The 56,904-nt window shown below is 57.9% G+C and carries 53 protein-coding genes and 2 tRNA genes (2 of these 55 cut by a window edge); 16 read left to right on the plus strand and 39 right to left on the minus strand.

Annotated features, from left to right (window positions below; genetic code table 11):
* From A462_RS04205 to leuC, 12 genes are all read right to left on the minus strand, one after another.
* Positions 1-61, minus strand: the beginning of a protein-coding gene (locus A462_RS04205; protein ID WP_008438744.1) for an SPOR domain-containing protein. 620 nt of this gene lie to the left of the window's left edge; 61 of the gene's 681 nt are visible here — the first part of the coding sequence; its start codon is at positions 59-61; the stop codon falls past the left edge of the window.
* Positions 45-1,352, minus strand: a complete 1,308-nt coding sequence (folC, locus tag A462_RS04200) for a bifunctional tetrahydrofolate synthase/dihydrofolate synthase (protein WP_008438745.1) — start codon at positions 1,350-1,352, stop codon at positions 45-47. Before folC ends, A462_RS04205 begins: the two co-directional genes overlap by 17 nt.
* Positions 1,349-2,269 carry an acetyl-CoA carboxylase, carboxyltransferase subunit beta gene (gene accD, locus A462_RS04195; protein ID WP_003212675.1) on the minus strand — a complete coding sequence of 307 codons (921 nt, stop codon included), beginning with the start codon at positions 2,267-2,269 and terminating at the stop codon, positions 1,349-1,351. The genes folC and accD overlap by 4 nt, the downstream gene beginning before the upstream one ends.
* Positions 2,270-2,512: 243 nt before the next feature.
* On the minus strand, positions 2,513-3,145 hold the full coding sequence (locus A462_RS04190) for a phosphoribosylanthranilate isomerase (protein ID WP_003212673.1): 633 nt from the start codon (positions 3,143-3,145) through the stop codon (positions 2,513-2,515).
* Positions 3,146-3,208: 63 nt separating this feature from the next.
* Positions 3,209-4,033: a tRNA pseudouridine(38-40) synthase TruA gene (gene truA / locus A462_RS04185; RefSeq protein ID WP_003212671.1), complete on the minus strand. Its 825-nt coding sequence runs from the start codon at positions 4,031-4,033 to the stop codon at positions 3,209-3,211.
* Positions 4,034-4,189: 156 nt separating this feature from the next.
* Complete coding sequence (locus A462_RS04180) at positions 4,190-6,760, minus strand: FimV/HubP family polar landmark protein (protein WP_008438746.1); 2,571 nt, start codon at positions 6,758-6,760, stop codon at positions 4,190-4,192.
* A 160-nt stretch (positions 6,761-6,920) separates the two neighbouring features.
* On the minus strand, positions 6,921-7,931 hold the full coding sequence (locus A462_RS04175; protein WP_008438747.1) for an aspartate-semialdehyde dehydrogenase: 1,011 nt from the start codon (positions 7,929-7,931) through the stop codon (positions 6,921-6,923).
* Positions 7,932-8,179: 248 nt separating this feature from the next.
* Positions 8,180-9,292: an aspartate-semialdehyde dehydrogenase gene (gene asd / locus A462_RS04170; protein ID WP_008438748.1), complete on the minus strand. Its 1,113-nt coding sequence runs from the start codon at positions 9,290-9,292 to the stop codon at positions 8,180-8,182.
* A gap of 64 nt (positions 9,293-9,356) precedes the next feature.
* On the minus strand, positions 9,357-10,439 hold the full coding sequence (gene leuB, locus A462_RS04165) for a 3-isopropylmalate dehydrogenase (RefSeq protein ID WP_003212664.1): 1,083 nt from the start codon (positions 10,437-10,439) through the stop codon (positions 9,357-9,359).
* A gap of 53 nt (positions 10,440-10,492) precedes the next feature.
* On the minus strand, positions 10,493-11,257 hold the full coding sequence (locus A462_RS04160) for a class I SAM-dependent methyltransferase (RefSeq protein ID WP_008438756.1): 765 nt from the start codon (positions 11,255-11,257) through the stop codon (positions 10,493-10,495).
* A gap of 145 nt (positions 11,258-11,402) precedes the next feature.
* Complete coding sequence (gene leuD / locus A462_RS04155; RefSeq protein WP_003212660.1) at positions 11,403-12,047, minus strand: 3-isopropylmalate dehydratase small subunit; 645 nt, start codon at positions 12,045-12,047, stop codon at positions 11,403-11,405.
* Between the two features lie 10 nt (positions 12,048-12,057).
* Positions 12,058-13,476, minus strand: a complete 1,419-nt coding sequence (gene leuC, locus A462_RS04150) for a 3-isopropylmalate dehydratase large subunit (protein WP_008438759.1) — start codon at positions 13,474-13,476, stop codon at positions 12,058-12,060.
* A 145-nt stretch (positions 13,477-13,621) separates the two neighbouring features.
* On the opposite strand from leuC, the gene A462_RS04145 reads away from it, so the two are divergent.
* Positions 13,622-14,512 (plus strand): LysR family transcriptional regulator, encoded by an 891-nt coding sequence (locus A462_RS04145; protein WP_003212656.1) that lies wholly within the window; start codon positions 13,622-13,624, stop codon positions 14,510-14,512.
* Positions 14,513-14,576: 64 nt separating this feature from the next.
* A complete protein-coding gene (locus A462_RS04140; protein ID WP_008438761.1) occupies positions 14,577-17,882 on the plus strand; it encodes a bifunctional diguanylate cyclase/phosphodiesterase in 3,306 nt (1,101 codons plus the stop codon).
* A 110-nt stretch (positions 17,883-17,992) separates the two neighbouring features.
* On the opposite strand, the gene A462_RS34110 is transcribed toward A462_RS04140, so the two are convergent.
* The 4 genes from A462_RS34110 to A462_RS32950 all read right to left on the minus strand — a co-directional run bounded on the left by A462_RS34110 (position 17,993) and on the right by A462_RS32950 (position 22,777).
* Complete coding sequence (locus A462_RS34110) at positions 17,993-18,286, minus strand: hypothetical protein (protein WP_008438763.1); 294 nt, start codon at positions 18,284-18,286, stop codon at positions 17,993-17,995.
* A gap of 168 nt (positions 18,287-18,454) precedes the next feature.
* Positions 18,455-20,419 (minus strand): hypothetical protein, encoded by a 1,965-nt coding sequence (locus tag A462_RS04135; RefSeq protein ID WP_008438764.1) that lies wholly within the window; start codon positions 20,417-20,419, stop codon positions 18,455-18,457.
* A 221-nt stretch (positions 20,420-20,640) separates the two neighbouring features.
* The gene (locus tag A462_RS04130; RefSeq protein ID WP_238544271.1) at positions 20,641-21,609 is read right to left on the minus strand and encodes a hypothetical protein; all 969 of its coding nucleotides are present in this window, start codon (positions 21,607-21,609) and stop codon (positions 20,641-20,643) included.
* A 64-nt stretch (positions 21,610-21,673) separates the two neighbouring features.
* Positions 21,674-22,777, minus strand: a complete 1,104-nt coding sequence (locus tag A462_RS32950; RefSeq protein WP_008438766.1) for a hypothetical protein — start codon at positions 22,775-22,777, stop codon at positions 21,674-21,676.
* 162 nt (positions 22,778-22,939) lie between these two features.
* Here A462_RS32950 and A462_RS04125 point away from each other — a divergent pair, with 162 nt between their 5' ends.
* Entirely contained in the window at positions 22,940-23,212 is a 273-nt protein-coding gene (locus A462_RS04125; RefSeq protein WP_008438767.1) for a hypothetical protein, read from the plus strand.
* A gap of 111 nt (positions 23,213-23,323) precedes the next feature.
* On the opposite strand, the gene A462_RS04120 is transcribed toward A462_RS04125, so the two are convergent.
* From A462_RS04120 to gltX, 7 genes are all read right to left on the minus strand, one after another.
* Positions 23,324-24,289 (minus strand): tRNA dihydrouridine synthase, encoded by a 966-nt coding sequence (locus tag A462_RS04120; RefSeq protein WP_003214454.1) that lies wholly within the window; start codon positions 24,287-24,289, stop codon positions 23,324-23,326.
* A 40-nt stretch (positions 24,290-24,329) separates the two neighbouring features.
* The gene (locus tag A462_RS04115; RefSeq protein ID WP_003214456.1) at positions 24,330-24,779 is read right to left on the minus strand and encodes an acyl-CoA thioesterase; all 450 of its coding nucleotides are present in this window, start codon (positions 24,777-24,779) and stop codon (positions 24,330-24,332) included.
* A 50-nt stretch (positions 24,780-24,829) separates the two neighbouring features.
* On the minus strand, positions 24,830-25,663 hold the full coding sequence (locus A462_RS04110) for an alpha/beta hydrolase (RefSeq protein WP_008438768.1): 834 nt from the start codon (positions 25,661-25,663) through the stop codon (positions 24,830-24,832).
* Between the two features lie 28 nt (positions 25,664-25,691).
* Complete coding sequence (locus tag A462_RS04105) at positions 25,692-26,231, minus strand: TetR/AcrR family transcriptional regulator (RefSeq protein WP_008438769.1); 540 nt, start codon at positions 26,229-26,231, stop codon at positions 25,692-25,694.
* A 184-nt stretch (positions 26,232-26,415) separates the two neighbouring features.
* Positions 26,416-26,491: transfer RNA gene (locus A462_RS04100), tRNA-Glu, on the minus strand.
* A 79-nt stretch (positions 26,492-26,570) separates the two neighbouring features.
* A tRNA-Ala gene (locus A462_RS04095) sits at positions 26,571-26,646 on the minus strand.
* Between the two features lie 147 nt (positions 26,647-26,793).
* Positions 26,794-28,275 (minus strand): glutamate--tRNA ligase, encoded by a 1,482-nt coding sequence (gene gltX, locus A462_RS04090; RefSeq protein WP_003214464.1) that lies wholly within the window; start codon positions 28,273-28,275, stop codon positions 26,794-26,796.
* 196 nt (positions 28,276-28,471) lie between these two features.
* Between gltX and A462_RS04085 the strand changes: the two genes are divergently transcribed.
* Together A462_RS04085 and A462_RS04080 are read left to right on the plus strand one after the other, a co-directional pair.
* A complete protein-coding gene (locus A462_RS04085; RefSeq protein WP_008438770.1) occupies positions 28,472-29,518 on the plus strand; it encodes an HlyD family secretion protein in 1,047 nt (348 codons plus the stop codon).
* Complete coding sequence (locus A462_RS04080; RefSeq protein ID WP_008438772.1) at positions 29,508-31,058, plus strand: MDR family MFS transporter; 1,551 nt, start codon at positions 29,508-29,510, stop codon at positions 31,056-31,058. The genes A462_RS04085 and A462_RS04080 overlap by 11 nt, the downstream gene beginning before the upstream one ends.
* A 238-nt stretch (positions 31,059-31,296) precedes the next feature.
* On the opposite strand, the gene uvrB is transcribed toward A462_RS04080, so the two are convergent.
* A complete protein-coding gene (gene uvrB / locus A462_RS04075; RefSeq protein ID WP_008438773.1) occupies positions 31,297-33,312 on the minus strand; it encodes an excinuclease ABC subunit UvrB in 2,016 nt (671 codons plus the stop codon).
* A 343-nt stretch (positions 33,313-33,655) separates the two neighbouring features.
* Here uvrB and A462_RS04070 point away from each other — a divergent pair, with 343 nt between their 5' ends.
* Entirely contained in the window at positions 33,656-34,852 is a 1,197-nt protein-coding gene (locus tag A462_RS04070) for an amino acid aminotransferase (protein ID WP_008438775.1), read from the plus strand.
* 310 nt (positions 34,853-35,162) lie between these two features.
* Positions 35,163-35,372 carry a hypothetical protein gene (locus tag A462_RS04065; protein ID WP_008438778.1) on the plus strand — a complete coding sequence of 70 codons (210 nt, stop codon included), beginning with the start codon at positions 35,163-35,165 and terminating at the stop codon, positions 35,370-35,372.
* 326 nt (positions 35,373-35,698) lie between these two features.
* Here A462_RS04065 and ptrR read toward each other — a convergent pair whose 3' ends face one another.
* The gene (gene ptrR, locus A462_RS04060; RefSeq protein ID WP_003214475.1) at positions 35,699-36,574 is read right to left on the minus strand and encodes a putrescine utilization regulator PtrR; all 876 of its coding nucleotides are present in this window, start codon (positions 36,572-36,574) and stop codon (positions 35,699-35,701) included.
* A 104-nt stretch (positions 36,575-36,678) separates the two neighbouring features.
* Between ptrR and A462_RS04055 the strand changes: the two genes are divergently transcribed.
* The gene (locus A462_RS04055) at positions 36,679-38,070 is read left to right on the plus strand and encodes an aldehyde dehydrogenase family protein (protein WP_008438790.1); all 1,392 of its coding nucleotides are present in this window, start codon (positions 36,679-36,681) and stop codon (positions 38,068-38,070) included.
* Positions 38,071-38,104: 34 nt separating this feature from the next.
* Here the strand turns inward: A462_RS04055 and A462_RS04050 are convergent, their stop codons facing one another.
* On the minus strand, positions 38,105-38,743 hold the full coding sequence (locus A462_RS04050; RefSeq protein ID WP_008438791.1) for a TetR family transcriptional regulator: 639 nt from the start codon (positions 38,741-38,743) through the stop codon (positions 38,105-38,107).
* A gap of 129 nt (positions 38,744-38,872) precedes the next feature.
* On the opposite strand from A462_RS04050, the gene A462_RS04045 reads away from it, so the two are divergent.
* Genes A462_RS04045 through A462_RS04035 form a run of 3 tightly spaced genes read left to right on the plus strand, consistent with a single transcriptional unit; the run spans position 38,873 to position 41,991 of the window.
* On the plus strand, positions 38,873-39,529 hold the full coding sequence (locus A462_RS04045; protein ID WP_008438792.1) for an O-methyltransferase: 657 nt from the start codon (positions 38,873-38,875) through the stop codon (positions 39,527-39,529).
* Positions 39,530-39,551: 22 nt separating this feature from the next.
* Complete coding sequence (locus A462_RS04040) at positions 39,552-40,757, plus strand: arabinose transporter (protein ID WP_008438793.1); 1,206 nt, start codon at positions 39,552-39,554, stop codon at positions 40,755-40,757.
* Between the two features lie 22 nt (positions 40,758-40,779).
* A complete protein-coding gene (locus tag A462_RS04035) occupies positions 40,780-41,991 on the plus strand; it encodes a YeeE/YedE family protein (RefSeq protein ID WP_008438794.1) in 1,212 nt (403 codons plus the stop codon).
* Between the two features lie 115 nt (positions 41,992-42,106).
* Here A462_RS04035 and A462_RS04030 read toward each other — a convergent pair whose 3' ends face one another.
* The 5 genes from A462_RS04030 to A462_RS04010 all read right to left on the minus strand — a co-directional run bounded on the left by A462_RS04030 (position 42,107) and on the right by A462_RS04010 (position 45,176).
* Positions 42,107-42,490 (minus strand): c-type cytochrome, encoded by a 384-nt coding sequence (locus A462_RS04030; RefSeq protein WP_008438795.1) that lies wholly within the window; start codon positions 42,488-42,490, stop codon positions 42,107-42,109.
* Between the two features lie 33 nt (positions 42,491-42,523).
* Complete coding sequence (locus tag A462_RS04025; protein WP_050550331.1) at positions 42,524-43,423, minus strand: alpha/beta hydrolase; 900 nt, start codon at positions 43,421-43,423, stop codon at positions 42,524-42,526.
* A gap of 147 nt (positions 43,424-43,570) precedes the next feature.
* Positions 43,571-44,011, minus strand: coding sequence for a tryptophan-rich sensory protein TspO (gene tspO / locus A462_RS04020; RefSeq protein WP_008438802.1), 441 nt, complete (start codon positions 44,009-44,011; stop codon positions 43,571-43,573).
* A 124-nt stretch (positions 44,012-44,135) separates the two neighbouring features.
* On the minus strand, positions 44,136-44,528 hold the full coding sequence (locus tag A462_RS04015) for a hypothetical protein (RefSeq protein ID WP_008438809.1): 393 nt from the start codon (positions 44,526-44,528) through the stop codon (positions 44,136-44,138).
* A gap of 48 nt (positions 44,529-44,576) precedes the next feature.
* A complete protein-coding gene (locus tag A462_RS04010) occupies positions 44,577-45,176 on the minus strand; it encodes a hypothetical protein (protein WP_008438818.1) in 600 nt (199 codons plus the stop codon).
* 114 nt (positions 45,177-45,290) lie between these two features.
* Between A462_RS04010 and A462_RS35095 the strand changes: the two genes are divergently transcribed.
* The 4 genes from A462_RS35095 (at position 45,291) to A462_RS34495 (ending at position 46,997) form a co-directional block, all read left to right on the plus strand.
* Entirely contained in the window at positions 45,291-45,419 is a 129-nt protein-coding gene (locus A462_RS35095) for a hypothetical protein (protein ID WP_256346977.1), read from the plus strand.
* 324 nt (positions 45,420-45,743) lie between these two features.
* Positions 45,744-46,070: a DUF6124 family protein gene (locus tag A462_RS04005; protein ID WP_008438824.1), complete on the plus strand. Its 327-nt coding sequence runs from the start codon at positions 45,744-45,746 to the stop codon at positions 46,068-46,070.
* Positions 46,071-46,241: 171 nt separating this feature from the next.
* Positions 46,242-46,478: a hypothetical protein gene (locus tag A462_RS35000; RefSeq protein ID WP_083853257.1), complete on the plus strand. Its 237-nt coding sequence runs from the start codon at positions 46,242-46,244 to the stop codon at positions 46,476-46,478.
* A gap of 81 nt (positions 46,479-46,559) precedes the next feature.
* Positions 46,560-46,997 carry a hypothetical protein gene (locus A462_RS34495; protein ID WP_157222886.1) on the plus strand — a complete coding sequence of 146 codons (438 nt, stop codon included), beginning with the start codon at positions 46,560-46,562 and terminating at the stop codon, positions 46,995-46,997.
* A gap of 364 nt (positions 46,998-47,361) precedes the next feature.
* On the opposite strand, the gene A462_RS04000 is transcribed toward A462_RS34495, so the two are convergent.
* The 8 genes from A462_RS04000 to A462_RS03985 form a co-directional block, all read right to left on the minus strand.
* On the minus strand, positions 47,362-47,595 hold the full coding sequence (locus A462_RS04000) for a hypothetical protein (RefSeq protein ID WP_008438825.1): 234 nt from the start codon (positions 47,593-47,595) through the stop codon (positions 47,362-47,364).
* Positions 47,596-48,064: 469 nt separating this feature from the next.
* Positions 48,065-48,688, minus strand: coding sequence for a nucleotidyltransferase domain-containing protein (locus A462_RS03995; RefSeq protein ID WP_008438826.1), 624 nt, complete (start codon positions 48,686-48,688; stop codon positions 48,065-48,067).
* A 211-nt stretch (positions 48,689-48,899) separates the two neighbouring features.
* Positions 48,900-51,668: an insulinase family protein gene (locus A462_RS33900; protein ID WP_008438827.1), complete on the minus strand. Its 2,769-nt coding sequence runs from the start codon at positions 51,666-51,668 to the stop codon at positions 48,900-48,902.
* Between the two features lie 75 nt (positions 51,669-51,743).
* Positions 51,744-52,703, minus strand: a complete 960-nt coding sequence (locus tag A462_RS33905) for a Fic family protein (protein WP_157222887.1) — start codon at positions 52,701-52,703, stop codon at positions 51,744-51,746.
* A gap of 82 nt (positions 52,704-52,785) precedes the next feature.
* The gene (locus A462_RS34500) at positions 52,786-52,956 is read right to left on the minus strand and encodes a hypothetical protein (RefSeq protein ID WP_157222888.1); all 171 of its coding nucleotides are present in this window, start codon (positions 52,954-52,956) and stop codon (positions 52,786-52,788) included.
* 133 nt (positions 52,957-53,089) lie between these two features.
* Complete coding sequence (locus tag A462_RS33910) at positions 53,090-53,677, minus strand: ATP-binding cassette domain-containing protein (protein ID WP_083853260.1); 588 nt, start codon at positions 53,675-53,677, stop codon at positions 53,090-53,092.
* Between the two features lie 3 nt (positions 53,678-53,680).
* Positions 53,681-55,141, minus strand: coding sequence for a cysteine peptidase family C39 domain-containing protein (locus A462_RS33915; RefSeq protein WP_083853261.1), 1,461 nt, complete (start codon positions 55,139-55,141; stop codon positions 53,681-53,683).
* Positions 55,131-56,411: an HlyD family efflux transporter periplasmic adaptor subunit gene (locus A462_RS03985; RefSeq protein WP_083853262.1), complete on the minus strand. Its 1,281-nt coding sequence runs from the start codon at positions 56,409-56,411 to the stop codon at positions 55,131-55,133. The genes A462_RS33915 and A462_RS03985 overlap by 11 nt, the downstream gene beginning before the upstream one ends.
* A 328-nt stretch (positions 56,412-56,739) precedes the next feature.
* Between A462_RS03985 and A462_RS34505 the strand changes: the two genes are divergently transcribed.
* Positions 56,740-56,904, plus strand: the 5' portion of a protein-coding gene (locus tag A462_RS34505) for a hypothetical protein (RefSeq protein WP_157222889.1). The gene runs 183 nt beyond the window's last position; 165 of the gene's 348 nt are visible here — the first part of the coding sequence; it begins with the start codon at positions 56,740-56,742; the stop codon falls past the right edge of the window.

The raw sequence follows: 56,904 nt of genomic DNA on the forward strand, positions 1-56,904 counted from the left end.
ACGCCACCAGGACCAGGGCTCCAACCATTCGCTGCTTGTATGCGCTATCCAGTAATGCCATGTGCAGCTTCCTCCGTGGAGCGCCGGGCCAACCATTCGAGCGCCTCGGCAACACAATAAAATGATCCGAACAACAGAATCTCATCCTCAGGCGTCGCAACCGCGCACTGGGCTTCCAGGGCGGCTGTCACGCTTGCATGGGACGTCACGGACGCGCCAAGGTTCTGCAAGGCAACCTGCAACTCGATGGCAGGACGACTGCGGGACGTATCCAGCGGTGCAACCGCCCAGGCCTGGACGTCACCCAGCAAGGGTGCAACCACGCCGTCCAGGTCCTTGTCGGACAACAACCCGAACACCGCGAGGCGGCGACCGGCGGGCGGCGTGCGTGCCAGGCGCCTGGCCAGGTATTCAGCGGCGTGAGGGTTATGCCCCACGTCCAGCAGCAGGTTCAGGCGCTTGCCCTCCCAGTCGAACGTGCGCCGGTCAAGGCGCCCCACCACGCGAGTAGCCTGCAACGTAGCGGCAATCTGCTCGGCATGCCAGGGCAAATCCAGCAACAGGTAGGCTTGCAGCGCGAGCGCGGCGTTTTCCATCGGCAGGTTCAGCAGTGGCAAGTCGCGCAACTCGACGGTTTGACCGCGCGCGTCAAGCCCGCGCCATTGCCAGAATTGGTCGCCAATCTCGAGATTGAAATCACGCCCGCGCAGGAAGAACGGGCAATCCAGCTCGCGCACCTTGTCCAGCAAGGTATGCGGCGGGTCCAGGTCGCCGCACAGTGCAGGCTTGCCCTGGCGGAAGATCCCGGCTTTTTCATAGGCCACGGACTCACGGGTGTTACCCAGGTAGTCCGCATGGTCGACACCAATACTGGTAATCAGCGCCAGGTCGGCATCCACCACGTTGACCGTGTCCAGACGCCCACCCAGACCGACTTCCAGCACCACCACATCCAGCTGCGCACGCTCGAACAGCCAGAACGCCGCCAGGGTGCCCATCTCGAAATAGGTCAGGGAAATCTCGCCACGCCCGGCATCAAGTGCGGCGAAGGCTTCGCAGAGTTGCTCGTCAGTGGCTTCGACGCCATTGAGCTGCACCCGCTCGTTGTAGCGCAGCAGGTGCGGCGAGTTGTACACGCCGACCTTCAGGCCCTGGGCTTGCAGCAAGGCCGCGACAAAGGCGCAGGTAGAGCCCTTGCCGTTGGTGCCGGTCACCGTGATCACACGCGGCGCCGGCCGGCCCAACCCGAGGCGGGCCGCTACCTGTTGCGAGCGCTCCAGGCCCATGTCGATGGCTGACGGATGCAACTGCTCAAGGTAGGCGAGCCATTCGCCCAGGGTACGTTGGGTCATATGTTTGCAGGCACCGGTGGCACGACAATCGGCTCGATTTTAGGCGCGACGTACACAGGTGTCGGCAGGCCCATCATTTGCGCCAGCAGGCTACCCAGGCGCGGACGCAGTTCGCCGCGCGGAATGATCAGGTCGATCGCGCCGTGCTCCAGCAGGAACTCGCTGCGCTGGAAGCCTTCCGGCAGTTTTTCGCGAACGGTTTGCTCGATAACACGCGGGCCGGCAAAGCCGATCAGCGCCTTCGGCTCACCGACGATCACGTCACCCAGCATCGCCAGGCTGGCGGACACACCGCCGTAGACCGGGTCGGTCAGCACGGAGATGAACGGAATACCTTCTTCGCGCAGACGCGCCAGTACCGCGGAGGTCTTGGCCATTTGCATCAGGGAGATCAGTGCTTCCTGCATCCGCGCACCACCGGAGGCGGCGAAGCAGATCATCGGGCAACGGTTTTCCAGCGCGTAGTTGGCGGCACGTACGAAACGCTCACCGACGATGGCGCCCATCGAGCCGCCCATGAAGGAGAATTCAAAGGCCGAAACCACCACCGGCATGCCCAGCAGCTTGCCGCTGACGGAAATCAGCGCGTCCTTTTCACCGGTCTGCTTCTGGGCCGCGGTCAGGCGGTCCTTGTACTTCTTGCCGTCGCGGAACTTCAAACGGTCAACCGGCTCCAGGTCAGCGCCCAGTTCGGAGCGACCATCGGCGTCGAGGAAAATATCAATGCGGGCGCGGGCGCCGATACGCATGTGGTGATTGCACTTGGGGCAAACGTCCAGGGTCTTTTCCAGCTCCGGGCGGTACAGCACCGCGTCGCAGGATGGGCACTTGTGCCAAAGACCTTCAGGAACCGAGCTTTTCTTCACCTCGGAACGCATGATCGAAGGGATCAGTTTGTCTACTAACCAGTTGCTCATGCTTTCTTTCTCCAGTACCGGTGGCTTGAACACAGCCCCGCGTATGCCCTTGAGCTAAATTCATATGTGGCGATGACACAAACTGGACGGGGTCAGACGTTCGACCAGCCATTTCCTGCCTGTGCCCTCAGCCTTCCAGACAACCTGCCGTGCAGGGTTGCCACTTCATTTCCGGGCCTCCCACAGGCGGCGCCGGGCTGTTTTACACAGTGGTAGTTATGGACGGCGGCAGACTGCCAGCCGTCACATCGTCCCGCTGCTGTCGCGCACGGCCTGCATGAATGCGCGAATCCTTGCGTGATCCTTGATGCCCTTGCCCTGCTCTACCCCGCCGCTGACGTCCACGGCATACGGCCGAACCTGCTGGATGGCACTGGCCACGTTGTCCGGATTCAGGCCGCCCGCGAGGATAATCGGCTTGCTCAACCCTTCGGGAATCAACGACCAGTCAAACGCCTCGCCCGTACCACCGGGAACGCCTTCGACGTAGGTGTCGAGAAGAATCCCGCGAGCCCCGCCATAGGCAGCGCATGCCGCAGCAATATCGTCCCCGGCCTTGACCCGTAGCGCCTTGATGTACGGGCGCTGGTAGCTCTCGCACTCGTCCGGACTCTCATCGCCATGGAACTGCAGCATGTCCAGTTGCACGGCGTCGAGGGTTTCATTGAGCTCGCAGCGGCTGGCGTTGACGAACAACCCCACGGTGGTCACGAACGGCGGCAACGCGGCGATGATCGCCCGCGCCTGCAACACATTCACCGCCCGCGGGCTTTTGGCATAAAACACGAAACCGATGGCATCGGCCCCCGCCTCGACCGCCGCCAACGCGTCTTCTATGCGGGTAATCCCGCAAATCTTGCTGCGAACGGCAGACATGTCGATGAAACCTCAGGGCGTGTCCGGGAAAGTCCCGGATGGTAACAAATGCTTTTGAGGGCGTCAGCCGCCAAGTTCGCTGAAACCTGTGAGGAAGTGTGGCCCGATGAATCGCTGGGGCAATTCGAACTCGTCGCGGTACTCCACATCCACCAGGTACAGGCCGAACGGATGCGCCGTGACGCCGCCGGTACGGCGAATCCGGCTTTCCAGCACTTCCCTGGCCCATTCCACCGGGCGTTCGCCGGTACCGATGGTCATCAGCACCCCGGCGATATTGCGCACCATATGGTGCAGGAACGCGCCGGCGCGGATATCCAGCACGATCATCTTGCCGTGGCGCGTCACCCGCAGGTGATGGACTTCCTTGATCGGCGACTTGGCCTGGCACTGCCCGGCACGGAACGCACTGAAATCGTGGATACCTACAAGATGCTGGGCCGCCTCGGCCATGCGCTCGGCGTCCAGCGGGCGGTGGTTCCAGGTGATTTCTTCGTTGAGATGGGCCGGGCGGATCTGATCGTTGTAGATCACATAGCGATAACGCCGGGCGATGGCCTTGAAGCGCGCGTGAAAGTCCGCCGGCATCACCTTGGCCCAACTGACGCTGACGTCGTGGGGCAAGTTGATATTGGCGCCCATCACCCATGCCTTCATCGAGCGCTCGGCCTGAGTGTCAAAGTGCACCACTTGCCCGCAAGCGTGCACGCCGGCATCGGTCCGCCCGGCGCACATCAGCGACACCGGTGAGTCGGCGACTTTCGACAGGGCCTTCTCCAGGGTTTCCTGCACCGTCGGCACACCGGAGGCCTGGCGTTGCCAGCCACGATAGCGCGAGCCTTTGTATTCCACGCCCAGGGCGATTCTGAAAAAGCCTGCGGCCGCCATTTCGGCGGCCGCGTTATCTATATTTGCCAAGAACTGAGAGCCTGATGAGTTGCGCAAAGGCGGCCATTATAAGGCCGCGCGCCTGGGACGCCATGGGTTTGGTGCCTGGATGGCAAAACGGCAGCCCGAAGGCTGCCGTTGTATTTACCACGCGTATCAAGCCAGCCGGCTGAGCATTTCCTTGGCTTCGCCCTTCTGACCGTCATCGCCTTCCTTGAGCACCTCGCCAAGAATGTCCCGCGCCCCGTCGGCATCGCCCATGTCGATGTAGGCCTGCGCCAGGTCGAGCTTGGTGGCCACTTCGTCGGTACCGGAGAGGAAGTCGAATTCCGGCTCATCGCCACCCAACGCCGCGTCGTCGGCGGTGAAGGACGGTTCGATTGGCGGATGTTCCAGGCTTTGCGACAGGCGATCCAGCTCGGCGTTGACATCATCAAGCTCCGACGCAAACGCGTCCGGCTTGGCCGCTGCGGGCGCCTCGGGCTCGTCGGCCAGGGACAGGTCGAAATCCTCCGGCAGGTCGAGGTCGTCCAGGTCGGCCGGCGTCAGTGTCGGCGGCTCTACCGGCGGCAGGTCCTTCATCTGGTCTTCAAGGCCGGAGAGGAAGTCGTCGTCTGACTGGGTCGACGAGGGTGGATCGAGTTGCAGGTCCAGGTCGAAATCCGAGAGGTCTTCCGCGCTGGCCTTGGCCTCGGCCTGCTGTTGCAGCACCGATTCAAAGCTCAGGTCGTCGTCCGACGTCGGGCGGACCACGGCTGGCGAAGCAGCCTCCAGATCGTCCAGGCTCAGGTCGAAGTCAGTGTCAAACGCGTCCGGCGCAGGCTCAGGTGCAGGCGGTGCCGGGTCGTCCTTGAGCAGGTCCTTGACGTATTGGGCGTCGAGAGCGGCAGCGGCAACGGCAGCGCTGACGCCTGCTGCGAACACGGCCATGGCCGGGAAGCGGCTTTTCAGCTGTTCGACCTGGGCATGGTTGTCGCCATTGGCGACCAACTGGCGCTCCTGGGTGACAAACCCGTCCTTGTTGCCCTGCAAGCCGTGGACTTCCATCAGCTTGAGACGCAGGTCACTGCGGGCGGGCTCTTGCTTGATTGCATCTTCCAGCACTTCCGCAGCCTGGTTCAGGTGGCCACGGTCGATATGCGACTGGGCTTGCGCCAGGGCGTCGGTCGGACGCTGCACAGCAACAGGTGCGACCACCGGCGCAATCACCGGGGCAACCACCGCCGCTGGAGCTGGAGCTGGAGCTGGAGCTGGAGCTGGAGCCAGCTTGACGTTCGGCGGCGGTACATCAAGGCCTTCGAAACTGTCAGATGGCAGATCGTGATCAATGTTCGGCGCAAATTCCGGCTCTTCAGCCAGGGCCCGTGCCATGCGCAGGTGCTTTTCTTCTTCAAGGCGCGCATTGCGATGACGGGCCCACAGCAGCAGAAGCAACAGCACCAGCAAACCCGCTGCGCCGCCGATCACACCCAGCACGATCGGGTTGGTCAGCAGGTCGTTGAATTTACCTTCAGTGCTGGCAGGCGCCGCATCCGGCTTGACCGGGGTCTCGACCGGCGCAGCCGCGGGGGTTGCTGCCGGAGCTGCCGCTGCCGGCGCCGCCGGTTGTGTAGCCAGCTCGGCCGGCATCGCCGCCGTTGCAGCAGGCTGCGCCGCAGCGCCACCCGGGGTCTGCAACTTGGCCAGCTGGTTGTTCTTGAGCTCAATCAGCCGCTGCAGCTTGTCCAGCTGACTTTGCAGGTCAGCCATGCGGCTTTTCAGTTCTTCATTCTCGCGGCGGGTCGAATCCAGGCTTTCCTGAGTCACTGCCAGCTTGTTGTTCAAGGCCCGGCTGTCGCGCGCCGCGCCCTTCCCGCCCTTCTTCGCCGCTTCGGCCGAGACCAGGCTCAAATTGTCCTTGGTATTGGTCTGCGACGGCGCATTACCCGCCTGGGTACGCTTGGTCGCGTCCAGCTGCGCCTTGCCGGCGAGCTGATTGCCGCCACGGCGGCCCTCGCGCCACGCCGCGTTTTGCGCCGTCACTTCAGCAATCGCCTCGGGCTGCGGCAGGCTGGTGCTTTGCCCCGAATCCGGCAGGCGCAGGACCTGGCCGGTTTTCATGCGGTTGATGTTGCCGTCGATAAAGGCGTCAGGGTTCAGCGCCTGAATGGCCAGCATGGTCTGCTGCACCGAGGCGCCATTGCGGTTTTTCGCGGCGATTTCCCACAAGGTGTCACGGGAAGTCGTGGTGTGTTCCTTGGCCTTGGTGACTGCCGGAGCCGTCGTCGCAGGCGCACTCAAGCGTGGCGCGGGTGCAGGTGCACCGGCGGCCGGGGTCGACTGGTCGAACTTGGCCGGGTCCAGCAACACGCTGTAGTCGCGCATCAGGCGACCGTTGGGCCATTGCACCTGCAGCAGGAAACGCACGTAGGAATCCGGCAGCGGCTTGCTGGAGGTGACACGCACCACACTGCGGCCGTTGGGATTGACCACCGGGGTAAAGGTCAGGTCGTTCAGGAACGCCTGGCGATCGACGCCCGCATCCACAAAGGCCTGGGACGACGCGAGGCTGGGGGTGATCTCGGAGGCGGTCAGGCCACCGACATCGAGCAACTCGATTTCCACCGACAGCGGCTGGTTCAGCTTCGACTTGAGGGTCATCTCCCCAAGCTGCAGTGCTTGCGCCATACCGGAGGACAGCGCCGAGGCGGCCGCTATTGCTAACACCAGTTTGCGAACTTGAACCATAGCCTCATCCTTTTTGAACACTCCCCGGCCGGCGAGAAGGTGGGTAACCGCTGCCATTAGGCATGGCGAGCCGATAGGTCACCGACGCGCAATTTTTCCAGCTTGGGGCCAAGCATAGCGCTTGGCTAGAATCAATCTACAAATTGCCGCCAAGTATCTTTTACACAAGGCCTTTTATCAACAACTGCGCCAGCTGTACGGCGTTCAGTGCCGCCCCTTTGCGTACGTTATCTGACGCCAGCCACATATTTAGTTCCGCGGGGTCATCAATACCGGCACGAACCCGGCCCACGTAGACCACGTCCTGACCGACCGCATCGCCCACAGCCGTGGGGTAATCGCCCTCTTCCACCAACTCGACACCCGGTGCCGAGTCCAGGGCACGGTTGACGGCAGCGAGATCCACCGCTGCCCCCAATTGCAGTGACACAGTCAGGCTATCGCCAAAAAACACCGGGGCTTGAACGCAAGTGACGGAAATCTTTAGCAAAGGCATTTCCAGCACGGCGCGCAATTCGTGCACCAGGCGTTTTTCCAGGGCGGTGTGGCCTTGCGCGTCAGGCTTGCCGACCTGGGCCAGCAGGTTAAAGGCCATTTGCCGGTCGAAGAACTTCGGCTCCAGCGGGCGCACATTCAACAACTCGGCGGTCTGCCGGGCGAGTTCGCTGACAGCCTCACGGCCCTGGGCGGAAACGGCGAGGTTGGCGGTGACGTTGACGCGCTGAATGTCCAGCAAGCCGCGCAGTGGCGCCAGCACCACGGCCAGGGCAGTGGCCGACGGGCTTGGGCTGCTGACCTGATAAGGTTTTTTCAGGCCATCGAGGATCTGCGCGTTGGCTTCCGGCACTACCTGCGGCGCCTGATCGGCCGGCAAGGCGCCGGACAAGTCGATCAGGGTGCAGCCCGCAGCGGTGGCGCGCGGGGCAAAACTCAAGGTGACCGCAGGGCCGGCGGCGAAGAACACCAGTTGGACTTTGCTGAAATCGAATTCATCAACTTCCCGCACCCGCACGTTCTTGCCACGAAACGGCACCGAATGCCCGGCCGACTCGCTGCTGGCCAACAGGTGCAGGCTGCCTACCGGGAAGTCCTGCTCTTCGAGGATCTGCACCAGGGTTTCGCCAACGGTGCCGGTGGCGCCGATCACGGCAATATCAAAGGTCTGGGTCATGGGGGCTGCCTCGGGCATTGCGGGGGGAGCGGCACTTTACCGGGTGGCTGGGGGTGAGGCAATTAACCTGGGGGTTGTGGTGTGGCTGATGGCCTCTTCGCGAGCAAGCCCGCTCCCACATTCGAGCGAGTTTCTTCAGTTGAAATGCGATCAAATGTGGGAGCGGGCTTGCTCGCGAAGAGGCCCGAGCGCGCAATAAAAAACCCGCGCCTGTCACCAGAACGCGGGTTTCTTATTACCAGCAGCGATTACCGCTCCAGCAAGATCCGCAGCATGCGACGCAACGGCTCAGCCGCGCCCCACAGCAGTTGGTCGCCGACGGTGAACGCGCCCAGGTACTGCGTCCCCATGTTCAGCTTGCGCAGACGGCCAACCGGCACATTCAGGGTACCGGTCACCTTGTTCGGGCTAAGTTCCTGGATGCTGACATCACGGTTGTTCGGCACCAGCTTGACCCAAGGGTTGTGCTGGCTGATCAGCCCTTCGATATCGGCGATCGGCACGTCTTTGTTCAGCTTGATGGTCAACGCCTGGCTGTGGCAACGCATGGCGCCGATGCGCACGCAGATACCGTCCACCGGGATCGGGCTCTTGAAGCGACCGAGGATCTTGTTGGTCTCGGCCTGGGCCTTCCACTCTTCACGGCTCTGGCCGTTAGGCAGTTCCTTGTCGATCCACGGGATCAGGCTGCCGGCCAATGGCACACCGAAGTTTTCGGTCGGGTAGGCCTCGCTGCGCATGGCCTCGGCCACACGGCGGTCGATGTCGAGGATCGCGCTGGCCGGGTCAGCCAGTTGATCGGCGACAGCGGCGTGGGTCGCGCCCATCTGCTTGATCAGTTCACGCATGTTCTGCGCGCCGGCACCGGAGGCCGCCTGATAGGTCATGGCGCTCATCCACTCCACCAGGCCGGCTTCGAACAAGCCGCCCAGGCCCATCAGCATCAGGCTGACGGTGCAGTTGCCGCCGATGTAGTTCCTGGTGCCCGCGTCCAGTTGCTGGTCGATCACCTTGCGGTTGACCGGGTCCAGCACGATCACCGCGTCATCCTGCATGCGCAGGCTGGAAGCGGCGTCGATCCAGTAACCCTGCCAGCCGGCTTCGCGCAGCTTGGGGAAGACTTCGCTGGTGTAGTCGCCACCCTGGCAGGTCAGAATGACGTCGAGGGTCTTCAGTTCTTCAATGTTGTAGGCGTCCTTGAGCGGAGCAATGTCCTTGCCCACGGACGGCCCTTGACCACCTACATTGGAGGTGGTGAAAAACACCGGCTCAATAAGATCGAAATCCTGCTCTTCCAGCATCCGCTGCATGAGCACGGAACCGACCATACCGCGCCAACCGATCAGACCTACACGTTTCATCGCAACTACACCTTGTTCAAAAGTGGGCCGCCTTGCAGCAACATCTGCAAGCGGGCCCGAGAGATTACAGATTCCGCAGCGCGGCGACTACTGCGTCGCCCATTTCTTGCGTACCGACCTTGGTGCAACCCTGGGACCAGATGTCGCCAGTGCGCAGGCCCTGGTCGAGCACCAGGCTCACGGCCTGCTCGATGGCATCCGCGGCATCGGTCAGGTTGAAGCTGTAACGCAGCATCATCGACACCGACAAAATGGTCGCCAACGGGTTGGCAATGCCCTGCCCGGCGATGTCCGGCGCCGAACCGTGGCACGGCTCGTACATGCCCTTGTTGTTGGCATCCAGGGAGGCCGACGGCAGCATGCCGATGGAACCGGTGAGCATCGAGGCCTGGTCGGACAGGATGTCGCCGAACAGGTTGTCGGTGACGATCACGTCGAACTGCTTCGGTGCACGCACCAGCTGCATGGCGGCGTTGTCGACGTACATGTGGCTCAGCTCGACGTCCGGGTAGTCCTTGGCGACTTCCTCGACGATTTCACGCCACAGCTGGCTGGACGCCAATACGTTGGCCTTGTCCACCGAGCAGACCTTCTTGCCACGCACACGGGCCATGTCGAAACCGACACGGGCGATACGGCGGATTTCACTCTCGCTGTACGGCAGGGTGTCGTAGGCCTGACGCTCGCCATTTTCCAACTCGCGCACGCCCCGTGGCGAGCCGAAGTAGATACCGCCGGTCAGTTCGCGGACGATCAGGATGTCCAGGCCCGCGACGATTTCCGGCTTCAGGCTGGAAGCGTCCGCCAGTTGCGGGTAAAGGATCGCCGGGCGCAGGTTGCCGAACAGGCCCAGTTGCGCACGGATCTTCAGCAGGCCGCGCTCAGGGCGGATGTCACGCTCGATCTTGTCCCACTTCGGGCCACCCACGGCGCCCAGCAGCACGGCGTCGGCTGCGCGGGCACGCTCCAGGGTTTCGTCGGCCAGAGGCACGCCGTGCTTGTCGATGGCCGCGCCGCCGATCACGTCGTGGCTCAGTTCGAAGCCCAGGCTGTACTTGGCGTTGGCCACTTCCAGCACCTTGACCGCTTCGGCCATGATTTCCGGACCAATGCCGTCGCCAGGGAGAATCAGAATCTGCTTGCTCATGGGTTCCTCATTTCATCAAGCGACCCGCCCGTGGGCAGGTCGGGAAAAATTAATCAGCGTTCGGCCCACACCACCAGCACGTCGGTGCTGAAGGTGCCGTCGGCTTGAATCTCGAAGTAATCGCGCACTTCCTGGCCCATTGCCTTTTGCAGCTCCAGGATCGCGGCACGCAATACCTCTGGGGTGCGCATGCGCTCGACCCACGAGGTGTATTCCAGGCGCAGGCGCTGGCGGCTGCTGTTGCGCACATGCAAACCGGCTTCGCTGAGCTGGCGCATCCACTCGCCGGCGGAATAGTCACGCACGTGGCTGGTGTCGCGCAGCACTTCGACGGTTTGCAGGTAAGTGTCCAACAGCGGGCTGCCCGGTGACAAGACGTCCACGAAAGCGGCCACGCCACCCGGCTTGAGCACCCGGCGCACTTCACGCAGGGCCAGGCCCAGGTCGCTCCAATGGTGCGCCGAGTAGCGGCTGAACACGAAGTCGAATTCGCCATCGGCAAACGGCAGGCGCTCGGCGGCGCCGTGCACGGTGCGGATGTTGCCCAGGCCACGGTCCACGGCCGCGGCGGCGACCACGTCAAGCATCTGCTGGGACAGGTCGTACGCCACCACTTCCTTGACCAACGGTGCCACGTTGAAACTCACATGACCGGCGCCGCAACCCAGGTCCAGCAGTCGTGCAGCGCCCTGCCCGGCCAGTTCGGCCTGGAGCAGCGCGAATTCGGTGCCTTGAGCATGTACTGCGCTGCTCAGGTAGGCCGAGGCCTGTTCGCCGAATTGCTTTTGCACGACTTGGGTGTGGGCGGTGCTGGTCATGATGATGTCCCTGGTTTTGTGTTGCTGTTGCTGGCCCTTTCGCGAGCAAGCCCGCTCCCACATTCGACCGAGTTCCTTCAGTTGAAATGCAATCAAATGTGGGAGCGGGCTTGCTCGCGAAGGGGCCAGTCCGGTCTACATGGAATCAAGCGTCGCGAAACAACCAAGGCTGGCTGGCCCGGTGTTTGGTTTCAAACGCTGCAATCGCATCGCCGTCCTGCAAGGTCAGGCCGATATCGTCCAGGCCATTGATCAGGCAGTGCTTGCGGAAGGCGTCCACTTCAAAGTGATACACCTTGCCGTCCGGACGGGTCACGGTCTGCGCCGCCAGGTCGATGGTCAACTGGTAGCCCACATCGGCTTCCACCTGCTGGAACAACTCATCCACTTCGGCATCGCTCAAGATGATCGGCAGCAAGCCGTTCTTGAAGCTGTTGTTGAAGAAGATGTCGGCGTAGCTCGGCGCGATGATGCTGCGAAAGCCATATTCTTCCAGGGCCCACGGCGCGTGCTCACGGCTGGAGCCGCAACCGAAGTTTTCCCGGGCGAGCAACACGCTGGCACCCTGGTAACGCTCGGCGTTGAGCACAAAGTCCTTGTTCAGCGGGCGCTTGGAGTTGTCCTGGTAGGCGTAGCCCACGTCCAGGTAGCGCCACTCGTCGAACAGGTTCGGGCCAAAACCGGTGCGCTTGATCGATTTCAAGAACTGCTTGGGAATGATCTGGTCGGTGTCCACGTTGGCACGGTCCAACGGCGCGACTAAACCGGTGTGTTGAGTAAAAGCTTTCATCGGGTATTCCTCAGATCAATTCGCGAACGTCGATGAAACGACCGTTGACGGCAGCCGCAGCAGCCATGGCCGGGCTGACGAGGTGGGTACGGCCACCGGCGCCCTGACGCCCTTCGAAGTTACGGTTGGAGGTGGACGCGCAATGCTCGCCCGACTCCAAACGGTCCGGGTTCATCGCCAGGCACATCGAGCAGCCCGGCTCGCGCCATTCAAAACCGGCTTCGAGGAAGATCTTGTCGAGGCCTTCGGCTTCAGCCTGGGCCTTGACCAGGCCCGAACCTGGCACCACGATCGCCTGCTTGATGGTCGAGGCGACTTTGCGGCCCTTGGCGATCACCGCCGCAGCGCGCAAATCCTCGATCCGCGAGTTGGTGCAGGAGCCGATGAATACGCGATCCAGCTGGATGTCGGTAATCGCCTGATTGGCTTTCAAGCCCATGTACTTCAAGGCGCGCTCAATGGAACCACGCTTGACCAGGTCGGTTTCCTTGGCCGGGTCCGGCACGTTCTGGTCAACGGCCAACACCATTTCCGGCGAAGTGCCCCAGCTGACTTGCGGCTTGATCTGGGCGGCATCGAGAGTAACCACGGTGTCGAACACCGCATCGGCGTCGGAAACCAGGTCTTTCCAGGCTTCGACAGCGGCGTCCCAATCAGCACCGGCAGGTGCGAACGGGCGACCCTTGACGTAGGCAATGGTCTTTTCGTCCGCCGCCACCATGCCCACGCGGGCACCGGCTTCGATGGACATGTTGCAGATGGTCATGCGGCCTTCGATGGACAGGTCGCGAATCGCGCTGCCGGCGAATTCGATGGCGTGGCCGTTACCGCCGGCAGTGCCGATCTTGCCGATCACGGCGAGGACGATGTCCTTGGCAGTGACGCCGAAAGGCAACTCACCTTCCACCGACACCAACATGTTCTTCATTTTCTTGGCGACGAGGCACTGGGTGGCGAATACGTGCTCCACCTCGGAAGTGCCGATGCCATGCGCCAACGCGCCAAACGCCCCGTGGGTAGAGGTGTGGGAGTCACCGCAGACCACGGTCATGCCAGGCAAGGTGGCGCCCTGCTCCGGGCCGATCACGTGGACAATGCCCTGGCGCACGTCATTCATCTTGAATTCGGTGATGCCATATTCGTCGCAGTAATCATCGAGGGTCTGCACCTGGAGGCGCGACACGGTGTCGACGATGGCGTCGATCCCGCCTTTACGCTCCGGGGTGGTCGGCACGTTGTGGTCCGGGGTGGCGATGATCGAGTCGACGCGCCAAGGCTTGCGCCCGGCCAGTCGCAGGCCTTCGAACGCTTGGGGCGAGGTCACTTCATGGATGATGTGACGGTCGATGTAGATCAGCGACGACCCATCATCGCGCCGTTTCACTTCATGGGAATCCCAAAGCTTGTCGTAAAGCGTTTTGCCGGCCATCACGCGGTCCTCATCAGGTGTTTCTATGCCCCGGGCCTTGAACGATTCAATAACCCTTTGGCTTGTGAGGCTGATGGTATGGCGCTACATTAAATAACTCAAATTCATATTTTTTATGCTTTGGATTACCAACTGGAATAGCACAATGGACCTGGCCAACCTCAATGCCTTTATCGCCATCGCCGAGACCGGCAGCTTCTCCGGTGCCGGTGAACGCCTGCACCTGACCCAACCGGCCATCAGCAAGCGCATCGCCGGCCTGGAGCAACAATTAAAGGTGCGCCTGTTCGACCGGCTGGGGCGTGAAGTCGGCCTCACCGAAGCCGGACGGGCGCTGCTGCCCCGGGCGTATCAGATTCTCAATGTACTGGACGACACCCGCCGCGCCCTGACCAACCTCACCGGCGAAGTCAGCGGGCGCCTGACGCTGGCCACCAGCCATCACATCGGCCTGCACCGCTTGCCACCGGTCCTGCGCACGTTCACCCGGGAATACCCGAATGTCGCGCTGGACATTCAGTTTCTCGATTCGGAAGTGGCCTACGAAGAAATCCTCCATGGCCGCGCCGAAGTGGCCGTGATCACCCTGGCGCCGGAACCCCACACGCTGGTGCGGGCCACCCCGGTGTGGGACGACCCACTGGATTTCGTGGTGGCGCCGGAACACAGCCTGATCAGCAACGGCAGCGTCAGCCTGGCGGACATCGCCCGGCACCCGGCGGTGTTTCCCGGCGGCAACACCTTTACCCACCATATCGTGCAGCGGCTGTTCGAGGCCCAGGGCCTGACGCCAAACATCGCCATGAGCACCAACTACCTGGAAACCATCAAGATGATGGTCTCCATTGGCCTTGCCTGGAGCGTGTTGCCGCGCACCATGCTCGATGACCAGGTGGCACGCATCGCTTTGCCGGGCATACAGCTCAGTCGCCAGCTAGGCTATATCGTGCACACCGAAAGGACGCTGTCGAACGCTGCGCGGGCTTTCATGAGCCTATTGGATGCACAGGTCGATCTGCCAGGGAATCAGGCTTGAATCGCCGTGGCCCGTAGACCGTGGAACCCGCGCCGAACGCCCATCGAGCCAAGGCCCTTTGATAATGCGCAACCCCGTCGATACCGTGCCACCCCTGCCCCGCATCTACGCCCTGGACCCACAGGAGGCGGAGCAAAGCTGGGACAGCGCGCCGCAACTGCTGGCGGCGCTCAACGCTGCCCGGCTGGGCGCCTGGAGCTGGGAAATCGATACCGGCCGGATCAGCTGGTCCCGAGGCACTCAGGCCCTGTTCGGCTTCGACCCGCGCCAGCCGCTGCCTGAAGACCTGGAGTACCTGGACCTGCTGGCCCCCGAGGACCGCGCCAAGGTGGTCCGGGCCTTTCATGCGGTGCTGGCCGGCGAACCCGCTGTCCAGGCCATGCACCACCGTATCCAATGGCCCGATGGCAGCCTGCACTGGCTGGAAATCAACGGCAGCCTGCTACCGGACAAGGCCGGGCGTCGGCGAATGATCGGGGTGATCCGCGAAATCACCCACCAGCGCGAGCGCGAACACGCCCTCAGCCATTCGGAAAAGCGCTTCGCCACCCTGTTCCATTTGTGCCCGCTGATGGTCCTGCTGACCCGCCAGGCGGACGGCCTGATCAGCGAAGCCAACCAGTATTTCGAGAGCCTGTTCGGCTGGCCGTTGGCCGATGCCATTGGCCGCAGCACATTGGAGCTGGGCCTCTGGGTACACCCCGAACAACGCGCGCATCTGGTCAAGGCCACCCAGCGCAAAGGCGCCCCCATCACCATGGAAGTGCAGTTTCGCGCCAGCAACGGGCAGGTCCACGATGGCACCCTCAGCGCCCAGAAAGTCGAGCTGGACGGCGAGGACTACCTGATCAGCACCTTCCTCGACACCACCGAGCGCAAGAATGCCGAGCAGGCCCTCAAGGACAGCCAGGAACGCCTGGACCTGGCCCTGGACTCGGCGCAACTGGGCACCTGGGACTGGCACATCCCCAGCGGCATGCTCTATGGCTCGGCCCGCGCCGCCCAACTGCACGGGCTGGAACCCCAACCGTTCCACGAATCCTTCGAGGCCTTCTTTGAAGGCATGCCCCAGGAAGAGCGCGAGAGCATGCGCAACGCCTACCGCACCCTGCGCGAAGGCCCGGCGGGCAACTACCAACTGACCTACCGCGTGCAACTGGAAGACGGCAGTTCGCGCTACCTGGAAAGCCGCGCCCGCCTGTATCGCGATGACACGGGCGTACCGTTGCGAATGGCCGGGACCCTGCTCGACATCACCGACCAGGTTGAACGTGAGCAGCGCCTGATCGCATCCGAAGAAAAATTCGCCAGCCTGTTCCTCGCCAGCCCCGACCCGATCTGCGTGACGCGCCTGGAGACCGGCCAGTTTATCGAGATCAACCCGGCCTTCACCCAGACCTTCGGCTGGACCGCCGCCGAGGTGCTCAACAACAACGCCGAGCAGATCGGCTTGTGGGAGGAGTCCAGCCAACGCCTGCAGCGCATCGAGCAGGTGATCCGCGAACAATCCCTGAGCAACGTGGCAATCACCGTTCATCACAAGAACGGCCAGACCCTGAACTGTGTGATATCCAGCCGCCTGATCCAGGTCAGCGACCAACCCTGCATCGTCACCACCCTGCGGGACATCACCCAACAACAACGCTCGGAAGCGGCGCTCAAGGCCAGCGAAGAGAAGTTCGCCAAGGCCTTTCATTCCAGCCCCGATGCGGTGTCGATCACCGAGCGCGATACCGGGCGCTACGTGGAGGTCAATGACGGTTTCTGCCGCCTCACCGGCTACCGCGCCGAAGAAGCGATCGGCCTGACGCTGTACCAGATCGGCATCTGGGCCGATGAAAACCAGCGCGCGGCGTTATTGGCCGAGTTGCAGATCAAGGGCCGCATTCATCACCTGGAAATGCTCTGGCACAACAAGCGCGGTGAAGTGCTGGCGGTTGAAGTGTCGGTGGAGCCCATCACCCTCAATGAAACCCCCTGCCTTTTGCTGACCGCCCGGGACGTCAGCCTGCTGAAAAACGCCCAGGCGCAGATTCGCCACCTGGCCTATCACGACCCCCTGACCAACCTGCCCAACCGCGCCCTGTTGATGGACCGCCTGAGCCAGCAGATCGCCCTGCTCAAGCGCCACAACCTGCGGGGCGCCCTGCTGTTTCTTGACCTGGACCACTTCAAGCACATCAACGATTCCCTCGGCCACCCGGTCGGCGACACGGTGCTGAAGATCGTCACTGCACGCCTCGAAGCCAGTGTGCGCATGGAAGACACCGTGGCACGCCTGGGCGGCGATGAGTTTGTGGTGCTGCTCAGCGGCCTGGAAGGCACGCGCCCGCAAGTCAGCACTCAGGTCCAGGAGCTGGCCGATACCCTGCGCGAACTGTTATCCGAACCGATGTTCCTGGATGGCCACCGCCTGCAAGTCACCCCGAGCATCGGCGTGGCGCTGATCCCCGATCACGGCTCAACCCCGGCAGATTTGCTCAAGCGCGCCGACATCGCCCTGTACCGGGCCAAGGATTCAGGGCGCAACACCATCCAGATGTTCCACAACAGCATGCAGAAAACCGCCAGCGAGCGGCTGCGCATGGAAACCGACCTGCGCCTGGCCCTGGCCCGCGGCGAGTTCAGCGTGCATTACCAACCCCAGGTGGATGCGCGCGGCAACACCATCGTCGGCGCCGAGGCCCTGGTGCGCTGGCAACATCCGCAGTTGGGCGCACAGTCCCCGACGGAATTCATCAAGGTCCTGGAAGACAGCGGCCTGATCCTTGAAGTGGGCACCTGGATCCTCGACGAAGCCTGCAGCACCTTCGCGCAGTTGATTGCCGAGGGGCTGGTAGACCCGCTGAACTTCAGCCTGTGCGTCAACATCAGCCCGCGGCAGTTTCGCCAGAATGATTTTGTCGAACGGGTAGAACGCAGCCTGCGCACCCACCACCTGCCTTATACCCTGCTGAAGCTGGAAATCACCGAAGGCATCGTGATCCAGAATCTGGACGACACCATCAGCAAAATGCGCCGCCTGAAAAAGCTCGGCGTGAGTTTTGCGATGGATGATTTCGGCACCGGCTATTCGTCGCTGACCTACCTCAAGCGCCTGCCGGTGGATGCGCTGAAGATCGACCAGTCGTTTGTGCGCGACGCCACCCATGACCCCAACGATGCGGAGATCATCCGCGCCATTGTGGCCATGGCGCGCAGCTTGAACCTGGACGTCATTGCCGAAGGAGTGGAAACCCCTGAGCAACTGGCGTTTTTGCAGGGGCTTGGGTGTCATTTGTATCAGGGGTATCTGCACAGTCGGCCCTTGCCGGTGGAAGGGTTCAGGCAGGTACTGAAGCGAATGCCCCAGGCCACTTCATCGGAATAAGTTGCACCGGATTTTCCTGATGGGCAGCTGCTTTTTGAGCCTGTAGGTTCAAGTGCTTTCCATTTTCGGGCACACCTACCATGCAGGATGCAAAGCACTCCCCGGCGCTGCTAGGCGGCGCGACGCGTATGCCTGCGGTGCAACGGATGGTTGCCGCATTGTTTGGCCGTCTCCCCTACCGTCACCCATTGATGGTAGGCCTCGTTGAGGTGACGTGCATGGCCGTTGTCCGCCAGGGACAACATGCCGAACAACTGGTCGCGATCATTGTTTCCCCAGCTGCCGTCGAGATCAATAGGGGAAGGACCCGCATGGAAAGCCGGCTCGAGATAACCGGCGCCAGGGTTGATGGACACCATGGGAGCAGACAGGGCATACAGCCAATGCTGTTGAATTTCATCCATGACCAGGAGGTTCCAAGAGTCGATGAGAGTAGCCGAGGCCAACTACGTATGCGGACACAGATTGCAAGGCATATGCAGCCGGCCACCATCGGACTTGTCTTTTCTGCGCGCAGAAAAAAGACCACGAGATCTCGTGGCCTGTGTTTCTCAAACTTTGCACCTTTGAACCTAAACCAGCGTTAGCGCGGTGCCCTCTTCATCCATCCAGCTTGATGATTTCAGTGGGTGTTTATACCCGTAATCATCAAAAGCCCCATCAACGACGACAACAGAATGCATGAAGTTCGCCAACGTGCCGGTTGCACCATCTGCCAGCGCCTGGACGCTGCTGCTTCGGGTAAAGGCGAACAAACCCAGACGCCGCAGTGCATCACCGGGGGTCTCGCCATCATTGAGCGTACTCATCGCCGCTTCAAAGCTCTCGCCGGCACGAAACTCGTGGTTCTCCATTTGCGCCCGCTTGGCGCTGACGGCGTACAGGAAATTCGCATCCTTGAGCAGGCCGGCGTCGGTGCCTTTGAAATTCGAGTGTTCCCGGGCTGTTTTCAGTTCTGCATGGGTCAAGCTGACCTTGCTGGAATCGCGCATCGTCACGGTGTAACCGTCGCGGGTCTCGGTGATGTTTTTATAGATGCCCCGGGGACTTTGCCCATACTTCATCATCGCCGCCTTGATCGCCGATACCGTGACACAGTTCCCCTCGACGCCTTGATAGAATCCACGCCAGATATCCCCAGGCTTGACCCCGACCGGCACATTGGAAATAGGCAGGGGCCGCGAGCTTGAACCAACGGGCACTCCGTCCGGTACCTCCTCGGCGAGCATGTAGCCATAAGATTTGACGATCGATGGCTTGTCACCATTGCTGTGCTGCAGGCCATCCAGTACCAAGGCACTCGAATAGCCAAAAGTACTGACCACCCCGACCGCGCCCTGCTCCTGCATCTTGGCGGGTGGCACGATGCGCAAGAAGCCAGTCATGCCCAAGCCCTTCAACACGCGGTATTCCGTATCGCCTTTGAGCGTGTTCGATAAAACCTTTTCAAACGATGCCCCAGGGTCCTGGTCACCGCGGGTCATCTGCTTGCGCTTCGTGTACGCCGCCAGCATGAAGTTGGCCTGCTTCACCGCGTCGGGGTTGTTCCCAGCGAAACGCGAGGCCGTGGTCGCTTGCTGCAACTCTTGCAGGGAAAAATGCAGTTCGAAACCGTCCTTCATCGTGATGTCATAACCGTCTCCCGCCGGGGTGACTTTCTCGAACATATCCGTGGCGTCTGGACCAAACCTCATCATCATCATTTTTATGACGCAGGCATGGCTGCTGCCATCAACAACCTCACCGAATCCTCGCTCGGCCGCGTTAAATCCGCTGAGAATGTCAACGGGCTTGCGGCCACGCCGGGTGGACGGCGTATCGACGTGGGGAACATCGACCGGAGCAACCGGCACATCTCGCTTGACCGGCTTAGCCGTTTGCCCCTCCTTGTCCAGCACGTAGACGTAGGGACGGTCGGGGCGATATTGACGGTCAAACCGATGCGCCACCCCATCCCGAATCAACGCGGCACCGAAGTTATGCGCCTCCATGACGCCGACGGAGTTCCTGCCGACGAGTTGCTCCGAAGGGATCTGCTGCATAAACCGGCCCATGCCCATGCCCTTGAGCAGGTTCGATGCAGTCTCACCCTGTAAGGACGTGGTCAAGGCCGCGTTAAAGCTGCTGCTGATACGGCTGTCGGAGCTGGACAATTGTTTGCGCTTGATGAAGACAGCCAATGCGAAATTCGCGTTTTCCACTGTATTGGCATCACCACCGACAAATCTCGACGCTGAGGCAGTGCCATGCACTTCATGATCGGAAACATGCAACTTATACCCGTCTTTCAGCGTAACGTCATACCCCGAGCCAACGCGCTTTACTTCATCAAATAGATCAGCGCGCGCAGGACCGAAGGTCGATATCATCATCTGGATAACAGCAGAATGGCTGCTCGTATCAAAATGCTCACCGAACTGTCGCTCGGTAGAATTCAAAGTACTTACACTGTCGACGGATTTATTTTCACCCCCGTATACACGCGCAGGATGATGGACCGCCGTACTCATTGCATAACCCGTATTCATCGTAATCATGGAGCACTCCTTTAAAGGGCGAACACACAATAGCCCGTGGTAAACGCTGCCACCTGCACGTTGCGTTCAGGCATAAAAAGAAAGTGCATGAACACGGCATACAGTATTTTCTGCACGCGATGAACTGCACTCAGTCAGATAATAAGTTCAACAAGATCTAGTTATAGATTTAACGTGTTGCGCAGCAACAATCATCTTCTTATTGTTTTATGGACGGCCCGTTAGCCAACCAATGCAATAGCCCGTCCAAACCGCGGTCTTCCCGCTTTAGTCCCATACATCTCCTCACACCCATCAACCACTGCTACAGAGTGCCTGCTCCTGTTGACCATACCGATCAATGATTTATCAGCAAACGCACTGACCGGAACTTCTTTCATATGCTGGCGCAAGCCCAGACGCTTGAAGCCTTCCCCGGGCCCCGTTTCGTCCTCACCGTCGTTGAGGCTGTTTATCGCGGATTGAAAGCTCCTGCCTGCAGTCCCGTCATTGTTTTCCAGCATCGCTCGCTTGGCGCTGACGGCAAATAGAAAGTGCGCATCCTTGAGCATGCCGGGATCGCGCATCGGGACAAACTTCGAGCCACGCCTGGCCTGGGCCAATTCATCCTTGCTCAAATCCAGCGCGTACCCGTCACGCATGACAATGTGATAGCCATCACCCTTGGCTTGAACAGACTTGAAGATATCGGTCGGGCTTTGACCGAACTTCGCCATCGCCGCCTTGATCGCCGAAATGGTCACGCAATTACCGTCAGGGCCCTGGCGAAAACCGTTCCATATATTTGCCGGCTTGGCGCCGTTGCGCTTATCGGACAGATCAGGAAGCGGCTGCGGTGTTGGATCCGGCAGGGGTGCATCCGGCTTGGGCAGCACTGCCGGCGGGGGCGCAGGCGTTACCTTGGTCGCAACTGTATTCGCCAGTTCCTTGCCCGCCAGCAGGCCTTGCAACTGTGTAAAAAACTGGGTGAACAGTTCGAGGAGCTTTGCTAACAGCGGGGTGTCGCTGGCTGTGTTCCCAACGGTACTTTGATCGTTATCACCGAACGATGAGAGGACTTGGTTATTAACGAATACCGGCTGCACGGGAACCGATCGTCCTGGTGTGTTGCCGGTTTGCGAATGTTGATAATAGTTTCTGACCGCGCCCGCATTATTGATTTCTGAACAAGACATATAACCATCCTTCATCAAGGGCACCCCGACGTTTTTTATCGGGAGCGCCTTGTTGAAAAAAACTGAGGAAGTGGCCGACTTACCTGCTTATCCGGCGGCCGGGATTAAACCGCCAGTCGTTGTCGAACGCTCGACGCCTGCCGCTGGTTTCGAACTCAAAGAAATCCTCAGACGGCCCTGGCGAAGTGATGTCCGGCTCCGGCTTATCCGGCTTCGGAGCATCTGGTTTAGGCGCATCCGGCTTCGGTGGGACCGGAGCGTCTGGCTTCGGCGGGACCGGTGCATCGGGCTTCGGTGGGACTGGCACGTCCGGCTTCGGCGGAACCGGCGCATCGGGCTTCGGCGGAACCGGTGCATCGGGCTTCGGCGGGACCGGTGCATCGGGCTTMGGCGGRACYGGCACGTCYGGCTTCGGCGGGACCGGTGCATCGGGCTTMGGCGGAACYGGCACGTCYGGCTTCGGCGGGACCGGTGCATCGGGCTTAGGCGGGACCGGCTTCGTTGCATCCGGGTGAGGGCAATGGCAGTTCATCACTTGGACCGTGACGTTCACGTCGGAACTGCTCCGGGCGTTCGGCTGCACGTCCTTGCCCGATGCGGGGTCTGGCCTGCGGGGCTCTGGCAGGGGTTTAGGCGTTACCTTAACCTCGGAACTCGGGACCGCTGGATTGTTTGCTGGCTTGTCTTTCTGTACTGACACCTCAGGGTTGGTCCCGGACTTGTCCTTGAGTGCAGTGTTCAATGCCGGCGAGTTGGTCTCGGCTTTGTCCTTGGCTACAGTGTTCGGCACTTGCGAGTCAGTCCCCGCCTTGTCCTTGGCCGCAGTGTCCGGCACATTCGATTTACTGTCCGCCTTATCCTTCACCGGAGTATCGCTACTCTTTTCGGGTTTAGGCAGCGGGCCAGCATCGGGTACCAACTTGGGCATCCCGCCCTGTCCGGACAGCATGTTCCGTATGGCCTTGAATGCATATTCAAACAACTCGAACAACTTCTCGAGTGCATCCTTGTTGAAGGTGACGGTTCCATCCGTCACTACGGCGGGATTGTTTTTCAATACTGTGCCGGGCGTATTCGCCCGGATTTCGCCGGCGCTCTTGTCGACAGACTTTGGCAGGTCTGCATTCTGCTGATTGAAGTCATTAGTCAAGCGAGGGAAATTATTGACCGACAAATTAGACATAAACAAATCCTTATTCAGTGATTGCCAAAACTCCTTCAGCGGTCTGCAAACAGACCGTCCAGGTTCTGGACTGGAAACAAACCCGAGTGCTGCACACTCCCTACTTTCGTGGGTGTTGCGAGCATCGGGTTCCGAAAATCGGCCTTCACATAAGGAAATCAAATGAAAATAGAGACTTTATCCTATGGACTTTCCGTAAAACATCATGCTTACCCGGTGGTCGCCGTGGGCAAAATGGATATATCAGGCAACAGTCAGCCGTTAAGGCAAATTGATGAAATCACTCACCCACGCCAGTCATTCATATCTGTGTTATTGCGCGCGCCCCTCATACTCCAACTAAAAAAACTTAAAAAATATGCGCCGCTGACACCGCAAGACTCTGTAGCAAACAAGAAACTTGCTCACATATATAAAGCAATCAAAAAGCTCTAGTCACGTGCCCACAAACACTCGCTGTTAACGATCCGTGGCCTTATTTCAAGCAAAAAAAAGGGCGCCCACGGCACCCTTTCCTACTGAATTGAAACGCTTATATATATGTACTCAATTTTGCAGCGCAACCGAATCAGGCACCCCTAACAATCGTCCTACCTGCTCCAGGTCGGTTTCCCGCCGCATCAGCGTAAATAGTTCAACTGCTTCGGGATAGTTGCGGGTCAGCATCGCCAGCCATTGCTTCAAGCGTCCCGGCGCCTGGCGCTCGGTCAATTGCTCAACGGATTGCCGCCAGAATTCCTGGAGCATGGGTTGCATCTGCGCCCAAGTCATCTCGACCACCTCTTCCCCGGCCCGCGCGGCAGCAATCTGCCGGGCCAGGTCGGGACGAGCCACCAGGCCGCGACCGAGCATGATGTCTTCGACACCACTGATTTCGCGACACCGCCGCCAGTCTTCAACGCTCCAGATATCACCGTTGGCGAACACTGGCACCTTGACCACCTCTTGCACACGCGGGATCCACTCCCAGTGCGCCGGAGGTTTGTAGCCGTCAGCCTTGGTGCGGGCATGCACCACGATATGCGCTGCGCCGCCTTCGGCCAGGGCCGTGGCGCACACCAGGGCACCGTCGGGGCTGTCGAAGCCCAGGCGCATCTTGGCCGTGACGGGAATATGTGCCGGCACCGCACGCCGTACGTGTTCGACGATCTGGTTAAGCAGCTCCGGCTCCTTGAGCAGCACCGCACCGCCACGGGACTTGTTCACGGTCTTGGCCGGGCAACCGAAGTTGAGGTCAACCACCTGAGAGCCCAGCTCACACGCCAGGGCGGCGTTTTCCGCCAAACACACCGGGTCTGAACCGAGTAACTGCACACGCAGCGGCACGCCGGCAGCGGTCTTGGCACCGTGCAGCAACTCAGGGGCGAGTTTGTGGAAATAGGCAGGCGTCAGCAGGCGGTCGTTGACCCGGATGAACTCGGTCACGCACCAATCAATACCACCGACCCGGGTCAGCACGTCCCGCAGGATGTTGTCGACCAACCCCTCCATGGGCGCCAAAGCAATTTGCATGGAAAACACTCAACGAAAAACGTGGCGCAGTTTACTGGTTTCAGACGCTGGCAGGTAATTCGCCTTGCAGCGCAGGGCCATAACCCTCAAGAAATTCCGACGGCATGCGCTTGGGCTTGCCGCTGGACAGTTCGATGCAGACAAAGGTGGTTTGCGCTCGCAGCAAGGTAGCGCCATCACGCGGGCGTACCAGCTGGAAGCGTCGGGTCATTTTCAGGCGCTGGTCCCAGTCGACGATCCAGGTCGCCAACTGCAGCTCATCGCCTTCGTAACCGGCGGCGAGGTAATCGATCTCATGACGCACCACGGCCATCGCGCGATCCAGCCTGCGGTACTCGCTAAGGTCCAACCCCAAGCGCTGGGAATGGCGCCAGGCGCAGCGTTCGAGCCAGGACACGTAAACGGCGTTGTTGGCGTGCCCCAGACCGTCGATGTCGTCGGCACCGACCTGCAGATCAATGATAAACGGCGTTGCCAAATCCCAGCCCATGGGGTGCTCCCGGTCGATTAATGTCGGCGGCGAGCAGTGTAACCCATGGCTCAGGCGGTTTGGCGCTCCGGCATGTGGCGGCCGGCCAGCAGCGCCAGCACGCCCTCGATCACACGCGGATCCGCCAGCACTTTCTGGTGCCCGCCCTGCTCCAGGCGCAGCAGGCGGCTGTCGAACCAGGCGTCATGGATGACCTGGCAAGCCTTGACCGAGACGAAGGTATCGTCTTCGGCATGCACGATCAGGCCCGGGATATTCATTTGATAGTGGGCGACATCGAGGTGCTTGAGGGGCATGCCCATCGTCAGCTCGACCTCCTGGATAAACGCCGAACGCGCTCGCGCCGGCAAACCGACCATGCCGGCAAAGCCGCGCAGTACGTCGAGAAACCGCGAGGGTGCGGCGATGCTGACCAACGCCTTGGTGCGCAAGCCCAACTGCACCGCCAACATCGCGCTGGCCCCACCCATGGAGTGACCGACAACCGCATGCAGCGGTGGCAGTTCGGCAGCCGCTTCCAGCATGGCGCGGGCAAACAGCAGCACATGGGCTTCGCGCCCCGGCGAACGCCCGTGGGCCGGGCCGTCCAGCGCAACCACCGAATAACCCGCGTCCACCAATGCGCTGATCAGGCTGGCGAATTGCGTCGGGCGCCCTTCCCAGCCGTGCATCAACAGCACCGCAGGGCCCTGGCCCCACTTCAGCGCCGACAGGCCGAAACGCAAAGTGATGCGCTCGGACTGCGCCAGCAGCGGCAGCTCCCAATCACGGGGCGGCAAATCGCGAGGCGTCATGAACACCCGACGCATCTTGCTAGCCACCGTTTGCGGCGCCAGCCGGCCCAAGGTGCCATTGACGCCACGAATCCATTTCAACGTGCCCATCGCTCATCCCTCAGGCCAGAAGCCGTTCTTAACGCACTGCGGACTTGGCCGCACGCAATACACGATCCGATAACTCACCCGGGCCCAGGGCGCGGGCCAGCGACAAGCCACCGATCATCAGTGCCATGTCGGCCAGGGCCTTGTCGGTGTCTTCCGGTCTGGCGGCCAGCTGTGCCGCCATCAGTTCGCAGTGTTCGTTCAAGGCCTGACGGAACTCATCCGGCAGGCGGCTCATTTCGCCCACGGTGGACGGGATCGGGCACGCCTGGCTGGTGGAGTCACGGTGTTTACGCGACAGGTAGAACGCTGCGACCAGCGCGCGACGCTCTTCACCGGTCAGCGAGGAGTCCATGTCATCGACGGCGGCGCGACGCCGGGCCAGCAACTCGGTGAAGGCCTCCAGCATCAGTGCGTCCTTGCTTTCAAAGTGCGCGTAGAAACCGCCGACGGTAAGCCCCGCCGCGCCCATGACTTCGCCCACACTCGGCTCGGCCGGGCCGCGTTGTACCAGGGCGGCGCCGGCAGCTTGCAGAATGCGTTCGCGGGTTTGCGCTTTTTTATCGTTCATCGTTGCCTCCGAATCTCATGCTTCGAATATTATTACCATAATAATATTTCGCAAGCCACAGGCATGACCATTGGTCAGAAGAACATTCAGGGAAAAAGGAAGGAGGATTGGCTAAACGCCAGACAAACAAAAGGGCCATTCAATAATTGAATGACCCTTAAAAATCCCGCAGAGCGGGTAATCGTGGCGTCCCCTAGGGGACTCGAACCCCTGTTACCGCCGTGAAAGGGCGGTGTCCTAGGCCACTAGACGAAGGGGACACAAACCTTCTRTACAACGTGATCAGGCTGAGWCTGATCGAATTCAAGGACGGTGTGGCCRGACCTTGAACCTGTAAATTGGTGGAGCTAAACGGGATCGAACCGTTGACCTCTTGCATGCCATGCAAGCGCTCTCCCAGCTGAGCTATAGCCCCTCATCGGTGAGGACGGGGCGAATCTTAATGGCGTATTCGAAACGTGTCAAATTTATTTTCAACAATTTTCAAAATTTTTTGCCGAGATAACAATCACTTACCGAGCAAACCCCGGAAAACCGGGGTTTGGCCGTTACAACGGCGTGCTTAAGCGATAGCGCCCAGCAGCTTTTCCCATTCCTTGTTTTCTTTCTTCGACACACCACCAAGCAAATCAAGGGCTTGGCGCAGACGGAAGCGAGTCAGGTCCGGGCCCAGAATTTCCATCGCATCGAGCACCGACACCGAACTCGCCTGCCCGGTGATCGCGGCAAACATCAGCGGCATCGCATCGCGCAATTTCAATTCCAGGGATTCAACCACCGCCTGGATAGTCGCGGTAATCGCATCCTTCTCCCACTGGCGCAGGCTTTCGAGCTTCCACAGGATCAACTGCATTAACTGGCGAACCTGGTCACCCGAGAGTTTCTTCGACTCAAACAGCTTCACGTCCGGGTTCACGCCACCGGCAAAGAAGAAACTCGCCAACGGTGCGACCTGGCTGAAGGTCTCCACCCTGCCCTGCACCAGCGGCGCGATCTTCATCATGTACTCGGGGTTCAACGCCCACTGCTGCACGCGGCTGGCGAACTCTTCCACCGGCAGGTCACGCAGCCACTGGCCGTTGAGCCACGACAGCTTCTCGATGTCGAAGATCGGCCCACCCAGGGACACACGGGACAGGTCGAAGTTATCGACCATTTCCTGCAACGAGAACTTCTCGCGCTCGTCCGGCATCGACCAGCCCATGCGGCCCAGGTAGTTGAGCATCGCTTCGGGCATGAAGCCCATGCGCTCGTAGAAGGTCACCGAGGTCGGGTTCTTGCGCTTGGACAGCTTGCTCTTGTCCGGGTTACGCAGCAGCGGCATGTAGCACAGCTGCGGTTGTTCCCAGCCGAAGTACTCGTACAGCAGGATCAGTTTCGGCGCCGATGGCAGCCACTCTTCGCCACGCAGTACGTGGGTGATGCCCATCAAGTGGTCGTCCACCACGTTGGCCAGGAAGTACGTCGGCAGGCCGTCGGTCTTCATCAGCACTTGCATGTCCATGCGGTCCCACGGGATCTCGACGTCACCGCGCAACATGTCCGGCACCACGCACACGCCTTCGCTCGGCACCTTCATGCGGATAACGTGCGGTTCGCCGGCAGCCAGGCGCCGGGCCACTTCTTCCTTCGACAGCAGCAGTGCGCGGCCGTCATAGCGCGGGGTTTCACCACGGGCCTGTTGCTCGGCACGCATCTGGTCCAGCTCTTCGGCGGTGCAGAAGCACGGGAAGGCGTGGCCCATGTCGACCAGTTGCTGGGTGTACTGCTTGTAGATGTCGCTGCGCTCGCTCTGGCGATACGGGCCGTGGGGGCCGCCGACGTCCGGGCCTTCAGCCCAGGTAATGCCCAACCAGCGCAGGGCATCGAAAATCTGCTGTTCCGACTCGCGCGTGGAGCGCAGTTGATCGGTGTCTTCGATCCGCAGGATGAATTCACCGCCATGCTGCTTGGCAAAGCAGTAGTTGAACAAGGCGATGTAAGCAGTACCTACGTGGGGATCCCCAGTAGGCGATGGCGCGATGCGCGTGCGGACGGTGGTCATGGCGGGTCTCGAATTGGCGATAAAACTGAAAATGAAACAAGGGGCGAATGGTAACAGCCCCAAGCCCTTGGGCTCCAGCGTGGGGAGGCGAACAAAGGGCATATGAGACAAGCTCCGGTCTCAAGTCTCGACATGGCTATTTGCCAGACCGTTCGCTGGCTATATTCCATTACCTTTTGTCGACGACATTATTGCCATGCCTGCCCCGCTCAAACGCCGCCTGTTTATCTTCCTGTTTATCGTGGTCCTGATCGCCGGGGGCTTTTTCGCCCAGTGGTTCTTCAAGGGCCGTTTTTATGAAAGCACCGACAACGCCTACGTCCAGGGCGAGATCACCCGGGTCTCCAGCCAACTGGGTGCGCGCATCGTCGAGGTGCTGGTGGGCGACAACGAGCACGTGGAAAAAGGCCAACTGCTGGTCAAGCTCGAAGGCGACGACTTCCACCTCGCCGTCGACCGCGCCAACGCCGCCCTGGCCATGCGCGAAGCCGAGCGCGTGCAGGCCCAGAGCAAACTGACCCAGCAAGCCAGCCTGATCGCCGCCGGTGCAGCCAAGGTCTCGTCCAGCCAGGCCACCCTCGGCCGCTCGCAGATCGACCTGAACCGCGCACAAACCCTGCGCAAACCCGGCTATGTCTCCGAAGAACGGGTCACCACCCTCGACGCCGACAACCACATCGCCCGCTCCCAGGTGACCATGGCCCAGGCCGACCTGCAGGGCCAGCGCCAGCAGGTCAACGCCCTGAACGCCGAGATCAAGCGCCTCGACGCGATGATCGCCAACGCCAGGACTGACCTGGCCCAGGCCGAACTGAACCTGACCCGCAGCGAAATCCACGCGCCCATCAGCGGCCTGATCGGCCAGCGTGCCGCGCGCAACGGTCAATACGTACAGGCCGGCGCCTACCTGCTGTCGATCGTCCCGGACCAGGACATCTGGGTGCAGGCCAACTTCAAGGAAACCCAGATCGGCCATATGCAGCCTGGGCAAAAAGCCGAGCTGACATTCGACGCCTACAGCGATACTCCAATCGAAGGCCGCGTGGCCAACCTGTTCGGCGCTTCCGGCGCGCAATTCAGCCTGCTGCCGCCGGACAATGCCACGGGCAACTTCACCAAAGTCGTACAACGGATTCCGGTCAAACTGACCTTCGCCACCGACAACCCGCTGCAGGGCAAAATCCGCCCGGGCATGTCGGTGACGGTCAAAGTGAACATCCAAGACCCGCACGATGGCCGGTGATCAACTGCTGCCGCCGGTAGGCGAACCGAGCCGGCGCGACTGGATCGCGGTCATGAGCGTGATGCTCGGCGCCTTCATGGCGGTGCTCGACATCCAGATCACCAACTCCTCCCTCAAGGACATCCAGGGCGCGCTGTCGGCCACCCTGGAAGAAGGTTCGTGGATTTCCACCTCCTACCTTGTGGCCGAAATCATCATGATCCCCCTCACCGCCTGGCTGGTGCAGCTGCTGTCGGCGCGTCGGCTGGCGGTGTGGGTCTCGGGCGGGTTCCTGATCGCCTCGCTGATGTGCTCCATGGCCTGGAGCCTGGAAAGCATGATCGTATTCCGCGCCTTGCAGGGTTTTACCGGCGGCGCGCTGATCCCCCTGGCGTTCACCCTCACGCTGATCAAGCTGCCCGAACATCACCGCGCCAAAGGCATGGCCATGTTCGCCATGACCGCCACCTTCGCCCCGTCCATCGGCCCGACCATTGGCGGCTGGCTCACGGAAAACTGGGGTTGGGAATACATCTTCTACATCAACATCCCACCGGGCCTGATCATGATCGCCGGGCTGCTGTACGGCCTGGAGAAAAAGGACTCCAACTGGGACCTGCTCAAAAGCACCGACTATCTTGGCATTGTCACCATGGCCGTGGGCCTTGGGTGTTTGCAGGTGTTTCTGGAAGAAGGCCATCGCAAGGACTGGCTGGAATCCAGCCTGATTGTCAGCTTGGGCACTGTCGCCCTGCTCAGCCTGATCACCTTTGTGATAGTGCAGATGTCCAAGCCCAACCCGCTGATCAACCTGCGCATCCTCGGCAATCGTAATTTCGGGCTATCGAGCATTTCGAGCCTGGGGATGGGCGTGGGGTTGTATGGCTCGATTTATCTGCTGCCGCTGTACCTGGCGCAGATCCAGAACTACAACGCCCTGCAAATCGGCGAAGTGATCATGTGGATGGGGGTTCCGCAGCTGTTTTTGATTCCGCTGGTGCCCAAGCTGATGAAGTACGTGTCGCCCAAGTGGCTGTGCACCCTGGGGTTCGGGCTGTTCGGGTTGGCGAGTTTTTCATCGGGGGTGCTGAACCCGGACTTTGCCGGCGACCAGTTCAACCGCATCCAGATCATCCGTGCGTTGGGGCAGCCGTTGATCATGGTGACAATTTCGTTGATTGCCACGGCATACATCATGCAGAAGGACGCGGGGTCGGCGTCGAGCCTGTTCAATATTTTGCGAAACCTGGGCGGGGCGATCGGGATTGCGTTGCTGGCGACGCTGCTGGATGCGCGCACCAAGACCTACTTTGATTACCTGCGTGAGGCGATTGTGCCGACCAATCCACAGGTGGCAGAGCGCATGGCCAGGCTGACGGAGACGTTTGGGAGTGAGACGGCGGCGTTGGGCAAGTTGAGTGAGATAGCGCATCAGCAGGCGCAGATCATGGCTTACAACGATGCGTTCCATTTTGTAGGGTTGGCGTTGGGGATCAGCATGGTGGCGATCTTGTTGACCAAGGCGTTGCCGGCGGGGCTTAAGGCTGGGGAAGCTCACTGAAATAACCTGTGGCGAGGGAGCTTGTTGTGGCGAGGGAGCTTGCTCCCGCTGGGCTGCGAAGCGGCCCCAAAATTCTGGGAGCGCTTCGCACTCCAGCGGGAGCAAGCTCCCTCGCCACAAAGAGCTTGAAGATCGTTCCCACGCTCTGCGTGGGAATGCCTCACTGGACGCTCCGCGTCCGCTCTTGGGACGCAGAGCGTCCCGGGCTGCTTTCCCACGCAGAGCGTGGGAACGATCATCAGACCGCCAGCAACCGCTCCCGCAACTTGCCGATCTCATCACGCATCTGCGCCGCCGCTTCAAACTCCAGATCCCGCGCCAACTGGTACATCTTCTCTTCCAGCTGGCGAATACGCTTGGTGATCTCGCTCGGCGAACGCAATTCCGCTTCGTACTTGGCATTCTCCTCCGCAGCCTTGGCCATACCCTTGCGCTTCTTGCTGCGCGAACCCGGCACCGTTGCGCCTTCCATGATGTCGGCCACGTCCTTGAACACACCCTTCGGCGTGATGCCATGCTCAAGGTTGTAGGCAATCTGCTTGTCGCGACGACGCTCGGTCTCGCCAATCGCCCGTTCCATGGAACCGGTAATCCGGTCCGCATACAGAATCGCCCGGCCATTCAGGTTGCGCGCCGCCCGGCCAATGGTCTGGATCAACGAGCGCTCGGAACGCAGGAAGCCTTCCTTGTCCGCATCCAGAATCGCCACCAGGGACACTTCCGGCATATCCAGGCCTTCACGCAGCAGGTTGATCCCCACCAGCACATCGAAGGCGCCCAGGCGCAGGTCGCGGATGATTTCCACGCGCTCCACGGTGTCGATGTCCGAGTGCAAATAGCGCACGCGCACGCCGTGGTCGGCCAGGTAATCGGTCAAGTCTTCGGACATGCGCTTGGTCAGCGTGGTGACCAGCACCCGCTCTTCCAGGGCAACGCGCTTGGTGATTTCCGAGAGCAAGTCATCCACCTGGGTCAGCGCCGGGCGGATTTCGATTTGCGGGTCCACCAGGCCCGTCGGGCGCACCAGTTGCTCAATCACACGCCCGGCATGTTCGGCCTCGTAGTTACCCGGCGTGGCCGAGACAAAAATCGTCTGCGGGCTGATGCCTTCGAACTCGTCAAAACGCATCGGCCGGTTATCCAGCGCCGATGGCAGGCGGAAGCCGTATTCCACCAGGGTCTCTTTACGGGAACGGTCACCTTTGTACATCGCGCCCACCTGCGGCACGCTGACGTGGGACTCGTCGATCACCAGCAAGGCATCGTCCGGCAGGTAATCGAACAAGGTAGGTGGCGCCTGCCCGGACTCGCGGCCCGAGAGGTAGCGCGAGTAGTTTTCGATGCCGTTGCAGTAGCCCAGTTCGAGGATCATCTCCAGGTCGAAGCGGGTGCGCTGTTCCAGGCGCTGGGCTTCCACCAGCTTGTTGTTGGAGCGCAGGTATTCCAGGCGCTCCACCAGCTCAGCCTTGATGCCCTCGATGGCGCCCATCAGGGTTTCGCGCGGGGTCACGTAGTGGCTTTTCGGGTAGAAGGTGAAGCGCGGCAGCTTGCGGATCACTTCGCCGGTCAACGGGTCGAAGGCCGACAGGCTCTCGACTTCATCGTCGAACAGCTCGATGCGGATCGCTTCCAGGTCGGATTCCGCCGGGTAGATGTCGATCACATCGCCGCGCACGCGGAAGCTCGCCCGGGCGAAGTCTATGTCGTTGCGGGTGTATTGCAGGCTCGTCAGGCGACGCAACAGTTCGCGCTGGTCGAGTTTGTCGCCGCGGTCGACGTGCAGCACCATCTTCAAATAGGTTTCCGGGCTGCCCAGGCCGTAGATGCACGACACCGTGGTGACGATGATCGCGTCTTTGCGTTCCAGCAGCGCCTTGGTCGCCGAGAGCCGCATCTGCTCGATGTGGTCGTTGATCGAGGCGTCTTTCTCGATAAAGGTGTCGGACGACGGTACGTAGGCTTCCGGCTGGTAGTAATCGTAGTAGGAAACGAAGTACTCCACCGCGTTGTTCGGGAAGAACGCCTTGAACTCGCCATACAACTGCGCGGCCAGGGTCTTGTTCGGCGCCAGCACCAGGGTCGGGCGGTTCACCTGGGCGATCACGTTGGCGATGCTGAAAGTCTTGCCGGAGCCGGTCACCCCGAGCAAGGTCTGGTGCGCGAGGCCGGCCTCAATGCCTTCGACCATCAGGCGGATGGCTTCCGGTTGATCGCCGGCGGGCTCGAAGCGGGTGACTAGCTGGAAATCCGACATAACGTACCTCTTGAGTCACCCCGAGGCCGGAAAAAGCAACGGGGACGAAAAAGACCGCGACCCGCGACTGTTCGGCGCAGGTTGCAGGAAAAAACCATGATAGCTGTAGAAGTGGAGGCGAATGTGACGGGTTTCAAGGCAATCGTCCTACATGCCGTTGGTCACCCATGTTGCAATAAGACTAACGGTCGGTAAATAAACCGAAAAACTTGGCCGAAAAGCCGTTTCGGCTGTCGCCGTGAGCAGTGATGGCCTCTATACTAGCTCCCCGTTTGTGCACCGCTCTAGTGCATTCGGCTGGAGCGCGACACGTCCCTCCACTCTCTATAGAGCTGCCGCAAAAATGAGCCTGTTCTCCGCTGTCGAAATGGCACCACGCGATCCAATCCTGGGCCTCAACGAAGCATTCAACGCCGATACCCGAACCACCAAGGTGAACCTTGGCGTGGGCGTTTACTGCAACGAGGAGGGGAAGATTCCACTCTTGCGTGCCGTTGCCGAAGCGGAAGCCATTCGTGTGGCGCAACACGCCGCCCGTGGCTACTTGCCGATCGACGGTATTGTCGCCTACGACCAGGCCGTGCAAAAGCTGCTGTTCGGCGCGCAATCGCCGCTGATCAGCTCCGGCCGCGTCATCACCGCCCAAGCGGTCGGCGGCACCGGCGCCCTGAAAATCGGCGCTGACTTCCTCAAGCAACTGCTGCCCAACGCCGTCGTCGCCATCAGCGACCCGAGCTGGGAAAACCACCAGGCGCTGTTCGAAAAAGCCGGCTTCCCGGTGCAGACCTATCGTTACTACGACGCCGCCACCCACGACGTAAACCGCGCCGGCCTGCTGGAAGACCTCAACGCCCTGCCGCCACAGTCCATCGTCGTGCTGCACGCCTGCTGCCACAACCCGACCGGCGTCGACCTGAGCCCGGCCGACTGGCAACAAGTGCTGGACGTGGTCAAGGCGAAAAACCTCGTGCCGTTCCTCGACATGGCCTACCAGGGCTTTGGCGACGGCATCGACGAAGACGCCGCTGCGGTGCGCCTGTTCGCCGAGTCGGGCCTGACCTTCTTTGTGTCCAGCTCGTTCTCCAAATCGTTCTCGCTGTACGGCGAGCGCGTGGGCGCCCTGTCCATCGTCACCGACTCCAAGGAAGAAAGCGCACGCATCCTGTCCCAGGTCAAGCGCGTGATCCGCACCAACTACTCCAACCCGCCGACCCACGGCGCGGCGATCGTGGCAGCGGTGCTGAACAACCCTGAGCTGCGTGCCCAGTGGGAAGCGGAACTGGCGGAAATGCGCCTGCGCATTCGCGGCATGCGCGAGCAGATGGTGGCTGACCTCGCCAAGGCTGCTCCGGGCCACGACTTCAGCTTCGTCGGTCGCCAGCGCGGGATGTTCTCCTACTCCGGCCTGAGCGTTGAACAAGTGACACGCCTGCGCAACGAGTTTGGTATCTACGCGCTGGATACCGGCCGTATCTGTGTGGCGGCGTTGAACCAGAAAAACATTGATGCAGTGACCAAGGCCATCGTTCAGGTGCTGTAAGCCTGTTGTGATGCAAAAAAAGGGGAAGCCGGTGGCTTCCCCTTTTTCATTCTGAAAACCGCGCCCCCTGTGGCGAGGGAGCTTGCTCCCACTGGGATGCGAAGCGGCCCCAAAACCTGCCACCGTGAACTTTATGAATGAATGGGGTGCCTGAACTGGGGCTGCTGCGCAGCCCAGCGGGAGCAAGCTCCCTCGCCACAGGGTGGGTGGTTTGCCTTCAAGAGCGGGTGTTCAGCCCCTAAAAATTCGCTGCTTTCAGTCCGCTGCCCCTAGACTGACAGCAAGACAGTCCCTTCCCCTTGAGTATCCTATGAGAAACGACGACCTGGACCTGCGTGCCGACCGCGACGAACTGGACCACTTCACCCCGCGCCCACCACCCGCCAAGCGCCAGAAAAGCCTGGTGCTGCAAGTCGCGCTCGGCGTATTCCTCGGTGGTTTGGCCTTATGGCTGGTGCAACTGGGCGCCGGCGCCCTGATGGCCAAGCTGGCCATGGGCACCTTSCARTTYGGCGGCTGACAAAGACCAAATGTGGGAGCCGTCGAGCTTTAGCGAGGCCGCGATAGCGGTGGGTCAGGCACCCTCAATGTCGACTGTGCCGACGCCATCGCAGCCTCGCTGAAGCTCGACAGCTCCCACAGGGGRTCTACTCCCGCCTTCAGTCCGCGCTCGTGTGGCTGGTTCAACTCGATCCAAGCAGTCCCCCTGCAATTTGGCGGCTGACAAAGACCAAATGTGGGAGCCGTCGAGCTTTAGCGAGGCCGCGATAGCGGTGGGTCAGGCACCATAAATGTCGACTGTGCCGACGCCATCGCAGCCTCGCCGGGGCTCGACAGCTGCTACGGCTACGATGCCAGGGCCAGGCCACGCTCTTCCAGCAACTGCACAAAACTGTTCAGACTCTGCGACACCGTACCCCGGCGCCAGATCAGCCAGGTATTCAGAATCCGGAACGTATCGGTCAGCGGCCACACACTCACCGCCGTAAACCCCGGCATGCTCTCCAGCATGCTCCGCGGCATCAGCGCCAACCCGGCACCGGCACTCACACACGCGAGCATCCCGTGGTACGACTCCATCTCGAAGATCTTCCCCGGCACCGCGCCATCCTGTGAAAACCAGCGCTCGAAGTGATGCCGGTACGAACAGTTCGAACGAAACGTGTAGATGCTCTCCCCGCTCACATCCCGCCCCCGGGTGATCGGCGCGTGATGCAACGGCGCAATCACCACCATCTCCTCCTCGAACACCGCCACGCCCTCCAGCGTCGCGTGCAGCACCGGCCCATCGACAAACGCCGCCGCCAGCCGCCCCGACAACACACCCTCGATCATCGTGCCGGACGGCCCGGTGGTCAGGTCCAGCTCAACCTTGGCGTGCTTCTGGTTATACGCCGCGAGCAACGCCGGGATGCGCACCGCCGCCGTACTCTCCAGCGAGCCCAACGCAAACGCGCCCTGGGGTTCCTCCCCCGCCACCGTCGCCCGGGCCTCTTGCACCAGGTCAAGAATGCGCCGCGCATACCCGAGGAAATTCCACCCGGCCGGTGACAAACGCAATCGGCTCTTCTCGCGAATAAACAAGTCCACGCCCAGGTCCTGCTCCAATTGCTTGATCCGCGTGGTCAGGTTCGACGGCACGCGATGGATCAATTGCGCGGCAGCGCTGATGCTGCCTTGCTCGGCAACGGCTTTGAAAATTTCCAGCTGGACCAGATCCAAGTCATTCTCCAAACGTGAACGTATTGCTTAATATTATTCAGTTTCCGAAAAAGATACAGCCCCGTACGCTGGCCTCCATCCCATTCACTGCGCAGGACGGTGCCATGAACTCCATTTCCTCCCAGACCCACGCGTTGTCGATCAACCCCGCCAACGGTGAAACGGTCGCCAGCTACCCGTACGAAACCGAGGCGCAGCTGGATGCCGCCCTGACCCGCTCGATCAATGCCTTCCGCAACGGGCGCAATACCCCCGTCGCCCAGCGCGCCGAATTACTGCTGGCCCTGGCCAGCACCCTGCGCGACCAGGCCGAAGAAATGGCCCAGATGATCACCCTGGAAATGGGCAAACCCATCGCCCAGGCCCGTGGCGAAATCGAAAAATGCGCGCAACTCGCTGAGTGGTATGCGGCCCACGGCCCAGCCATGTTGGCCCCGGAAGCCACCCTGGTGGACAACGGCACCGCCCAGATCGAATACCGCCCACTGGGCCCGATCCTCGCGGTAATGCCGTGGAACTTCCCGGTGTGGCAAGTGCTGCGCGGTGCGGTGCCAACCATGCTCAGCGGCAACACCTACGTGCTCAAGCACGCGCCTAACGTGATGGGCAGCGCGTACCTGATGAAACAAGCCTTCCAGCGCGCCGGCTTTGCCGATGGCCTGTTCGAAGTGATCAACGTCACCCAGGACGGCGTATCCAAAGCCATCGCCGACCCGCGCATCGCCGCCGTGACCCTCACCGGCAGCGTGCGCGCCGGCATGGCCATCGGTTCCCAGGCCGGGGCCGCGCTGAAAAAATGCGTACTGGAGCTGGGCGGTTCCGACCCGTTCATCGTGCTCAACGACGCCAACCTCGACGAAGCCGTGCAAGCCGCCCTGATCGGCCGTTTCCAGAACTCCGGCCAGGTGTGCGCCGCCGCCAAGCGCCTGATCATCGAAGAAGGCGTGGTGGAAGCCTTCACCGCCAAATTCCTCGAAGCCAGCCGCAACCTGGTGATGGGCGACCCGACCGCCAGCGAGACCTACATCGGGCCGATGGCCCGCTTCGACCTGCGGGACGAACTCGACGGCCAGGTCCAGGCCACCCTGGCCGAAGGCGCCACCCTGCTGCTGGGCGGCAACAAAGTCGAAGGCGCGGGCAACTATTACGCACCCACCGTGCTGGCCAACGTCACCGACCAGATGACCTCGTTCAAACAGGAACTGTTCGGGCCGGTCGCCTCCATCATCACCGCCCGCGATGCGGACCACGCCGTGACCCTGGCCAACGACAGTGAGTTCGGCCTGACCGCCAGTGTGTTCACCACCGACCCGCAGAAGGCACGCAGCATCGCCAACCAGCTGGAAACCGGCGGGATCTTTATCAACGCCTACAGCGTGTCCGATCCCCGGGTCTCGTTTGGTGGTGTGAAAAAGAGCGGCTTCGGGCGGGAGTTGTCGCACTTCGGTGTGCGGGAATTCTGCAACGCGCAGACCGTGTGGCTGAACCGCCGCTAAGGCAAGCGCTGCAAACGATTGCCCGCCCTGCGGGTCATCGTGTTGTCTGGTTCAGCACCGTCACGTACGCACCGAACATATCCGCCATGGCGTCCGCATAGGCGGTTATTTGCGCCTCGGTGCGCGGGCTTCCCGAGAATTCCTTTGCCACTGAACTGAAGGTGGTGGCGATCAAATCGCAGGCCAGGGCGCGGGTGGCTTCAGGCACCTGCGGCAGCAGTTCCAGCATGAACGCCTGGAAAATCTGTTGCCCTTCTGCGCGAACCTCATGGGCTTCGGGCGCATCACGGTACAGCGGCGCAGCGTCGCTCAGGGCGACACGCATCTGCGCCTCCTCACATTCCGAACGAATAAACGCATGCACCAACGCCCGCAACCGCTCAAGGGCCGGCTGGCTTACGTCCTGCAGAATGCGGCTGAGCATCTGCGAGGTTTGCTGCCACTCATCCGTCTGCAGCCGAAACAGGATGGCCGCCTTGTTGGGAAAGTACTGGTACACCGATCCCACGCTGACACCGGCCTTTTCCGCGACCCGTGCGGTGGTGAAACGGCTGGCGCCTTCCTTGGCCAAAACCTGAATAGCCGCCTCCAGAATGGCCGACACCAACTCGGTGGACCGCGCCTGTTTGGGCTCTTTACGTGAGGAAATCTGCGAAGTCTGGCGGTCGGTCATGGGGCGTTCCTGCTGCCGTTGGAATGCGAATAGCGAATGTGACGAATTGTTCGCATACTTTAAATGCGACGAATCATTCGCATACTAGCCCGGCGCCTCACGGCGCTCAACCTGCAGCAGGACATCCCCATGAATACGCTTACCTCGGCCCCGATGGCGGCCCTGATTGAACGGCTGTACACACAGGCCGATGCCGCCACCAGCCCCGTCATCAACACAGTGACCCACGAAGAACGCGACCGCCTGATGCGCAGCAAGACCGACTACCTGGCACTCTACGGAATGCTGAAAGACCTGTGGTTGCCCGTCTCCCGCGACACCGGCACCCTGCTGTACATGCTCGCACGCAGCAGCAAAGCGCAGGCCATCGTCGAGTTCGGTACTTCGTTCGGCCTGTCCACCCTGCACCTGGCGGCCGCCCTGCGGGACAACGGCGGCGGCACGCTGATCAGCAGCGAGTTCGAGCCCTCGAAGATCGCTCTCGCCCGGCAACACCTGGAGCAAGGCGGCGTGAGCGACCTTGTGGAGATCCGCCAAGGCGATGCCCTGGTTACCCTGGCCACCGGCCTGCCCGACAGCGTCGACCTGCTGCTGCTTGACGGCGCCAAGGCGCTGTATGGCGACGTGTTGAACCTTGTGGAAAGCCGCCTCAAGCCCGGCGCGCTGATCATCGCCGACAACACCGACTACTGCCCCGACTACCTGGCCCGGGTGCGTTCGCCAGCAAACGGCTACCTGTCGGTGCCGATCGGTGACGACGTCGAGCTTTCCGTTCGCCTGGGCTGATGCCCGTCAGAGGATTCAACTCATGTCTGGATTGGTAAGCCCAGTGGTACTGAAATTACTGCCCATCACCCTGGCGGTGTTTGTCGGGTTCCTGATCATCGGCATGCAACTGCCGGTGCTGCCGCTGCACCTGCACAACACCTTGGGCATGGACCCGCTGGTGGTGGGCGTGGTGATCGGTGCGCAGTTTGCCGGGGCATTGTTGTCGCGATCCTGGGCCGGCAATTTTGCCGATATGCGCGGCCCCAAGCGCGCCATGCTTGTGGGCATGCTGGTGGCGGCCAGCTCCGGCTTGATCTACCTCGCGTCCCTGGCGTTTGTGGCATCACCGGTGGTCTCGGTGTGGGTGTTGCTCGCCGGGCGCGTGGTGCTGGCGCTGGGGGAAAGCCTGATCGTGACCGGCTCGATGGGCTGGGGTGTCGGGTTGGTGGGGCCGCAAAATACCGGCAAGGTCATGGCCTGGATCGGCATCGCAATCTACGCCGCGTTTGCCCTGGGGGCGCCCCTGGGAGTGGCGGTGAATAGCCAGTGGGGTTTCAGCGGGATCGCCGTCGGGACCATGGTGATTCCGCTGCTGGCACTGGCCATCGTCGCCGGAGCGCAAGGCGTTGCGCCGACCAGCCAGCGGCGCACCTCGTTTTTCAAGGTGCTGCGCTCGGTGTGGGTACCGGGGTTGGGCCTGGCCTTTGCAAGCGTCGGGTTTGGCGTGATTACCGCGTTTATCGCGCTGCTGTTTGCCACCAAGGCCTGGGGCAATGCGTCATTGGCGTTTACCGCCTTTGGTCTGGCGTTTATCGGCGCGCGGATTTTCTTTGGGCACCTGCCCGACAAGATCGGCGGTGCCAAGGTCGCGCTGGTGTGCGTGATAATCGAAGCCGCCGGGCAGCTGTTGATCTGGGGCGCAGACAGCGCCTTGACCGCCTACCTGGGCGCGGCGCTGACCGGCTTCGGCTACTCCCTGGCGTTTCCCGGCTTTGGGGTGGAGGCGATAAAGCGCGCGCCGCCCCAATCCCGCAGCCTGGCGATGGGTGCGTATGTGGCGTTCCTGGATATTTCGCTGGGGGTCAGCACCCCGGTGATCGGCGCCTTGGCCGGCGTGGCCGGAGTGGCATCGGTGTACCTGGCGGGCGCAGTGGCCGTGGCGCTGTCGGTGATCGTGGCGCTGGCGTTGCTTTTCAAGGCGCCAGTGGCGGAGCGCGAGGTTTATACTTCGCCACCTCGCCCTTAACCCACATCACCCGAGATTCCCGATGAGCCTTTCCCTGTCCACAACCCCAGCGCGCAAGCCGGTCGCGCCATTGCTGGCGTTTGCCATCCTGCTGTTCGGCGCCGTCTTCCTGCAAAACAGCGTCGGCTCGCGCCAGGTGCTGTTGCTGGTGGTCGGCGCCGCACTGGGCCTGACGCTGTACCACGCTGCCTTCGGCTTCACCTCGGCCTGGCGGGTGTTCATTACCGACCGGCGTGGCGCGGGCTTGCGTGCGCAGATGGTGATGCTGGCGATTGCCGTGGTGCTGTTCTTCCCCGCGCTGGGGGCCGGCACTTTGTTCGGTCAACCGGTGGTCGGGCTGGTGGCGCCGGCCGGGGTTTCGGTGGTGTTCGGGGCATTCATCTTCGGCATCGGCATGCAGCTGGGCGGCGGTTGTGCGTCCGGCACCCTGTTCACCGTGGGCGGTGGTAACGCGCGCATGCTGGTGACGCTGTTCTTCTTTATCTGTGGTTCGTTGATCGCGACTCACCACGTCGACTGGTGGTTCTCGCTGCCTTCGTTCCCGGCGGTTTCCATCGTCAAAAGCTTCGGCGTGGTGCCGGCCTTGCTGCTGAGCCTGGCCGTATTTAGCATCATCGCAGCAGTCACCGTGCGCCTGGAAAAAGGTCGTCACGGGCAACTCGAAGCCGGCGTCACCAGCCAGCACCAGGGCCTGCGCCGCTTCCTGCGCGGGCCATGGCCATTGGTGTGGGGCGCAATTGGCCTGGCCCTGCTCAACTACGCCACCCTGGCACTGGCCGGGCGGCCATGGGGTATCACTTCGGCGTTCGCCCTGTGGGGCGCCAAGGTTGCTGGCGGGTTGGGCGTGGACGTAGGCAGCTGGGCGTTCTGGCAAATGCCGGGCAATGCCAAGGCCCTGGCGGCGCCGGTGTGGGAAGACGTCACCAGTGTGATGGACGTCGGCATCATCCTCGGTGCGCTGTTGGCTGCGGGATTGGCCGGGCGTTTCGCTCCAAGCCTCAAAATTCCGGCACGCTCGCTGTTCGCCGCAGTGATCGGTGGGTTGCTGTTGGGTTACGGCTCGCGCCTGGCGTACGGCTGCAATATCGGCGCGTACTTCAGCGGGATTGCATCGGGCAGCCTGCATGGCTGGGTGTGGTTGGTGGCGGCGTTTATCGGGAATAGCGTGGGCGTGCGGTTGCGGCCGTTCTTCTTTGCAGGTGAGCGTCCGCAGGTAGCGTTGACCGGTTGCTGACTGATCGTTCCCACGCTCCGCGTGGGAATGCCGCCAGGGACGCTCTGCGTCCCGCTGTTGGTGACGCGGAGCGTCACGGTATGCATTCCCACGCAGAGCGTGGGAACGAGCAGCATCATCGGCTTTTTGAAATCACTCCGCTCATGTACTGATTCAAGTCGCGGAAGTCCTGAACTTTCCAGGTGAACGGTGACAACTTCACACCGTTCTCCCGCAACGTTCTGGGAATCAGGTCGCCATTTGGACGAAGAATGACGGACGACACGATAACGCCCGGATAATCACTCAAGCGTTTTTTGAAAGTAGCCGTTGTCAGGTCAGGCGTAGGCGGATTGCTTTTATTCGCCAAGGGTCCCGTGCCTTTGATATCCGCGCCGTGGCACATGGCGCATCGCTGCAGATAAATGTTTTTCCCGTTAGCGTTGTCCGCAAAGGACAGTGACGTTTGAACCAGCGATAAAATCCCCAGCGACGCGATGAACGACTTTCTTATTTTCATCTTTCCATGTGGCCTTGTTGTAAAAATCCAATATCAACCAACCGAGCGTAAACGACCCGTTATCCACTCGCGACTGTAAGCCAGCACGCGGCCCGACATCGCCGTCGGAAAATGAATAAACCCATGAGCCGCCTGCGGTAACAAAAACACCTCGGACCCCGCCCATCGCTCGGCCATCTGCAGCGTGTCGTCCAGCAACGGGTCCAGCTCCCCCACAAACATCAGCGCTGGCGGCAGCCCGGCAAGGTCGCCATACAACGGTGACAACGGCGGCTGCCGACGCTGCTCGTCACTCAGGCCCGGCGTCAGCAAACGCAGCGCCTCCACCATGCCCGGCCCGTCCAGCAACAGCGTTTCCCGCCCCGCCGTGCGTACGCTCGGTGTACCGGTCAAATCGTAGACGCCGTAATACAGCACCGCCCCGCTCACCCGCGCCAGCAATTCGGGCGATTGCTTCAGCGCCAGCAGCGTGGCCGCCGCCAGATGCCCACCGGCAGACTCGCCGACAACGATCACCGGCAGGCCGGCGAACTCCTCACAGTCCCCGAGCAACCAGCGCGCCGTGGCCAGGCAGTCTTCCAGAATCCCTTCGACCGGTGTATTCACCGCCAGCCGGTAATCCACCGACACCACCGCCACCTCGCACGCATTCACCATGGCCACGTTGAGGTCGTCATTCATCTGCGCATTGCCGATCACCCAGCCGCCGCCATGGATATCCAGCACCACGCCTTTGGCCTTGCCCTTCGGCCGGATGATGCGCACCGGCACCGAGCCCACCCGCCGGCTTTCAGCCTGCAGGCCATGCTTGAGCAACTTGTTGCCGGCCACCATCTGACTGGAGCGCAACAGCGCCTGGATCACCCGGGGCGTCACGCGGTTGCGGATGCGAAAGCGCGGCATCCAGGCGAGCTTCTGGTTAAAGCGCTGCATTTGCGCCAGTTCATGTTCTTCAGCAGGCCACAGCGTGTGAGTTTCCAATTCGATATTCCCTCTATCTCTAAAAGAGATGTTCACCTTGGCCAGTGTGCGTGGGCATCATGGCAATGATGTTTCCGCCCTCTGCCCACGCCGCCAGGCTCAGCGGTTATTGCGCAGGATGGAGAAATTCAACGCAGCCGCAACGCTGAGCCACACCAGGTACGGGAACAGGATCAGCCCGGTGATCAAATCCAGCCGCACCGTCAGCAGCACCATGGCGGCCACTACCAGCCACAGCAGCGTGATGATCACCATCCCGGCGAAAATCCGGTGGGCACCGAAGAACACGGGCGTCCACAGGGTGTTGAGGGCGATCTGTGCGGCCCATAGAGCCAGCACGATTTCGCTGCTGGGAATCAGGGTCAAGCGATAGCCAGCCCAAGCCAGCAGCAGGTAGATGATGGTCCAGGCGACCGGGAACAGCCAGTTGGGAGGGGTGAAGCTGGGTTTGACCAGGGTGGCGTACCAGTCGCCCGGTTTGAAGATAATGCCGGTGCTCGCAGCAGCACCGCAGGCCAGAAGAAAAATAAACAACGTCACCATGATCGGTCCTTAGCTGAGAGCAGCTGCCTGGAGATGAAAGCCTTGACGGCGGTTTCAGGGTTGGACGCCCCGCGCAGCAAAAAGTGTATTTTTCTTTGCTCCGTGCCCCGCCACAGATGCCCTAGCTGAACGCGATGTAAACAGGCTGCTGCTCCACCGCCGACTGCTCACAAGCACGCACCAGATCCCGTACACAATAAAGTCGCCAGCCCTTGCCCGCGCCCCACTTGGCAGCCACATCATCAAACGACGCCGCTTCATCCCGCGCGGCCCGCTCCCAATCATCGTGGCCGATATCGGCGATCAAGCGTGTTTGGTAGTCCTTCAAAAAGGGAAGCAAGCCCTGCGCATGATCAACCTCCAGCAGCACAACGTCAGCCGAGTCCAGTTGCTGCCTGGCCGCCTCGACCCAGTCCCGCGCCTGCAACGGCAGCGCGTCCAGCACCGCCTCAAAGGCCGACCCCGACTTGTCGCTGCCCTGAAACGAACCACACCCAATCTCGCCACCCGCCATGTCGCTCTCCTTGATAGTGATTCATACGCGCTGGGTTACTCCCGGCGACTACTTTTCCGGACAGGGATTGAACACTTCCGTCGCCGCCACCGCAGACACATACGGAATTTTCGTGCCTGGAATGATCCCGACGGAGTAGGCATTTTTGCCGGTGTCACGCACATAGGTCTTGTCGGTGGTCAGATCGCCCGGCTGGTTCTCACCGAGCAGGTAATCCAGAAACTGGATTTTCACCGGCGTGTTGAACTGCCCCTCGGCCGTCAGCGGAATGATCTGAGCAGCCCCCGCCCGAGTGAACGCGAAAAACGCCGCGGCGGCTTCACGGCTGCGGAAGGTTTTCACGCACAGCACATCGCGGGTACGCAGTGTGATAAAGCGCTGATAACGGCCACCGGAATAGGTGCTCAGAATCAAGCCATCGTCCACCAGAACGCCCAGCCCCTGAGTGGCACGGCACTGGCCATCGCCGCCATTCTCCGAGCCGTAGGGCAAGTAGCACCAGTTGGTCTGGCTCAGGGCCCGCACCGAACCGGGGGCAATCTGTAGGTCGTGCTCGATTTGCTGCCGGGCTTCGGGTGTTTGATACGGAATGCTGCAGCCGCTGAGGATCAGGGCCAGTAACACGTACAACAGGCGATAAGAGCGCATAGGTTTTCCATAACGGGCACGGCAGGTCGTTGCGCGCGTTGCCAGGGGGTCATTCCTTTGAAAGCTGCGCAGGTTTTGTCACATTCTACGACAAGTACCTTTCGGCGAAACTTTATGGAAATACAGATTTCGGAAACGTCCGACTGGCAATTGTTCGCGGCCACCGCCGAAGTGTTGGAGCACGGTTTGAAAGGTGAATGGACCGTAAAGGCCGATGGGCTGGTGGTTGCATTTGCGGGATAAAGGAGACTTTGCGTAGGCCGTAGCACCTTGCTCCTTTGCCTACGCTTGCGTCAGAATCCGCCGGCTTGTGCACCTGGTTGGTCATCTCTAAGGTTGCTCGGTCGCTGAAAACTCAGTGATCGGGTTTAGTAGCCCTAGGGTCAATTACACATAGTGCATGAGCTGCATCTATCAGACGTTCCTGTCTGTGCTTGATGGTGGCTGTGCGTAGGGCGCCTTCGGGTGCGCCGGCTTTGTGTAATTCCCCGGTCTACTAACCTGCGTACAGCTGCCACCCTCTTGTGTAGTAGCGAAAGGGTGTCGGCCCCATTCAGGAATTGCACCATGTTCAAAGTAACGCCGAATCCTCCGAAGAAACCGGATCTAAAACTCCACCAGGCTGCCCAGCGCGCCATTGATCACTACCTCAATCCCGGCACCGAGACAGTCCCAGAGACAACCGCCCTCTTCAGCGTCACCTCCGGCGTCAGCAGCGAAATCCTGATCGCCAACAGCTACGAAACCGTTTCCTCCGTCAGCGCCCTGCTGCTCGACCTGTCCGACGAACTGACCGGCAAAGACCGCGACGTGGCATTGGCCATTCACCAACTGAGCGAATTGAGCGTACTGCTGATCGGCAAACTGATGGATCGCGAAACACCTCGGGCATAGAGCCCAACGCAGTCCAGCGGGACTAGCCCTTCAACTCACCCAACCGATTACTCGCCGCGTCGTCGTATGTCATATACAGCGACGCGGCGAGAGGCGCACGGTGCATTCAGCCATTGCTGAACCCCGCCTGGTTCGTTGTAATGGGCCTAGTCGAAACCCAACAGGTGATTCATGGACGCTGATCCGCTATGCCTAGTATTTGTACCAGCCCTCGTAGCCGTTCTCACCGCCGCTGAAGACAGAAAGGGTTCACCTCTTACCGAGGCTGAGGTCTGCAATATTCGAGACCAGGCGGTTTGTATTACCCTGCCATTCAGCGTGGCGCTTGATATGGAAAGGGAACGCGGCTATCCGGATATAGTTGCGGAGAACTGCTGGAGTGAATGGCAAAGCCGCAAATGTCATTGATTGATGTGGTCAGAATCACTTCACGTCTTTTCTAAAAGACTGTATGTGATGGTTGCCTAACTCAATTTTAGCGAGCGTGCTATGCCTGAATTAAAATGTTTCTTTCTTGATCATGACGTTGATATTGATCCAGATCCTCAGGCATATGCTGAGTTCTTCTTGAACTATCAATCTTCAAAGTGGCAGAAAGGGTCCGGTGATGGAGTATTTAGCTATATTAGTGACGAAGGTGACAAGTCCGAGCTATCAGTGCTAGAGAATAAAGAGTTAGGTATTTCAGTTAGATACAACATCCGAATATCCGGAGAACGAACAGGCGCTGAGTTTTATTCAGTGGGTACACTGAATAAAATTAATGTCGTTAAGAATTGTGGTGATGATCAGTTCGTACCTGAAGGCTCATTTTTAAAGCCCGATGTAGCATGGTTAGCGGTGGAAGATTTTTTAAAGAATCCGAGAGTTAAATCAGCTCGGATAACATGGTTGAATTCTGATGATATTTCCTGGCCCGACAGGTAATGAAATGACTTGATATGCCTGGATAACCCGGCACCACGCTGAACAGAAAGGGGCTTTATTTTTTCGATTAAAAAACCAGACTTCTTTTCCTTCTTGATCACGGCCTGAATCCCGCTACCGTCCCAGAGACGACCGCCCTTTTCAGCGCACTCTCCGGCGTCAGCAGCGAAATTCTGATAGCCAACAAACACAAAACCGTTTGCTCAGTCGGTGCCCTGCTGCTCGAGCTGTCCGACGAACTGACCGGACAGACCGCGATGCGGCACTGACCATCCACCAACTGAACGAATTGAGCGAATTGCTGATCGCAAACTGATGGACCGCGAAACACCTCGAAGCTAAAGCCGAACGCGGTCCAGCGGGACTAGCCCTTCAACTCACTCAACCGATTACTCGCCGCGTCGTCGTATGCCACATACAGCGACTCGGCGATTTGGCTTTTGATAGCCTTGGCGCTTTCCAGACCCAATACAAAACCTTCAGCCTTCCCGCCTGCGCGGTTGAGGTCTTCTTTGGTGTCAGCACCGGTGATGGCGTCGAGGAGCTTGATGGCGTGAGGGCCTACGCCTTTTGGGAGGCTGATTTGGTCGATGCTCATTGGGATGCCTCGGATGAGGTGCGGGATGGGGTGATGCGGGGTGAAGAGGTCATGGGCGATACCTTGAGATTGAGGTCGGTAGCGCGTGGAACCACTGCCGGGGGGGCCATGGTAGACCGGTATGGGAATTAAAGGGCTGGTTTCGGCCAGAAGCGGACGGTCGCGACTGGCCGAGATCAGCCCGTCACGAATGGCTGCTCTCGGCCCAGACTGAGCCAAAATTGAAGTTGGCGCTTCTATGCCAAATCTAAAATTTATCGGCTGGATGGCAGACCGAGATTTTGCGTAGAAACGCGATTTGCGGCTCTAATTTGGACACCCATCGCGCTGAAAAACGTTTTTACTGTTGGCGCTGATGCAACTTTGATTCAGGCTGCTGATTTTGACTACCCCATCTTCAGCAGCTGAAATCCCGCACAAGACCATCTTTTACTGAGTATTCGGGTGAGTCAATGCATTCTGGCATGAGTCAAAGTCGCTCTAGCGCTAACAGGGTTATCCAGTGATGCTCAGGATGAAGCTTCAGCAAATGCCGCCTCAGCCACGCAACCTCCTCATCAGGCAGCGTCGGCAAGATCTTGTGAAAATCCTCCTCATCCTTTGCCCGCGTACGCAGGGCTTTGAACAAAAGGATCGCCGCAGGCCTTAAATATGGAATGCTTTCACTGCTCAAACACAACATTTCTTTACGGGAAAACCGGATAGCCCCATCCCTTTTGTAAACCCATACTTCAGGACTTCCCGATTCAATCATCATGTCTAACCGCCAAGCTTGAGCAATTGGGTCGAAACACCACACCTGCTGAATGTCTTGACCTGGGATTTGACCCGAGGGAAGAAAAGTGAGTATCCCGTCCTTCGCGGTGTACATATCGAGATCGCCAAGCGCGTGCCGGAATTTTGGAAAATCGTCTCGCAACATGGTGAGCTCTATGTCTTCATGCTCCCTAGTCTTTTCGCCGAGCCATAGATCAAGTGCCCACCCGCCTACAACGCACCATGGAAGCGAGACGCTCTTCAGGCGAACCGCTAACTCGGCAGGAGTCCACGAATCCCATAGATTTTGATCCGGCGCCAAAGCTCTTTCCGTCATAATCTGATCTCCGGTTGCTCTGAACACTACGCTGTCTAAGACAGGTCTTCTCAACGCTCTGACACCTAGTAAGTAGATAAGAACCCAACCGGCCAACAACGGCCAAAAGCTGCCGTCGCATGCCTACGAAACCAGGTGTTCGGTCCACGAACTGCTGGGGGCAGATTGAATACGGCGTTTACATTTAAGGTCACGGGCACGATGTCATAGGCTATGGGTCGACTCCAACCGGCCGAGAGTTAGAGGCTCGGTTTGGATCTAGTGTTATCCATAGCTTCGGTCCGGAAATCAGGTTTTTCCAAGCTGAACGAATGTCAGTAACAGTTGCTTTATTAACAACTTCAAGAAGCTCTTGGCGCGTGCTAAAACTGTAGTCTAGTCGTGATATGTCCGCCCAGTAACCCTCAGTCATTTCCATTAACCCACCGTGATCAAGTTTCAATTTATTAGATGCCCCGCTTTTCAACTTGTTGAGCTGTGTGTCATCCAATTCACAAAACTCTCTATCTAGCGAAGCAAGGAATTCCAAAACTTTAGACTGGATATCGCCACTTCCATAATTGCTAGACTGTATTGATAATATTAAGGCTGGTTTACGCCAGTCACTGCTCGGATATGCAGAAACCGCATAACCTATTTGCTGCTGGGTTCTTATCTTTTGAAAAAAACGGCTAGCAACAAATTGACTGATCAGCATTGAATGGGCCTGCGCGCTGAGCGTACTGCTCGAAAAAGGCACATATGTAATAAGTACGCTATCGTGAGATGATGAACGGACACGAATGGGCGGTAAATTTTCGTCTAAAGTGCGAGGGCCGGAGTAAACAAAATAGCGGGTCCGTGCTGTGGTTTTCAAAACCTCATGAATCATAGACCCTGTTTTCCGGGCGGTATCCAAGGATAAATTGCCTACAACTAGGGCATCTGAATGTATATCTTCTAGCCATCTATCACGCCAGCGATTAAAACTGTCTATCGAGGCTTTATTGAGTTCAGAAAGGCTTTCATTAGATGGCCAGTTTTCGGGGTATATTGCAATTCGCAGAGCATCATTTGCAGCAGCTAAAGGCATCTTACTCTCTTGAGACCTCCAATACCGCTCCATACGAGCCACGACAGTATTGAACTCATGACGATTTATTGGCTCATTCATTAACGTCCGCAACACCTCCTGCAGGAGCAGATCCTGGTGCTGACGCAAACCATGTAGGCCCACCTCGATACCCTGCTCAGCTATTTTTATTTCACCGAACAAACCTGCGTAAGATGCCTGTTGAAGAACATTTTGCATACGGTAATTCAGCCAAGTTATAAGCAATGCAAGATTTACATGGTCCTCCAGGCCCACTTCAGAATTACTTTTTATAGAAATTCTCCATGCAGTCATCGGCATATTGAACTCTTTTTCGGGGCGATACCAAACTCGGGTTCCAGATTTATTAAAAATTGACAGCGGTTCAGATTCGTTAACGTCAACCAGATTCAAATCATCCACAAGGAACGGATTTTTTTTAGGAAGAGAAAATGTGTAGATTTGAGTATGACTAGGCAACGTGGTGTCTTGTTGGATACTGTAAGGTACATCTAGCCATTTAGAGACGTGATCGGTCGGAGCGGCCTGCGACTCCCATACCAACAGAGTATTGCTAGAGGCCATATCCGACAACAAAGAATCAATCCTTTGGGGGGCGATACCATTCATTCGAAACGGCCCATACAACCAGTCCTCAGGTTCATAGCGGCGCATATTGCTTACTAATGACCTAGCCATAGCCAAGGGGGGCTTTTTCTCTTTATACAAAAAACGTTGCTTGCTCAAAGCAGCGAGCTCATCATATCTCCAACGATCTAAACCAGCCGTTCGAACTAACTCAATGGAGTCATAGATAGCCTCTTTGATAGCGCTAATTTCTGGAGGAGCACCGGCAGCCATCTCGATATGGACACCTATTATAGATTGATTTTTGCGCCACTCCATCACGTTAACACTAACCTGTTTCGCCAACCCATGTCTCTGTAGCTGAGATTGCAAGCCCCCCTCGTTTTTTGCATTGAGCAATGAGAGTATAAAGTTAAGCGGCTTGCTGAACTCATCTCCGGCCTCATTTCGAACAGTAAGAATTAACGTTAGCTTGTTCCGTGAATCTTTTGGCTGCACATGTACGATTAGCGGCTCGGCATTTTTTTTCCACAAGTCGATATGATCGGGTGTGGGCAAATTTAAGCCACTATTGAAGCTCAGAAAATTATGCTCGACTAAATGCTGAAGCTCATCTAGAGACTGGGGCCCGCTTACAACTAATTTTATCCTTTCCGAAGAATAGTAGAGCTTGTGAAACCTTGCGACTTCACTTGCGATTTTCTCGGAATCACCACCTAACGTTTTTAAGTTCCCGATTCGAAAGCGCGCCCAAGAATGACGCGGACTAACGGCATTGCCAACTGCTTCCAGAAAACGAAATTTTTCATTGTCTGAGAGCATCCGATATTCTGCATCAATAGCCTTTCGTTCAGACTCAACGTATGTTCTATCAAATAATGGCTCACTCAGAGCAGCAGCCAGATGGGCCATTGCTACGGGTAGCGCTGGTGCTGGAACATGAAAATAATAATCTGTATATTGCCTATTGGTTTTAGCGTTAAAAGTGCCTCCAACAAGGCCCATTAATTTGGAGATTCCATTAGGATCAGGGTAGCGCCTACTGCCTAAAAAGACCATATGCTCGGTAAGGTGCGCCAATCCTGGTAGAGACTCAGGGTCCTGATCGCTACCTGCATTTACTGTTATCGCAATAGCTGACTTAGTTGCAGCATGATCATTCACAAGTAAAGCGATAATGTTATTCTGTAACCGTATCGACCGGTAGTTATTTCTGTCACTCGGCGACTTTATAGGTTCCGGTAATATCTCACCTTTCGCGCCTGCACAAAGACATACTAAAAAAATGGAGAGCAGATAAGTGTGCGCCCTAAAATTCATGTAAAATCCGCCAGTTAAAATCCAGATATTTATCACCACTGAAAAACAATAGCAGGCCATTATTTGAGCGATAGATCACACATGTTGCTCTAGCTCAGAATTTTTTTCACCCAAGCAGATAACTGCACTAAAATATTCAACAATTTCAACCCAGCTTCCGAACATTACAGCTTTCCGAAGTCGGATCTCATATCCTCCTCGGGAAAAAAAGTTAATTTCTGCTAACGGGATGTATGCATCCCCTTTTAAACCACAAATATAGTTAAATAAAATCCTTGAGATTCTTCCATTACAATCGATAAATGGATGGCATGCGACAAAAGAGATCGATACCATGATAGCTAATAGCAACCGCGACCCCCTCCAATTATCAATGCACTTTTGTATTGATTTCAGAGTGCTTGGTATACTTTCAGGCGAAGGGTATTTAATTCGAACATGATGACTATCTGAATTAGTATAAACGTCCACAGCGCGAATTTCAGAAGCAGCACCAGATAGTTCTGAGGCTATGGCTAGAATAGTATCTATTAATTGTAAAGAGCAGTTTTTATTAAGGTAATCAGAACTTAAGTGGGGCAAGACAGTTAGGATTTTCTTTTCCTCGACAGCCCGCATCGATGGGTACTCTGTATGATTTCTATCAGCATAATATTTGCTCAGATAGTGCTCAAAGCTATAGTCTTGGCAGACTGCTACTGATTTTGCGACTTCAAGCGAATCGGGCCATTTTGCGGATCTAGCTAAAGGTAGGACTTCCGCTGCATGTAGTAACAAAGGCAAACTGCCCAACGCGTCCCAATTAACTGAGTTGGGGTCCAAAGGTTTCCATGCAATGGTATTTAAAGTACGAATAATCACTTTTTTGCATGCTCCACTGGAAAGATAAAACAGATATGTTCTACCTCCGTTTTTGACTTGGCCTTGAGAAACACTATTACAATAATTGTTCGTTTGGAAAGTTGAGTTGCTACTTATCCACTCCTTATCGTCTACTGCAATGCAAGACAGAAAACTAATAATATCTAAATCCACAGACCAATAGCTTAGGAGCCATCTAGAATAAGACAATCTCTGAACCGATGCATGGCTCACTGCAGTGAGCCATGCATTTGAGTCAAAAGCTAACGGTGTCCCCCGGGGACACGTCCCCAGGATCGTGCGCCATGCCGTCATCTGGATGTTCACCTGGATCGTGAGATATATCATCCCCCCAATTTTCATCCGCTCCGTTGGTATCATCACCCCCAGATACCAAAATGAGTTCTTCTGCTGTCAATTCACGCATCTTTATATCCTCACGTAATATATAAATTAAAATTGATATTCCATCTGAGTATATTTGGTTTTTACCTCCTCGCCGTATATTGATGAATTAAGTATCTATAGATTGAAGGCCACAATAGAAATTGCCCACCAGGTTAAAGTCTATTTAGGGCATCTAGATCGATCACGCGACTGAAATTATCTTCTAGGTCATCATGAGAGATAACTATTACAGTTTTATCAAGGTTTAATATGTGTTTCAGCATGTTTTTTTTACTATCTAAATCCAAATTGCTAGTTGCCTCGTCAAGCATTAGCACAGGCGCGTCTTCGGCCAGTGCTCTTGCTAATAATGTTCTTTGTTTTTGCCCCGCAGATAAAATATTAGCGGCCCCCGAAAGAAGAGTGTTATAACCCATAGGCATTGTAATAATATCATCATGAATACACGCCGCTTCTGCTGCACTAAATACATTGTCAAAGCTTATGTTCGAACGTGAATATATTATATTGTCCAGTATAGTGCCCGATACGATCTGATCGTCTTGCATCATGATGGAAAAATGAGATCGAAATGAATCGGGACCTGTTTCTTCGAGCAGGAAACCGCTTAACATTTGTTTCCCGGAATTTGCCTTTAAATTTCCGCTTAATAAAGAGATTAGTGTGCTTTTGCCTCCCCCCGACTTTCCTCGAAGTAAGATTTTTTCACCGTACCTTATCGAGATATCGCAATTGTACATAATCTATTTCGTTGAAGGTGAATGCCTAAAGCAAACATCTTTCAATGCGATATCGGGTTTCTCAAGCCTGATGCGCCTTCTAAATTGAGTCACTTCAGCTGGGTAACTATATAAATCTTCAAGATTGTCCAGATGATACTGATTTTCGTGCTTGTGGATGAAGTAGTTAGAAATGGAACTCAGATTAACGAAGAACCTTGAGCTAATAAGCAAATATGCAAAAATCCCACCGATGCTTAGGGAGCCATTGGATATTTGGCCTGCAGCTATCACAACGACGAAAATCCTATGCAGATTCAATAACAAATTTAGCAACCCTACGCTTTTTAGTGTGATGCTTTGGGCGGTTGCATCATAATAGTTATAACTAGAATAATTCGCGAAGAACCTTTCTTTGCTTTCTTCCTGAACCCTGGCAGACTGTATCTGCTTTATATTCCGTATCGTGTCTAGGACTATATTATCTGAGCGAGTTTTCATCTTGCTCTTCTGCCGCAACGCATGTCGTTGGTTTTTCGAGATAAATACTACACTCACCCCATACACAATCCTGAATGCAGCTGTGCACAGCGCTAAGTGGATTGAGATAATTGATGATACTATCAGAGCTGCGACAATCAGCCATGCAGCTACAAGTGCCGTACTACGATATTTGTGTTCAAAACTTACAATAGCTAGAAGGGACGTGAACTTCGAAATTATGTTGTTCGATGTCCTCGTTGAAAAAAACGAAACGGGCAAGCTAACGGCTTTCTGAAACGTTTCATATCCTAAAGAGTCTGCTAATGACCTTGCCGTGTTGACAGTGTTTTTTAGATGGATTGTTTGGAGCAGATATTGAATACAGCATAATGCACCAAATAACATCGCAATAACGAACATAAGGTTTTGGTCATTGCTCTCCATTACCTGATCCACTGCTAGCTGAATATAAAAAGGTGATGCTAGCGTAAGGAGCTCTATTACTATGGGTAACACGTAAATCAGCAACGATTTATCACGTTTGAGCCCGGGCTGAAATATGCCTACCTTACGGGCTGAGCCTGAAGCCAACTTACAATCTGCTGTGTAAAAAAGCTCAGTAGCTATACCAGTAAAACTTGCTGAAAACTCACTTCTGTTAAACCGATAAACGCCCTCGGCAGGATCATAAATTGTGAATCTATTTTTACTTGCCTTTGTAAGCACAACAAAATGATTCATGCGCCAGTGAAGAATGCATGGCAACTCTAACGTACGAACTTGTTCCAACTCAAGCCTTAGATGTCGGTACCTGAAACCAATCTTAGATAACAAATCTGACAAGTTCTTTAAATTTATTCCGCGTCCCCCTGTTGCAAAGTCAGCACGCAGGGAGTTAAGTGAAATGTCTACTCCATAGTGCTCGCAGATCATTGCTACACATGCCAATCCGCATTCAGATTGTTCTTGCTGGCGTATGAGCTGAAAATTTTTAATATTCATTTAGTTTTCCTTGCCCCGCCTGTACTACAGAATTTATCAATGGATCAAATATCCATCTGATAAGAGAGTGCTCTTCAAGCATTACTGAGGCTCGACCGGTAAGTCCGTCTTTTTGGTAGTCTATCTCCAGATTCGAGTTGCTAGATTCAATTATCTTTATAGTCGCTAAATAACCGGGCTCTTCGGCTTGCAAACCTAGCGTACGCAATACGTCTTTCGTGCTGGTTACTGTATTATCAATTTGTATTATTTCCGCCTGAGCTGTTCCGAATTTTGTAAACGGGTAAGCATCATATCGCAGAGTGACTTTCTGTCCGAGATTAGCTAATGCAGCTGCTTGCTTAGGTATTAAAATACGTGCAGTCGGTTCTCCTTTTTCTGCTTCAACCACAATAAGGCTGTCCGATTTCCTGATGCTACTTCCCTTTGAAGCACTCACTGCCGCGACGACGCCATCAAAATCGGCGACAATATATGATAAGATTTGGCTTTCAATATCAATCAGCTCTCGTTCAATCTCTATAGCCTCAGATCTATTGTGGTTGATCTGAATTTCTAGTTCATTTTTATATTGCTTTGCCAGGTTGGGAGCTTCAGAGAGAAACTGCTGCTCCTTTATCAAGTTTTGTTTTGCATAATAAGATAAATTGTCGATATTCAAGACTTTATCTTTAAGATCCTGAATATAACTTTCGGCTACAGCGCCCTCAGCCAGCAAATGATTACCTACCACAATTTTTGATTCTAGAATTTTCCGCGCACTGACTAAGCCATGCACTCGGGCCTCCAACTCAGCGGCCCGTAATTCCGAAAATTTAGATTGGAGCCCTAGCTTTTCTATACTAATTTGATAGTTCTGGGAGTTTTTTACAGACAATTCATTTAGCTGTATAAGATTTTGACTAAGAAGATTTCTTTTTTGAAGATTGGTAGAACCGCTCCGTCCGAATTGCTCTCGTGTGTAGGCTATTAGTTTTTGCCCTCGATGAACGAAGTCTCCCTGCTCCACAAATATCTCAGATATCACACCTTCTGATGTAGCCTCAACACGCTGCTTTCCAGACAGTGCTATTGTGATAAAATTTACGTCTACTCTTCTAGTATAGGGTTGCAACAAAATAAAAAAAACACATAGCATTAAAGCTATCGAAGCTGCCCATGGCTTAATACTGCCAATCCTTTCGGATCTTGCTGCGACGCTCGTATTTTCTAATTTGTTGGGTAGAGATTCTTTTCTAAATAACTTCGCTTGATCTTCCATAATCGACATAGCGGTTCCAAATACCAAGATCCCTAAATGACTAACTATCTTAATGGCAGCTTGCTGCGGATTCCTATCGCACTCTTCAACCTTACTGTTGGATATGTTGCAGTATTATGTCCACATGCTTGCGATTGCATTACAATTGAAGATTTTTTGTATCTATGGCCAGGCCAGCATTGTGATTTATTTGATTTTTATGCGTCGAATGTTTTTTATAGCGGCTTAAGGGTAACGTTCATGAATTCGAGTTGCAGTGTTGTATGCAGATAGGATACCTTGGCTCCCTGGAAGCTCTATTAGTTTTTTGGTGAAGATACAATAAATAGGTGGGGTCATGATTAAGCTTTTAATTGTCACTGTGCTTTTGGGAACAAGCACATTGTTTTCTCTGTACGCTAGCGCATTGTCTCCTGAGAGACAGGCCGCTATCGATGCATGCAGAGCGGAAACAAAGTTAATTCATGTTCGTATACAGTCTGCACCACGAGCATTTTCAAAG

The sequence above is a fragment of the Pseudomonas sp. Ag1 genome (assembly GCF_000278565.1).
GTDB lineage: Bacteria > Pseudomonadota > Gammaproteobacteria > Pseudomonadales > Pseudomonadaceae > Aquipseudomonas.

What these genes read in the sequence shown, in the direction of transcription:
- folC (WP_008438745.1), bottom strand. Translation starts at nt 1,352, where the DNA reads ATGACCCAACGTACCCTGGGCGAATGGCTCGCCTACCTTGAGCAGTTG.
- accD (WP_003212675.1), bottom strand. Translation starts at nt 2,269, where the DNA reads ATGAGCAACTGGTTAGTAGACAAACTGATCCCTTCGATCATGCGTTCC.
- A462_RS04190 (WP_003212673.1), bottom strand. Translation starts at nt 3,145, where the DNA reads ATGTCTGCCGTTCGCAGCAAGATTTGCGGGATTACCCGCATAGAAGAC.
- truA (WP_003212671.1), bottom strand. Translation starts at nt 4,033, where the DNA reads ATGGCGGCCGCAGGCTTTTTCAGAATCGCCCTGGGCGTGGAATACAAA.
- A462_RS04180 (WP_008438746.1), bottom strand. Translation starts at nt 6,760, where the DNA reads ATGGTTCAAGTTCGCAAACTGGTGTTAGCAATAGCGGCCGCCTCGGCG.
- A462_RS04175 (WP_008438747.1), bottom strand. Translation starts at nt 7,931, where the DNA reads ATGACCCAGACCTTTGATATTGCCGTGATCGGCGCCACCGGCACCGTT.
- asd (WP_008438748.1), bottom strand. Translation starts at nt 9,292, where the DNA reads ATGAAACGTGTAGGTCTGATCGGTTGGCGCGGTATGGTCGGTTCCGTG.
- leuB (WP_003212664.1), bottom strand. Translation starts at nt 10,439, where the DNA reads ATGAGCAAGCAGATTCTGATTCTCCCTGGCGACGGCATTGGTCCGGAA.
- A462_RS04160 (WP_008438756.1), bottom strand. Translation starts at nt 11,257, where the DNA reads ATGACCAGCACCGCCCACACCCAAGTCGTGCAAAAGCAATTCGGCGAA.
- leuD (WP_003212660.1), bottom strand. Translation starts at nt 12,047, where the DNA reads ATGAAAGCTTTTACTCAACACACCGGTTTAGTCGCGCCGTTGGACCGT.
- leuC (WP_008438759.1), bottom strand. Translation starts at nt 13,476, where the DNA reads ATGGCCGGCAAAACGCTTTACGACAAGCTTTGGGATTCCCATGAAGTG.
- A462_RS04145 (WP_003212656.1), top strand. Translation starts at nt 13,622, where the DNA reads ATGGACCTGGCCAACCTCAATGCCTTTATCGCCATCGCCGAGACCGGC.
- A462_RS04140 (WP_008438761.1), top strand. Translation starts at nt 14,577, where the DNA reads ATGCGCAACCCCGTCGATACCGTGCCACCCCTGCCCCGCATCTACGCC.
- A462_RS34110 (WP_008438763.1), bottom strand. Translation starts at nt 18,286, where the DNA reads ATGGATGAAATTCAACAGCATTGGCTGTATGCCCTGTCTGCTCCCATG.
- A462_RS04135 (WP_008438764.1), bottom strand. Translation starts at nt 20,419, where the DNA reads ATGATTACGATGAATACGGGTTATGCAATGAGTACGGCGGTCCATCAT.
- A462_RS04130 (WP_238544271.1), bottom strand. Translation starts at nt 21,609, where the DNA reads ATGAAGGATGGTTATATGTCTTGTTCAGAAATCAATAATGCGGGCGCG.
- A462_RS04125 (WP_008438767.1), top strand. Translation starts at nt 22,940, where the DNA reads ATGAAAATAGAGACTTTATCCTATGGACTTTCCGTAAAACATCATGCT.
- A462_RS04120 (WP_003214454.1), bottom strand. Translation starts at nt 24,289, where the DNA reads ATGCAAATTGCTTTGGCGCCCATGGAGGGGTTGGTCGACAACATCCTG.
- A462_RS04115 (WP_003214456.1), bottom strand. Translation starts at nt 24,779, where the DNA reads ATGGGCTGGGATTTGGCAACGCCGTTTATCATTGATCTGCAGGTCGGT.
- A462_RS04110 (WP_008438768.1), bottom strand. Translation starts at nt 25,663, where the DNA reads ATGGGCACGTTGAAATGGATTCGTGGCGTCAATGGCACCTTGGGCCGG.
- A462_RS04105 (WP_008438769.1), bottom strand. Translation starts at nt 26,231, where the DNA reads ATGAACGATAAAAAAGCGCAAACCCGCGAACGCATTCTGCAAGCTGCC.
- gltX (WP_003214464.1), bottom strand. Translation starts at nt 28,275, where the DNA reads ATGACCACCGTCCGCACGCGCATCGCGCCATCGCCTACTGGGGATCCC.
- A462_RS04085 (WP_008438770.1), top strand. Translation starts at nt 28,472, where the DNA reads ATGCCTGCCCCGCTCAAACGCCGCCTGTTTATCTTCCTGTTTATCGTG.
- A462_RS04080 (WP_008438772.1), top strand. Translation starts at nt 29,508, where the DNA reads ATGGCCGGTGATCAACTGCTGCCGCCGGTAGGCGAACCGAGCCGGCGC.
- uvrB (WP_008438773.1), bottom strand. Translation starts at nt 33,312, where the DNA reads ATGTCGGATTTCCAGCTAGTCACCCGCTTCGAGCCCGCCGGCGATCAA.
- A462_RS04070 (WP_008438775.1), top strand. Translation starts at nt 33,656, where the DNA reads ATGAGCCTGTTCTCCGCTGTCGAAATGGCACCACGCGATCCAATCCTG.
- A462_RS04055 (WP_008438790.1), top strand. Translation starts at nt 36,679, where the DNA reads ATGAACTCCATTTCCTCCCAGACCCACGCGTTGTCGATCAACCCCGCC.
- A462_RS04050 (WP_008438791.1), bottom strand. Translation starts at nt 38,743, where the DNA reads ATGACCGACCGCCAGACTTCGCAGATTTCCTCACGTAAAGAGCCCAAA.
- A462_RS04045 (WP_008438792.1), top strand. Translation starts at nt 38,873, where the DNA reads ATGAATACGCTTACCTCGGCCCCGATGGCGGCCCTGATTGAACGGCTG.
- A462_RS04040 (WP_008438793.1), top strand. Translation starts at nt 39,552, where the DNA reads ATGTCTGGATTGGTAAGCCCAGTGGTACTGAAATTACTGCCCATCACC.
- A462_RS04035 (WP_008438794.1), top strand. Translation starts at nt 40,780, where the DNA reads ATGAGCCTTTCCCTGTCCACAACCCCAGCGCGCAAGCCGGTCGCGCCA.
- A462_RS04030 (WP_008438795.1), bottom strand. Translation starts at nt 42,490, where the DNA reads ATGAAAATAAGAAAGTCGTTCATCGCGTCGCTGGGGATTTTATCGCTG.
- A462_RS04025 (WP_050550331.1), bottom strand. Translation starts at nt 43,423, where the DNA reads ATGCAGCGCTTTAACCAGAAGCTCGCCTGGATGCCGCGCTTTCGCATC.
- A462_RS04015 (WP_008438809.1), bottom strand. Translation starts at nt 44,528, where the DNA reads ATGGCGGGTGGCGAGATTGGGTGTGGTTCGTTTCAGGGCAGCGACAAG.
- A462_RS04010 (WP_008438818.1), bottom strand. Translation starts at nt 45,176, where the DNA reads ATGCGCTCTTATCGCCTGTTGTACGTGTTACTGGCCCTGATCCTCAGC.
- A462_RS35095 (WP_256346977.1), top strand. Translation starts at nt 45,291, where the DNA reads ATGGAAATACAGATTTCGGAAACGTCCGACTGGCAATTGTTCGCGGCC.
- A462_RS04005 (WP_008438824.1), top strand. Translation starts at nt 45,744, where the DNA reads ATGTTCAAAGTAACGCCGAATCCTCCGAAGAAACCGGATCTAAAACTC.
- A462_RS35000 (WP_083853257.1), top strand. Translation starts at nt 46,242, where the DNA reads ATGGACGCTGATCCGCTATGCCTAGTATTTGTACCAGCCCTCGTAGCC.
- A462_RS34495 (WP_157222886.1), top strand. Translation starts at nt 46,560, where the DNA reads ATGCCTGAATTAAAATGTTTCTTTCTTGATCATGACGTTGATATTGAT.
- A462_RS04000 (WP_008438825.1), bottom strand. Translation starts at nt 47,595, where the DNA reads ATGAGCATCGACCAAATCAGCCTCCCAAAAGGCGTAGGCCCTCACGCC.
- A462_RS03995 (WP_008438826.1), bottom strand. Translation starts at nt 48,688, where the DNA reads ATGACGGAAAGAGCTTTGGCGCCGGATCAAAATCTATGGGATTCGTGG.
- A462_RS33900 (WP_008438827.1), bottom strand. Translation starts at nt 51,668, where the DNA reads ATGAATTTTAGGGCGCACACTTATCTGCTCTCCATTTTTTTAGTATGT.
- A462_RS34500 (WP_157222888.1), bottom strand. Translation starts at nt 52,956, where the DNA reads ATGCGTGAATTGACAGCAGAAGAACTCATTTTGGTATCTGGGGGTGAT.
- A462_RS33910 (WP_083853260.1), bottom strand. Translation starts at nt 53,677, where the DNA reads ATGTACAATTGCGATATCTCGATAAGGTACGGTGAAAAAATCTTACTT.
- A462_RS33915 (WP_083853261.1), bottom strand. Translation starts at nt 55,141, where the DNA reads ATGAATATTAAAAATTTTCAGCTCATACGCCAGCAAGAACAATCTGAA.
- A462_RS03985 (WP_083853262.1), bottom strand. Translation starts at nt 56,411, where the DNA reads ATGTCGATTATGGAAGATCAAGCGAAGTTATTTAGAAAAGAATCTCTA.